The following is a 54,715-nucleotide window of genomic DNA, read 5'->3' on the forward strand; positions in this document are numbered from 1 at the left end:
CCGCGCGTACCGCGGGTCGATCGGCCGCCGTACCGCCGGGTCGTCCAGGTGCACCAGGCGTACCGGTGTGCCGAGGAAGCCGGAGAACCACGCGTCGGCCTCGTCGCCCGCCGGGAGCACGTCGATCTTGCCCGCGAAGAGCCGCACCGTCCGCAGCGGCCCCGCGGTGGGCGGCACGACGGTGAGCGGCGGCAGTCCGGGCGCGGCCAGCCGCAGGCCGCCACCCCCCACGGGCAGTGCGGCGAGCAGCGTCAGACGCGGGTGTTCCCGCTGGGTCAGCGCGGAGTCGCTACCGGCGTCGACCAGCATCCAGCGGCGGTCCCCCGCGAGCCCCCACGGCTCCACGACCGCCTCCTGCATGCCGACAGCGCGCAGCGACTTGACGGGGTAGATGTGCAGCGCGCTGAGGCGGGGTGTGGTCACCACACCATCCTGCCAGCCCGCCGGTGATGATCAGCCCTGGTAGTAGCCTCCGCCGCCCTGGCCGAGGTTGCGCCGCGGGTACTGCTCCTCGGGGTGCCCGCCGGGCGCCTGCCGCGGCGGTACGGGGCGCGGCGGCACCGGCCGGGCCGCCTCGTAGCCGCTGGGCGAGGGCTGCTGCGGCATCCCCTGGTAGCCGTTCCCGTTCCCGTTGGGGTTCTGGTTCTGGTAGCCGTTGGCGGCGTAGCCGCGCTGCGGCGCCTGCTGCGGGATGTAGGCCGCGGGCGGCTGCTGGTAGCCCGCGCCCGGGTAGCCGCCGGGCGGCGCGGGCTGCGGCTGCTGGTACGACGGCGAGGACGGTCCCGACGGAAGCGCGGGCAGCGCCGCGGGCAGCGCCGGGAGGTTGCTTCCGCCGCTGTACCCGCCCGCCAGTCCCGTGTCGTAGCCGGAGTACGGCGACGGTACGCGGATCGGGGCGATCTGCGGGGTGCCGCGCTCTGCCACGAGGCTGTCGTAGATCGGGGTGTCGGGGAAGGACGAGGACGAAGGGTAGTAGCTGCCGTAGCCGCCACCGTACGAACCGCGGGGGGTGGTCATGAGCCATAAGTTAAGCCCACGATGTGGTCGTTGGGGAGACCGATTAGAGGGTTGTTTGATGGGCGGGGAGTGGCACCAAGTCCCCAATATGAGCGAATCACCGGAAACCGGTCAGCACGTCATGGTGTGATCAGGTAAAAGGCGTGCGTCCAGGGGGTTACCGGGGACCCGTGACGCACCGGCGGAGGGGGCGGCATGCTGCTGCGCAAGGGGGAGAGTGTCCGGTTGCCGACCGCCGAAGTCCGGTTGGAGTTCGGACGGGGGACCGGTCCCGGCATTCCGCGGGCCGACATGTGCGCGCTGCTGCTCGCCGGCGGGGCGCCCCGCGGCGCCGGCGACCTGGTCGACGCGGACGTGCCCGGGCACGTGTCGGGGGCGGTCACCCACGCGCGGGCGGCCGGGGAGGACGACGCGGTCCTCGACACCCTCGTCCTCGATCTCGCGTCACTCGAAAGAGCGGTCACCGCGGTACTCGTGGTGATACGTGCCGAGGGCGGGCCGCTCGGCCGCATCCCGGGACTGCGGCTGCGCGCACTGGTCGACGGGGCCGACCCGGTACGGCTCGACTGCGGAGGTGTCACCGGCGGGCGGATGCTGGTCGTCGGGGAGTGCTACCGCGACGCCGCGGGCGAGCGGTGGCGGCTGCGGGCCGTCGCCCATGCCGCGCCCCTCCTCCCGGCCAAGCCCCGCCCCGCGCCGGCCCCGCGCGTGGTGCTGCCCGCCGCCGGAACGTGCGCGGGACCCGGGCTGCTGCGCATCGCCTTCGGCGCGGAGGGCGACGGCGGGGACGGTGTCGACCTGTGCGCGCTCTTCGAACTGGCCGACGGGCGCAAGGGGGTGGTGCAGCCGCTCGGGGGTGCCGCCGGTGCGCTGCGGCTGCCGCCGTACGTCAGGCTCGACGGCGACCGGCTCACCGTCAACCTCGACCACGCGGAGCGCTTCCGGCGGGTCCTGGTCTTCCTCACGCTGCGTGGTGCCGGGCGCAGCTTCGCGGACGTCCGCGGCACGGTCACGGTGCGGCCCGACCACGGACCCGCGCAGGACTTCGGGCTCGATCCGCCCGGCGGGTTCGAGTCCACCGCCTGCGCGCTGCTGCTCCTGACCCGGGAGGGGGACGCCCTGCGCGTCCGGCGCGAGGCCCGCCACCTCGCCGTCCGGCGGGGCGTCAGCCCCCAGCGGACCGTCGACTACGCGTACGGCTGGGGCCTGGTGTGGACTCCGGCCACGTCCTGACCCGCACCGGTCCGTGTGCGCCCGCACTGCCTCACTGCGGCGAACCCTCCGAGGGCTGCGTGGGGGTCGGGCGGGAGTAGGTGCGGCCCTTCCAGGCCGCGCCTCGGCCTCGGTAGTGCTGGACGGCGGAGTCGATGGTCATGAGCAGGTACAGCGCGGCGGTGTACGGGAGCGTGGGGGCGAGCCACCGCCGCTGGCCGTAGTAGCGCAGCATCGGCAGGTACGTGGCCGTCATGACCGCCCAGGCCGCCGCGCCCAGCGCGCACAGCGGCCACGCCCCGGCCGCGGCGCCGCCGATCGCCGCGGCCGGCGGGACGAGGTAGATCAGCGCGAGGCCGGCCACCGTCCCGCCCAGCAGGGCCGGGCTGTGCCGGAGCTGGGCGTAGGCGCTGCGCGAGACCATCCGCCACAGCTCGCCCAGGTGCGGGTAGGGGCGGATGCTGTCGACGCGGTCGGCGAGGCCGAGCCAGATCCGGCCGCCCGAGCGCCGTACCGCGCGTGCGAGGGCCACGTCGTCGATGACGGACTGCCGGATGCTGTCCGGGACGCCGGCCGCGTCGACGGCCGACGCGCGGATGAGGACGCAGCCGCCGGCCGCCGCCGCGGTGCGACCCCGCCGGCGGTTGATCCAGCGGAAGGGGTAGAGCTGCGCGAAGAAGTAGACGAACGCCGGGACGATCAGCCGCTCCCACCCGGTCTCGACCCGCAGCCTGGCCATCTGCGACACCATGTCGAGGTCCGCGCCGTCCGCCGCGGCGACCAGCGCGCGCAGGCTGTCGGGCCGGTGCGCGATGTCGGCGTCGGTGAGCAGCAGGTACTCCGCCCCGGTGCGCTCGCGCGCCAGCGCGATCCCGTGGCGTACGGCCCACAGCTTGCCGGTCCAGCCCGGCGGCGGCTCGCCGGGGGAGGAGACGGTCAGCGGCAGCCCGCCGCGGTCCGCCGCCAGTTCGCGGGCGGTGTCCCCGGTGCCGTCGGTGCTGCCGTCGTCGACCAGGAAGACCTCGGCCCGGCCCGGGTACTCCTGCGCCAGCAGCGAGGGCAGGCTCAGCCCGAGCACCGCGGCCTCGTCGCGCGCGGGCACCACGACGGCGACCGCGGGCCACTCGGAGGGCTCGGCCGGGTGCCGGGGCAGCCGTACGTCCGTGCGCCAGAAGAAGCCCTGCCCCAGCAGCAGCCACATCCACACCAGCAGGGACAGCCCCGCGATCACCGTCATCACCGTCACCCGCGGCAGTCTGCCGCACTCCGGGTGCCGGGCGGCGGCACGGTCGCAGCGCCGCATAGGGTGAGGGCGTGAAGATCGCACTTGTGGACTCCGGTATCGGGCTGCTGGCCGCCGCCGCGGCCGTACGGCGGATGCGCCCGGACGCCGACCTCGTGCTGTCGTGCGACCCCGAGGGCATGCCCTGGGGGCCAAGGACCGCGCAGGACGTCAGCGACCGCGCTCTGCAGTGCGCGCTGGCGGCGGCCGAACACCGCCCCGACGCGCTGATCGTGGCCTGCAACACCGCGTCGGTGCACGCGCTGGCGGCGGTACGGGCCGCGCTGGAACCGGCGCTGCCGGTGATCGGCACGGTGCCCGCGATCAAGCCCGCAGCGGCGGGCGGCGGTGCGGTCGCCATCTGGGCGACGCCCGCCACCACGGGCAGCGCCTACCAGCGCGCGCTGATCGCCGAGTTCGGCGGCGGCGCGGAGGTCACCGAGGTGCCGTGCCCCGGGCTCGCGGACGCCGTGGACGCCGGCGACACCGCAGCGGTGGCCGCCGCGGTCGCCGCGGCGGCCGGGCTGACCCCGGTGGGCGTACGCGCGGTCGTGCTCGGCTGCACGCACTACGAACTGGTCACCGACCGGATCGCGGCGGCCGTGCCGGGGGCGCTGATGTTCGGCTCCGCCGACGCCGTCGCCGCGCAGGCGCTGCGCAGGATCGGCCAGGCGGCGGAGCCGGCGGCCGCCGCCGGCGGTGCCCTGGGCGGGCTCGAGGTGCTGCTCAACGGCCGCAGCGCCGCCCTGCCCGCCGTCGCTGCGGCCTACCTGGAGGGCGCGGCGCTGGCCGTGACACCCGCCACGGCCTGACGTCACAGGGCTGCCCGATGCGTGCCGAATGAGTACGCTTCGAGCATGACGCACGCTCCCCGACCGGAGTCCGTCGCGCCCCAGGTGTGGACGGGCCGCGCCAGCAACCGCATGCAGTGGGTCCTGGCCTGCGCGGGCGCGGCCTGCCTCGCGCTGGGCATCGAGCTGGCCGTTGACCAGCCCGCGACCACGGATCCCGTACCGCTGGTGATGTCGGTGGTGGGGTGCCTCGCGGTCGGGCTGCTGATCATCTTCGGCACGGTCGCCTTCACACATGTCAAGGTCCAGGTCGACCGGGACTGCGTCGAGGTCCGCTGCGGCCACATCGGGGTGCCGCGCCGGCGTATTCCGCTCGCCGACGTCAGCGGTGCCAGGCTGGTGCCGCTGATCAGCCCGCGCAGCTGGGGCGGCTGGGGCTACCGCTGGCGCCCGGAGAAGGGCACGGGCGTCATCGTGCGCCGCGGCCCCGGCATCATCATCGACCTCGGAGCCGGGCACCGGTTCACCGTCACGGTGGACGACCCCGAAGGGGCGGTGCAGGCGATCGGCGAGTGGTTGCACCTGCGGTCCAGGACACTGCCGCTGTGACAGGCGGAGCCGTACGCCGCTGAGCGGCGCCCCCGGCGCTCAGCCGGGCGGCGGGAACGGGCGGGCCGTGGCGATGCCGGACAGGAAACCGGCGCCGGCTGTCACCACGGCGTAGCTCAGCACGTGGTCCACGGTGGCGAGCATGGCCAGGCCGGTGAGGGACGCGGCGGCGGTCAGGACCACCGGGGTCGGGCGCGGGGAGCGCCACAGGGCGGTGAGCAGCCAGGCGAAGGCGGCGGCCAGCAGCACGGCGCCCGGGACACCCTGCTCGGCGGCGAGCTGGAGCGGGGCGGACTGCGGGGACTCCGCGCTCGGGGCGAGGTCAGGCCCGGCCGTCGCGGCGGCCTCGTCGGCGAAGCGCTCCGGGCCGACGCCCCGCAGCGGGTGCTGCTCGGCGAGGTCGACCGCCTGGTGCCACAGCTCCACCCGGGGCTGGGTGAGCTGGCCGGTGAGGGACTCCGACAGGCCGGACGGCAGCGCGTCCACCGCCACCGCGCAACTGCCGCCGACCACGAGTGCCGCGGCCAGTGCGAAGCCGGTCAGCCCCAGCAGGCGGCGCCGCATCCGGGCCGCGGCCAGCGAGCACAGGACGATCGCGACGCCCGCCGCGAAGCCGGCCGCGGAGCCGAGCGCGAGTGCCGCCACCGCCGCGCCGGCGCCCACGCAGGCCAGCGCGGCCCGCCGGGCTCTGCCCCGGGCGGCCCAGGCGGCGCAGCAGGCCGCGCCGACGGCCAGCACCAGCAGCGCGGCGTCGGCGTTCGGATAGCCCAGCGGCGGCGCGTCGGGGTGGGCCGACAGCCGGGTCGGCGGGATGAGCACCAGGGCCAGGACGGCGGCGGCCGCGGCGGCCGGCGCCAGCACCGGCAGCAGCGCGCCCAGGATGCGGCCGAGCGCGTAGCCCGCGGTGACGGCGAGCAGCGCGAGCAGCGTGCCCTCGGGGCGGGCCGGCCGTCCGGCGGCGGCGATCAGCGCCCAGACGGCACAGCAGACCAGCACCACGATGCCGACCGCGTCGACGGCCCCGCCGCTGTCCCGCCGTGCGGCGTCCTTGTCCCGCGGCGGGCCGTCGCTGCGGCCCGCGTGAGTGGCGCCCGGCGTGTCGCCGGCCGTCGTGTCCATGCCCCCGTTACCCCCTGACGCCACGCGGCTGCGACGGGTCCCGTCACACCCGCGTTCCCCGCGTGGGCGTTACCTGTCGGGCCACCGTAACGGCTGATCGCGCCGCTGTGGACAGTTGTGCGGGCACTTGTGCGGCAACGATGTCGTCGGTGGGAAACCTGGTGCGGATGTGGCGTTCACCTGGTGTCTCGTAGGCTCTGGGCATGGCGACTCCGCAATTCATCCTGGACATCCGCGCCAAGGCGGGCGACACGCTGCTGTTCATGCCGGGGGTGGTGATGGTGGTGTTCGACGACCGCGGCCGGGTGCTGCTCAACCGCCGGGCCGACACCGGCAGGTGGGCGCTGATCAGCGGTATCCCCGACCCCGGCGAGCAGCCCGCCGAGGCGGCCGTGCGGGAGATCGACGAGGAGACCGGCGTCGCGGCGATCGTGGAGCGGGTGCTGAGCGTCTTCACCAACGAGCCCGTGGTCTACGGCAACGGCGACCGAGCGCAGTACGTCGACATCGTGCTGCGCTGCCGCGCGGTCGGCGGCGAGGCCCGGGTCAACGACGACGAGTCGCTCGACGTGCGCTGGTTCGCGCCGGACGAGCTGCCGCCGCTCGGCCCGATCGCCCGCGGCCGGATCGAGCTGGCGCTGCGCGACGACCCCACCTGGTTCGCCCCCGCCCCCGCCCCCGGGCTCGCCGACCGCGGCTACCGGGCGCCCTGACCCGGCGCGGGGCCGGGCCGACGGCCCCGCCCCGCATCCAGGACGCCGCGGGCGCGGTCTTCGGCCACGGCTTCGTCGACGCCATGGGGCCGACGCTGCTGGTCTCGGTGGGGGTGCTCGCGCTGGGCGTGGCCGGCTGCCTGTTCGTCAGGAGGCTCGACGGCGCGCCGGCCGACCCGCACGGGCTGCCGATGACCGACGAGGAGATCGCGGCGGCCGACGCCGCGGGCGCGGGCGGTGGTGCCGGCGCGGTCGCCGGCCGACCGCGGAACGGGTCGTACGCACGTTCGTCAAATACCGTCTGGCCAGCGGACTTTGTCAGTGCCTGGCAGTAAAATGGACAGTGTTCGTCAGGGTCGGCCGACGCCGCAGGAGGATGCCGATGGCTGTTGCCGTACTGTCCGCGCCGAAGTCCCCACTCCCCAGGAAGCCGTTGCCCGCAGGTCGTCCGCGCGCCTGGTACGTCGCGCACAACCGGCGGCTGAAGACCATGCGCCTGGTCATAGCCCTGCTCGACGCCGGAATCTACGAGCCGGGCCAGGCCGGCAACCGGCGGATCCGCGACACCGCGGAGCGGATCGGCGTCCACGAGCCGTCCGACACCACCTGCCGCATGGTGCGCACCCTGCTGGTCTACGGGCGCTGAGCGGCCGGGCACGCCGGTCCCCTCCCCGCGGAGGGGACCGGCGGGTCAGGTCTTGCGGTAGGTGTACGCGTCCGCCGCCGCCGCCGCGACCGCGTCCAGGTCGGCGCCGGTCGAGGCGGTGACCACCGCGGCGACCGCGCCCTCGAGGAAAGGCGCGTCCACCAGCCGTGCCCCCGAGGGCAGTTCGTCGTCGGCCAGCAGCGCCTTGACGGTGAGGACGGCGCTGCCCAGGTCCGCCAGCACCGCCACACCCGCGCCGCGGTCCACCGAACGGGCCGCCGCGGCGATCAGGTCGGAGCTGGTGCCGAGCCCGCCGTCCGGGCCGCCGCCCGCCGGGGCCACCGGCACGTCGCCGCCGCCCCCGGTCAGCCCCGCCGCGAGGTCCGCGACCGCGGTGGCCACCTGGGCGCTGTGCGAGACCAGCACCACACCGACCAGCGGGCCGCTCATCCGTCCTCCCGGGCGGTGTCGGCCAGCGCCGCGATCAGCAGCGCCGACGAGGTGGCCCCGGGGTCCTGGTGGCCGATGCTGCGCTCACCCAGATAGCTCGCCCGGCCCTTGCGCGCCCGCAGCGGGATGGTCGCCTTCGCGCCCTCGTCGGCCGCGGCAGCCGCCGCCGCGAGCGCGTCCGCCGCCCCGCCGCCCGCGTCCAGCGCGCCGGTCAGCGCGTCCAGGGCCGGCAGCAGCGCGTCCAGCATGGTCTTGTCGCCCGGCACGGCGCCGCCCAGCGCCGCCACACCGTCGACCCCGGCGCGCAGCCCGTCGCGCAGCCGGGCGGCCGGCACCGCCTGCTCCTCGCCGAGGTCCTTGCCCGCCCGCCGCAGCAGCGTGCCGTACAGCGGCCCCGAGGCGCCGCCGACCGTGCTGATCAGGGTGCGCCCGACGAGCACCAGCACACCGCCGGGAGTCTGCGGCGGCTCCTGCTCGACCGCCGTGCGCGCGGCCAGGAAGCCGCGCCGCATGTTCGTACCGTGGTCGGCGTCGCCGATGGGGGAGTCCAGCTCGGTCAGCCGGGACGCCTCGCGTTCCATCACGGAGGCGGCCGTGTCCAGCCAGCGGCGCAGGAAGGCCGCATCGACCGGCGCCTCGGGGTCGGGGGTTGCGTTCATCGCGGTTCGCGCGGTCCTCTCGCCGGTGGTACGGGATATTCGCCGGTGGTACGGGATAGGTGCCGGTGCGCCGGCGGCCCGGGTGGGCCGCCGGCGGCCGGAGTCAGCAGCCCCAGCGCAGGCCGGGGGTCGAGACCGGGGCGTCCCACAGCCGCAGCAGCTCCTCGTCGACCTGGCAGATCGTCACCGACGCACCCGCCATGTCCAGCGACGTCACGTAGTTGCCGACCAGTGTGCGGGCCACGGGTATGCGCCGCTCGGCCAGCGCCCGCTGGACCTCGGCGTTGAACCCGTACAGCTCCAGCAGCGGGGTCGCGCCCATGCCGTTGACCAGGACCAGCACGGGGCCGTCCGGGTTGAGGTCGGAGACCACCGCCTCGACGGTGACGTCGGCGATCTCGCCCGAGGTCATCATGGCCCGCCGCTCCCGGCCCGGTTCGCCGTGGATGCCGACGCCCAGCTCCAGCTCGCCGTCGGGCAGGTCGAAGGTCGGGCCGCCCTTGGCCGGGGTGCTGCACGCGCTGAGCGCCACCCCGAAGCTCCTGGACGCCGAGTTGACCTGCCGGGCCAGTGCCGCCACCCGGTCGAGGGGAGCCCCCTCCTCCGCGGCGGCGCCGGCGATCTTCTCGACGAAGAGCGTCGCGCCCGTACCGCGCCGGCCGGCGGTGTAGAGGCTGTCGGTCACGGCCACGTCGTCGTCCACCAGGACGCTGACGACCTGCACGCCCTCGTCCTCGGCCAGCTCGGCGGCCATCTGGAAGTTCAGCACGTCACCGGTGTAGTTCTTCACGATGAAGAGCACCCCGGCGCCGCTGTCGACGGCGGCGGCCGCCCGTACCATCTGGTCGGGCACCGGGGAGGTGAAGACCTCACCGGGGCAGGCCGCGTCCAGCATGCCCTTGCCGACGAAACCGCCGTGCAGCGGCTCGTGCCCCGACCCTCCGCCGGAGACCAGCCCGACCTTGCCCTCGTAGGGGGCGCCACGCCGTACGATCACGCGGCGCTCGATATCGACGGTCAGCTCGGGATGTGCGGCGGCGAAACCGCGCAGCGCATCGGCGACGACGTTCTCGGCGACGTTGATCAGCATCTTCATCGGCTACTCCCGTCCGCAGGACTTATGGAGATCTCCAGACTACGTTTTCGGCGCCGAGCGGGCACCACGTGGGGCAGGAACGGGGTCCTGAGGCCCTGTCCCGCGGGGTGCCCCCGCGCCGTTACCGTGGGCCGCAGAAGGAGGCCGCGATGCGCGAGGCTGACCCGGGGCTGTTCGGACCCGATTCGGTGACCTGGCAGGTGCACGCCGACCCGGTGATGTGGGTGGCCGGCATCAGGGCGCTGTACCTCCAGGCCCTGCACCCGCAGGCGGTCCGCGGCGTCGTGCAGAACTCCGACTTCCGGCGGGACGCCTGGGGGCGGCTGCTGCGGACGGCGTCCTTCGTCGGCACGATCACCTACGGCACCACCGCGGCCGCGGAGAAGGCCGGCGGCAGGGTCCGCGGCATCCACCGCAGGCTCGGGGCGACCGACCCCGACACCGGAGAGCGCTACGGCGTCGACGACCCCGCTCTGCTGCTGTGGGTGCACTGCGCCGAGATCGACTCGTACCTGCAGGTCGCCCGCCGATCCGGCTACCCGCTGACCGACGCGCAGGCCGACGCCTACGTGGACGAGCAGCGCGAGGCGGCCCGGCTGGTCGGCCTCGACCCCGCAGGCGTCCCGGCCGGCACCGGGGAGCTGGCCCGCTACTTCGACACCGTACGGCCGCAGCTGGCGGCCACCCCCGAGTCGGACGAGGTCACCCGGTTCCTCAAGGCGCCGCCGGTGCCCTGGCCGCTGCTGCCGGCCCGGCTCGCGGTGTGGCAGGCGGTGGCCGGCACCGCCAGGGCCGCGCTGCCGCCGTGGGCGCACGAGCTGTACGGCCGGCCGGCGCCCTCGCGGGCCGCGGCAGACCGGCGGCTGCGTACGGCCGGCCGGGTGCTTCGCGCCGTGCCCGAGCGGCTGCGCTGGAAGCTGCCGCCCGGGCACATCCTGGGGGCCATGGACCGGCTCGGCCCAGGAAGCCGCCCCTCCGCGCACCGGCTGCGCCGGCCGCAGGCGCCGAGCTGAGGCGTTATGCCCTGATGCGAGGTGCCGTGCGCCGCCCCGCGCGGCCATACTGGTGGCGGGGAAGCACCGAAGACCACGGGGGCGGCACGCGATGGCGGCGGGACATCACGGGAACCACCAGGGACCGGGCGGCGCGGAGGAAGCGGAGCACAGCACCCTCATCCAGGGCCGCTACCGGCTGCACGAGCTGATCGGGCGCGGCGGCATGGGCGAGGTCTGGCGTGCCCTCGACGAGTCGCTGGGCCGCAGGGTCGCGGTGAAGTGCCTCAAGCCCGCGGGCCAGGCCAGGGACGCCGGGTTCACCCGCATCCTGCAGGAGCGCTTCCGCCGCGAGGCCAGGGTCGCGGCGGCGCTCCAGCACCGCGGCGTCACCGTCGTCCACGACTTCGGCGAGCACGACGGCGTGCTCTACCTGGTGATGGAACTGCTCGACGGCCGCAACCTGCTCCAGGTGCTGGACGACGCCCGCCGGCACCCGCTGCCCGTTCCCGACATCATCGACATCGCCGAGCAGGTCGCCGACGCGCTCGCGTACACCCACGCCCAGGGCATCGTCCACCGGGACCTGAAACCGGCCAACATCATCAGGCTCAGCGACGGTGCGGTGAAGATCTGCGACTTCGGCATCGCCAGGCTCGGCCACGACATCGGCTTCACCTCCCGGCTGACCGGCACCGGCGTGGCCATGGGCACCCCGCACTACATGTCGCCCGAGCAGATCGGCGCGTCGGGTGAGGTCGACCACCGCAGCGACCTGTACTCCCTGGGCTGCGTGCTCTACGAACTCGCCACCGGGGCGCCGCCGTTCGACCTCGGCGACACCTGGGCGATCCTGGTCGGCCACCGCGACAACGTGCCGGAGCCGCCGCGCGCCACGCGCCCCGAACTGCCGGTGGACCTGGAGCGCCTGATCCTCGACCTGCTCGCCAAGGCCCCGGACGACCGCCCGCAGGACGCCGCCGACGTCGGCGGCCGGCTCAAGGCGCTGCGGGCCGGCACGGGCAGCCCGCACACCGGAGCGGGTCCTGGGCCGGCCCGCGGCACCGCTGAACTGCCCGGCTGGGCACGGCAGTTGACCACGGGCAGCGCGGCGGCCTCCACCCGCTCCCGGCACACCGTCAACGCGCCGCGCCACGAGCTGACCGGCGCCTGGTCCACCCGCGCCCTGCAGGCGGGACCGCGCCCCGGCGTGCTCACCGAACTGGCCGACCGGCACGCCGAGGGCATCGACCTGGCCCGGGTCGGGAACTGGCGCCAGGCCTACGACCTGCACACCGCGGTGGCCGCCGCCCGCGACCACGCCCAGGGCACCGAGCACCCCGACACCCTCGCCAGCCGCTACGAGGCCGCGTACTGCCTGACCGGGCTCGGCCGTACGGAGGAGGCGCTCCAGCTCTACGCCTACGTCGGCGAGACCCGCGCCCGGGTGCTCGGCCCCGACCACCCCGACACGCTGGCCGCCCGGCACGAGGCGGCCTACGCCCTCGGCCTGCTCGGCCGGCACCTGGAGGCGCACCAGGAGTACGCGGAAGTGCTCGCCGCCCGGGTCCGCACCACGGGACCCGACCACCCCGACACCCTCCAGTGCAAGCACAACCTGGCCTTCAACCTCGGCCGGCTGGGCCGTACGGCGGAGGCGCACACCATGGCGGTGGAGGTCGCCGAGGCGCGCACCAGGGTGCTCGGCGCGGAGCACCCGCAGACCCTCGTCACCCGCTTCGAGGTGGGCCACCTGCTCGGCGCGTCCCGCCGCTGGGCCGAGGCGCTCGACGTCTACCGCGACGTGGCCGCCGTCAGGACCCGGGTCCTCGGCCCCGGCCATCCCGACACCCTCGCGGTGGACTACGAGATCGGCATCTGCCTGGGCCGCCTGGGCCGGAGCGCGGAGGCGCTGACGCTCTACGAGAACCTGGTCGAGGCCAGGACCAGGACCGCGGGCTCCACCGACGCCGAGACGCTGCGCGCCCGGCACGCGCTCGGCGTCAACCTCGGCCGGCTGGGCCACTGGGAGCGGGCGCTCGCCGAGGCCCGCGACGTGGCCGCCGTACGCGAACGGGTCCTCGGCCACGTGCACCCCGACACGCTGGTCAGCAAGCGGGAGATCGCCGTCGGCCTCGGCTGGCTGGGCCGCTGGTCCGGGGCGCTCACCGTCTACCACGAGGTCGCCGACGCCCGCGAGCAGGTGCTGGGACCCGCCCATCCCGACACCCTGACCAGCCGCAACGACGAGGCGCAGTGCCTGGAGCAGCTCGGCCGCAGCGCGGAGGCGCAGATCCTCTACGACCGGGTCGCCGCCCAGCAGCAGAACGGGCCGCAACGCCTGTGACGCCGCGGCCCGGTTGGGCCGAGCGCGAACAGCCGTGCCCCGGCGCCGGGGTGCGCACTACTGTCGCCGACATGAACGAGGTGCGGGAATACCAGGTCCACGGGGTGCGGCTGGTCTGCGAACTGGCCGGGCCTGCCGACGGTCCGCCGCTGCTGCTCCTGCACGCGCTCGGCGAGGACCGCGGGTCGTGGTCGGCGGTCGGCGGCGCGCTCGCCGCGGACGGCTGGCGCACCATCGCGCCCGACCTGCGCGGCCACGGCGACAGCGACCACCCGGGCGACTACGCGTTCGAGGCGATGCGGGACGACGTCTTCGGGCTGCTCGACGCGATGGGCGTCCGCCGGGTCACGGTGGTGGCGCACTCGCTCGGCACGGTCGTCGCGTCGCTGGTCGCGATGGACCGGCCGGAGCTGGTGGACCGGCTGGTCCTGGAGGAGGGTCCGCTGCCCTTCCCCGCCGACCCGCCCCGCCCCGAGGTCTCGGGACCCGGCCCCGAACCCGTGAGCTACGACTGGCGGGTCGTCGCCGAGGTGGCCCGGCAGCGCAATGCGCCGGCCGCGCGGCATTGGGACGGGCTCGCGGAGATCACCGCGCGGACGCTGATCATCGCCGGCGGCCCGCTCAGCCACCTCCGCCAGGACCAGCTGGCGCTGGTGGCCGAACGCATCCCGGACGCCCGCCTCACCACGATCGAGGCGGGCCACATGATCCACGACACGCGCCCCTCGGACTACCTCGCCGAAGTCCGCGCCTTCCTCCAGCCGGCCTAGCCCCCTGCCGGGGGCTGCCCCTTGCGGGCGGCCTGCCATCTTTCGCCCGGTGGGCGACCGGGCTCGCAGCTCCCCGAGCCCCTGAAAACGCTCACCCTCTGCGCAGAGGGCAACCCCCCCCAGGGGCGCGGGGAACCGCGCGTCAAGCCACGACGCGCCGGAGGATGCGAGCCCACCGCAAGGGGCAGTCACCCAGGGGCGCGGGGAACCGCGCGGTCAGCTCACCACAGGCCAGGGCGCGGCCAGCGCACCGGCAGGGTTGGCGCGGAAGACGGATTCGGCAGCGGCGGAGCCGAGTTCGTGGATGAGGCGGGGCCGCAAGGTGCGCAGGAGGTAGCCGGCCCCAGGCCCCCCGCCGGGGGACGTCGTGTCGGCGCCGAGCAGCAACTGGTCGGTGTGACCCGCCGCCGCGAGGGCGACAAGGCTGTCGACCAGCCACGCATCCGTCGCGTGATGCGCCCTGCTCGGCCCGTCGAAGGCGAGGTACGCCCCCGCGGCGGCCAGCTCCCGGTGCACCCCGGCGTCGGGGAACCGGTTGAGGTGCCCGAGCAGTACGCTGCGGGCCGGCACCCCGAGTTCACCGTGCAGCAGTCCGAGCACGTCGACCGCGGCCGTCCCCATCTCGTGGTGGACGCCGATCGGCGCCCCGGTGGCGTGATGCGCCTGCGCCGCCGCCGCCATGACCCAGCGGGTGTGGTCGTCGAGGCCGTGGAACATCCCGGCGACCTTGATCATCCCGGCCCTGGCGGCGGTCCGCGCACCGCCGGGGCCGTCGCCCGCGATCATCCCCTCGGTCAGCTCCGCGGTGAAGAAGGCCGCCAGGCCGTCGCCGCGGCGCAGCCGCCCCAGGACCTCGGCGTCGTAGTGCACCGCCTGGTGGAGGCCGGTCGCGGCGATCACGTGCACCCCCGTGGCACGTGAGACCGCGACCGCCTCCGCGGGCCTGCGCCCCATCCCGAACGGGGTCCACTGTGCCAGCGCCTCGCCGCCGAGAGCGCGGAAGCCGGCGACGCGTTCCGTCGCCTCTGCCGGGTCGTCGAGCTGCGGCCCGGGCATCGCGGGGCTGGTCAGGAACAGGTGGTCGTGGGCGTCGCACACCCCGAGCGCGGCGGGCTCGATGTCGCCGAGCACCGTACGGACCGCGGTCATGCCTGCTCCTCCCGCTCACCCAGCACCGCGGCCGCGACCCGCAGGCCGGCCAGAGCCTTCGGCAATCCGACGTACGGCGCCAGATGCACCATCACCTCGACGATCTCCCGGGCCTCGACGCCGATCCGCAGGCTGTTGCGCACGTGGTCGTCCAGTTGGGGCTCCACCCCGCCGAGCGCGGTGAGTGCCGCCAGCGTGGCGATCTGCCGGTCCCGCAGCGCGAGGCCCTCGCGCTGGTACGTGCCGCCGAAGAGGCTGGTCACTATCCAGTCGGGGAAGCCGGGGGCGAGCGCTTCGAGCCTGCCGAGCGTGCCCTCGACGGTCTCGGGCCCTGCGAGTTCGCCCATCAGCCGGTAGCCCGCCTCGCGGTCCACCGTCGCCTTCTGCATCACCACTGCCGTCCCGTTCTGATGTCGTCGACTTCCGGCTGCGAAAGGTGCAGTACCTCGTGGCGGTCCTCGCCCGGCACCTCGGGCGCCGCGTCCTGCCACAGCGTGAAGCGCAGCAGCTCCCAGTGCCGCGGGTCGACCAGCAGCGCGGCCGAGTGCAGCCCGGGCCGGTCGGCGCTGCCGGCCAGCTCGTCCAGTGCGCGGGTGATCGCGGCGGCCGGGTCCTCGCCGGCGGCGATCGGCTCGGAGCGCCGGGCCGCGGCCCGCGGGAGGGCGCCGAAGGACGGGCCGCGGAAGAAGCCGAGTCCCGTCCAGTGCTCCACGACCGGGCGCCCGAAGTCCTCGACGAGGCCGTGGAATCCGGGTCCCCACAGGAAGCTGTTCATGCCCTCGGCGGAGTTCCACAGGTAGAAGGGCGCGTACTGGTTGACCGGGGAGCCGTCCACCCCCCGCTCCCGGATCAGATACGCCTTCAGACCGAGCCCGGGGAAGCCGTCCAGCAGGTGTCCCCTGGTGGCCACCCGGTGGCGGATGATCTTCATGTCGTAGTCGGCGGGCAGGGTGATGCGGTAGTTCATCGCGTGCACGGGTGCTGGCTCCCCACGGAGATGTGACGGGCGTACGGCCGGGACGTCGGAAAAGGCCCAGGCATCTCGGGCAGTTCAGGCATCGGGCGCGGCCTGCGCGGCCAGCAGCGCGACCGCGCCGCGTACCGCCCGGTCGAAGGGCTCCTGCGAGCCGGCGGCGCGGGCCAGGACGTAACCGCCCTGGACGACGGCGACGATCGCGGCGGCGGTGTCGTCCGGGTCGAGGCCCGGGCGCAGTTCGCCGCTCGCCACCCCGTCGGCGACGATCCCCGCGAGGCGGCCGGTCAGCCAGTCGAAGGTCTCCTGGACCGGCTCCCGCAACTGCTCGCTGGCGATGACGTCCGGGTCCATGGCCATCCGCCCGACCCGGCAGCCGCGCAGCGCGTCGCGTTCCCGCAGCAGATAGGCGGCGGCCTTCTCCTGCGCGGTGCGGCCGCCGGCCAGTTGCGCCTCGGCCTGCGCGCGCAGCTGCTCAGCGCTGCGCCGCATCGCCGCCACCGCGAGGTCGGGCTTGCCGCGGAAGTGGTGGTACATGCTGCCCTGCCCCGCGCCCGCCCGCTCCTGGATGGCCTTGGGGCTGGTGCCGACGTAGCCGCGCTCCCAGAGCAGTTCCCTGGCGCTCTCGATCAGGCGTTCCGATGTCTCCATGACGGTAGTGTACATACTAGTAGGTACAGAAACCGGCGAGTCCGGAGCGGCCCGCCCCCGTGCCGTACGCACGCGGGCCGCTCCGGAGGTGGCCGAACGTCAGCCGAGCACGGCGGAGTTGGACGCGCCCGATGTCGTCAGGCCCGCCTCGCCCGCGCCCGCACCCGGGGCGCCGTGGGTGACCAGGCCGCCCTCACCGCCCTGGACGATCACGACGCCCCCGCCCGCCTTGCCGCCCTTGGGCGGCAGCGGCGGCAGCGGCGGGCACCCGCCCTTGGGGACGACCGAACCCTTGGGCGCGGGCTTGCCGTTGATGTAGACCTTGCCGTTCACGACCTTCACCGTGATCTTCCCGGCGGTCCCCTTGCCCGGCTGCCCCGCCTTCCCCGGCTTCCCGGTCAGCGGGGGCAGCGGCGGCAGCGGGGGCAGCCCGGTCTTGCCGCCGCCCTTGCCGCCGTGCCCCTCGATCCGGATCACGCAGACGACCTTCGGCCCGCCGCCCTTGTGGCCGGGCGCCGCCTTGGCGGGCTTCGCGTGGGCCGCCCCTGCGGTCGCGGACTGCGCGGTCGCGGCCCCGCTGACCGGCGCCGTCGCCACGCCGGTCAGGCCGAGCCCGGCGGTGAGCGCGATCCCCGCGAGGATCCTCTTCTTGTCCATGGTCTGGTCACTCCTGTGGAAGGTTCGCCGCGATCGGTCGATCCGGCACCGAGCAGCCTCGCCGCGGACGGCTGAAGCGGACCTGAGGACCCGACAGATGATCTTCATGTTCGCCTTAGGTACGGCCCTGCACGCTGGCCGCGTGCGCATACTCGTGGTGGAAGACGAACGCAGGCTCGCGGAACTGCTCAGCGACGGCCTGACCAGGGAGGGCTTCGCGGTCGACCTCGCCCACGACGGCCGCGAGGGGCTGTGGATGGCCACCGAGCAGCCGTACGACGTGATCGTGCTCGACGTGATGCTGCCGGAGCTGAACGGCTACGAGGTCTGCGCCCGGCTGCGCGAGGCCGGCGTGTGGACGCCGATCCTGATGCTCACCGCGATGGACGGCGAGTACGACGAGGCCGAGGCGCTGGACACCGGCGCCGACGACTACCTGACCAAGCCGTTCTCCTACGTGGTGCTGCTCGCCCGGCTGCGGGCGCTGGTCAGGCGCGGGCTGCGGGAGCGGCCCGCGGTGCTGTCGGTGGGCGACCTGCGGGTCGACCCGGCGGGGCTGCGGTGCAGCAGGGGCGATGTGCTGATCGCCCTGACGCCCAAGGAGTTCGCGATCCTGCACTGCCTGGCCCGGCGCGCGGGCGAGGTGGTGCCCAAGTCCGAACTGCTCGCCAGGGCCTGGGACTTCGCCTACGACGGCGACTCCAACGTCGTCGAGGTCTACATCAGCGCCCTGCGCCGCAAGATCGACAAGCCGTTCGGCCGTACGACGCTGAGCACCGTGCGCGGCGCCGGATACCGGCTGGAGGCCTGAGATGGGGGTACGCCTGCGGACCACGCTGGCCGCGACCGCCGTCGTGGCCGCCGCCCTCGCACTGGCCGCCGTTGCGCTCTTCAGCGCGCTGCACACCAGCCTGACCGACTCGGCCAACGCGCTGGCCGCACAGGACGCCGACCACAAGGCCGCCGTCCTCCTGACGAAAGGACTGGGAGCCGGCGGGAAGGTCTCCGGCGGCGGCGCCACCGCCCTCCCGCCGGACCCGGGGCTGCCGGGGGACCTGGTGGGGCCGCCACCGGGAGCCCCGCCCGGGGAGGGCGGCGGTCTGGTGGTCATCAGCCGGAGCGTGGACACCGGGTCGGGGAGGGTCACCGTCATGGGCACCGCCTCGCTGGCCCCGGCCCGCGCCGCCATGCGCACCCTGACCGCCGTGCTGGTGCCGGGGATTCCCGCGCTGCTCGCGCTGGTCGCCTGGCTCACCTGGCTCGCCGTCGGCCGGGCGCTGCGGCCGGTCTCCGCGATCCGCGCGAAGGTCGCCGACATCACCGCCCGCGACCTGCATGAACGGGTGCCGGAACCGGCGTCGCGCGACGAGGTCGGCGCCCTGGCGCGTACCGTCAACGCCACCTTGGACCGGCTGCAGACCGCGGTCGGCGCGCACCGGCAGTTCGTCGCCGACGCGGCCCACGAGCTGCGCAGCCCGATGGCGGTGCTGCGTACCCGGCTCGAACTCGCCCGCCCTGTCGAGCGGCGGCTCGCCGCGGACGCGCTCGACGACGTGCAGCGGCTGCAGACCCTCACCGCCGACCTGCTGCTGCTCGCCAGGCTCGACGCCCGCGAGCCGATCCGCACCCGGGAGACCGACCTGGCCCAGATCGTCGCGGAGGAGGCCGCCCGCGCCCGCCCGCGCACCGACGTCCAGGTGGCCCTGCGGCTCACCCCCGACCTGCTGGTCGACGGATCGCCCGACCAGCTGCGGCGCCTGGTCGCGAACCTGGTCGACAACGCCGTACGCCACGCGGCCGGTTCCGTGACGGTCGCGCTCACCCACGAGGCCGGTTCGGGCCAGGCCCGCCTCGACGTCACCGACGACGGCCCCGGCATACCCCCCGAGCACCAGGCCACCGTCTTCGACCGCTTCACCCGGCTCGACCACGCCCGCACCCGCGACACCGGCGGCTCGGGCCTCGGCCTGTCCATCGCCCGCGACATCGCGCTCGCCCACCGGGCCACGCTCCAGGTCGTCCCCGGTCCCGCCCCCGGCGCCAGGCTGCGCGCGGTCTTCCCGCTGCGGACCGCGGCGCGCTGCTGACCGTGCGGTGTGCGGGCCCGCCGGGACCGGGCCCGCGCACCGCACGGGCCTCATCCGGCCGCGAACTCCACCTCGGCCGCGGTCACCACGGTCCCGAACCGCGGAAAGTCCAGGGACACCGCGGCCCGGTGCTCCGCCGCGGTCAGCCCCGACATGGCGTCCTCGGCGAAGACCAGCTGGTAGCCGAGGTCGGCGGCGGCCCGTGCGGTGGACTCCACGCCCAGGTTGGTGGCGACGCCGGCCATCACCAGGGTGTCGACGCCCAGCGCCCGCAGCCGCTCGTGCAGGCCGGTGTCCTGGAAGGCGCCGATCGTGTGCTTGACGACGACGATGTCGCCGTCCTGGACGACGCCCTCGGCCAGGTCGCTGCCGGCCGGCTGCTCCCCGGCTCCCGGCCGCTGCGCCCGGACGGCCACCACCGGGGCGCCCGCCTTGCGGAAGGCGGCCGCCAGCTCCAGCACGGCATCGAGCACCTGCGGCCCTGACAGCGGTGCCAGCGGCAACGCCACGATCCGGTCCATGAGGTCGATCGTGACCAGCGCGGTGCGTGCCGGGTCGAGGCCGGGGGCGAGCGGGGACTCGCGGGCAGGCCCGGCTCCCTGTTCGTGATCATGTGCGGTCATGAGCGGACCCTACCCGCAGGCTCCGGCCGCCCGCCGGGTGTTCACAAGGCTGCAGGACCGCTCGCAAGCGGTCGCGGGACCGGGCCTCCCGCGATCACGTACGGGCTGCGGCGGGCGGCTTCCGTCATCTTGTGTCGGCGTGCGCCACGGCCGATAGGCTGGAAAGGAAGGACGATGCGGGAGGAGAGCGGACGTGGCGGAAAGCACCACAGGACAGCCGTTGGCCAACGGGAAGAAGCCGCAGCTTGATCTGGCGGATGCGGAGTGGCTGTCCAGCAGCCAGGGCAGCGGAGACGTGCAGATCGCCTTCGTCGAGGGCTACATCGCGATGCGGGACGGGCGCCATCCCGACGGCCCGGCGCTGATCTTCACCCCCGCCGAGTGGCGTGCCTTCGTTCTCGGCGCGCGCGACGGCGAGTTCGACCTCACCTGACGGCCCGTCGCCCGGGCGTACGGCGTGGCCGTACGCCCGGCGAACCGCGGGTCGGTCCTGCTAGGGCCAACTGCCCAGCTCCGGGAGCGGATCGCCGGTCAGCGGGCGCGCCGGCGCCCGTCCGGCCAGCCACGCCGCCAGGTCGGTGAGCCGCCCGCCGACCGCCACCGGCTCGCCCCTGCCCAGCGTCCAGGAACGGTCCGCGTCCACCGCCGTCAGCGTCAGCTCGGTCCCGTACGGCACCCGTACGGCGAGGAAGTCGACCAGGTGGACGCACAGTTGCGGCGGCCAGCGGTCAGGCCCCGTGCCCAGCAGCGCGTCCGCGGTGTGGATCTCCAGCTCTCGCCACCAGGCCAGCCCCGCGGTGCGCACGGTGCTGTCACGGTAGGACACCTGCCGCTGCCAGTCGCCGGGGCCGACCGCCGACCAGGACGCCTCGGCCTCGTCCAGCGCGTCCCCGACCGCCGCGGCCAACTGCGCGGCGCTGCGGCCGTGTCCGGCCTCGATCGCCGCGTCACGTGCCGCCCTGCCGCCGTCGTAGACCTCGACCAGTCGGCCGCGCAGCGCGTACCGCGCCTGCCGGGCCAGCGCCCGCGCGACCCCTTCGATGTGGGTCAGCAGATGCCCGCGGGTCCAGCCGGGCAGCGCGCTCGGGGCGCGGGCCGCGTCCTCGGTGAGCCCGGCGAGCAGCCCGCGCAGGTGGACCTGGCCGGCGGACAGCGCGGACTGCAGGTCGAGGTCCTCGGAAGGCGCCTGTTCGGTCACGGCCACAGCAGTCCCCGCTTCCATCCGTCGTCGGTGCGCGTGTAGTTCACCCGGGTGTGCCGGCGGTCGCGGTCGCCCTGCCAGAACTCCACGCTGTCGGGGCGCAGGGTGTAGAGCGTCCAGCCGGGGGAGACCAGGCCCGGCTCGCGGTCGATCCGTGCGGCGGCCTCGCGTACTGCCGCGTCCCTGGTGGCCAGGTCGGCCAGCGGGGTGCTCTGCAGGCCGAGCAGCGCCTCGGCCCGGGCGCCGGGGGAGCGGGCCAGGAAGTCCGCCGCGCTCGCGTCGTCGCCGCCCGCGCCGACCCGGCCGCGTATCCGGACCTGGCGGGCCAGCGGCGACCAGTAGAAGGTGAGCGCCGCCGCCGGGTGCCCGGCCAGCTCCCGCCCCTTGCGGCTGCCGGAGTCGGCGGCGAAGTGCCAGCCGTCGGGCGAGACGTCCTTGAGGATGAGGACCCGGGCCGACGGGTCGCCGCCGGCATCGCTCGTGGACAGCGTCATGGCGTGCGGTTCGCGCACCCCGGCCCGCACGGCGGCGAGCAGCCAGTCGGTGAACAGCTCCCGCGGGTCGGCCGGCGCCGCGTCGGCGTCGAAGTCCGGCAGATCGCCCGAGAAGACGTCGAGCCCCCGCAGGAGTTCGCGGAGATCGGACACAGGCACCCCCTCCGTATTAATGGTTTCCGGCGATGTTAGCATTAGCTCATGCCTGCTGATCATCTCGCGCTGGATCTCGCCGTCACGATCCGGCACGACGGCCACGGCGGAGTCGCCGACGACCTCGCGGAACCGGCGGGGCTGACCGGCTGGGTGCGTACGCACGCCGCGGACCTGCAGGCCGACCTGGCAGCCGGGCCGTACGCCGCGGCGACCTTCACCGCCGACGACGCCGTGCTCGCCGCGGCCGTCGAGGTGCGCACCGCGGTCCGCGCACTCTTCGCCCGCGCGGTGCTGCCCGGGCCGCCCAGCTCCGCCGACGCCGACCGGCTGCCGACCGCCCGGCAGGCCCTGGACCGGCTCAACGCGGCGGCGGCCCTGGTCCCGGTCACCCCGCGGCTGGACTGGCCGCAGGGCGGCGCCGCCGCCGAGTGCCGTACGGTCGCCGGCGCGCCCGCCCCCGCCGACCTGCTCGCCGCCGCGCTCGCCCGGCACGCCATCGGCTTCCTCGCCGGCCCCGACCGGGAGTTGCTGCGCGCCTGCCCGGCGCCGCGCTGCGTGCGCTACTTCGTCAAGGAGCACGCCCGCCAGGAGTGGTGCAAGCCCTCCTGCGGCAACCGCGCCCGCGTCGCCCGGCACCACGCCCGGCAGCGCGCCGCCGGCGGCGACGCGACCTGACGCCGGCGCCCGGGCCGCCGCTCGCGGTACGCGCGAGACGCACGGTAACGGGGGGCGCATCCGGGGCGCACGGGAGAACAGGCATGGCGCGTGATCTGTGGGTGCTGGCCGGTCGGGCGACCGGCGTGGCAGGCTCCCCGGAGGCCGGCCGCGCAGGTGCCTCGCGCAGGCCGCCGCCCCCAGCGCCGTGCCGGCCGAGTCCCCTGCCAGTGGCCGACCGGCACGGCCGTTCATGCTTACACACCGCAGCGGACGGCGTACGCTGTGAGGCCACCGGACGGATGTCCGTACGGCACGGTGTGCGCCCGGCGTGCGCCGTCCGGCCGCCAGGGGGTGCACCATGCCGCAGCGCCAGACGAGCAGCCGGCGCGCGCTGCTCGAACGCGAGGCCGAACTCCGTGCCGTCGACGAGGCGCTGGGCGAGCTCAGCGGGCTGCGCCCCGACGGTACCGAGCACCCCGGTGCGCGGCGCCGCGGCGGCCTGCTCGCGCTCGCCGGGTCCGCGGGCCTGGGCAAGACCACCCTGCTCGCCGAGGTGCGCAGGCGGGCCGCCGACCGCGGCTGCACCGTGCTGTCCGCACGCGGCGGCGACCAGGAGCAGCAGGTCGCCTTCCACGTGGCACGGCAGCTGCTGCAACCGCAGCTCGCGGGCGCCGCCGAGGCGGAGATCAGGGCCACGCTGGGCAGTTGGTACGGCATCGTCGGCCCCGCGCTCGGCCTGTGCGCCACCGGGGGCAGCACCCCCGACCCGCAGGGCATCCGCGACGGGCTCGACTGGGTGCTCACCCACCTCGCCGTGCAGCGCGCACCCGCCGTCCTGGTCCTCGACGACGCCCACTGGGCCGACCCGCAGTCGCTGAACTGGCTGGCCGCCTTCGCGCCCCGCGCCGACGACCTCGCCCTGCTCGTCGTCGTCGCCTACCGGCCCGACGAACTCCCCGCAGGAGCCGAGGCGTTCCGCGTGCTGCCCGGCAGGGCAGGGCACCGCCCCCTCGGCCTCGAACCGCTCACCGCGGACGCGGTGGGCCACCTGGTGCGCGACGCCGTCGGCGAGCACGCCGACGAGGACTTCTGCCGCGAGTGCTGGGCGGTCACCGCCGGAAATCCCTTCGAGGCCGTCGAGTTGGCCGCCAAGCTCCGCGACCGCGGTGTCACACCCGACGGTTCGAGCACCCACCTGCTGCGCGACCTCGCCGCCGACGCCAAGGGCCGCGGCCTGGTCAGCCGGCTCGAACGGCTCGGCCCCTCCACCGTCAGGCTCGCCTGGGCCGCCGCGGTCCTGGGCACCCAGGTGCCGCCGGAACTGGCCGCCGACGTCGCGGGGCTCGGCCGGGAGGAGGCCGCCGACTGCGCCGACCGGCTCCGCGAGGCCCGCATCCTCACCCGCAGCGGCACCCTGGAGTTCGTCCACCCGCTGATCGCCACCACCGTCTACCACGCGATACCCGACGCCGTACGGGTCGCCCTGCACGGCCAGGCCGCCCAGTCCGTCATCGACGCCGGGCTCGGCGCCTCCGCGGCCGCCCGGCACCTGCTGGAGACCCACCCGGAGGGCGACCCGTGGGTGGTCGGCCGGCTGCGGGCCGCCGCCCGGGAGACCCTGCGGGCCGGCGCCCCCGAGACGGCCCGCAGCTACCTGGGCCGGGCGCTGCGCGAGCCCCCGCAGGACGCCGACCGCGCCGCGGTGCTCTACGAACTGGGCTGCGCCTCCCAGCTCCTCGAACCGGCGGTGACCGTCAACCACCTGCGGGCCGCGCTGGAGGAGCCGATCGGCGACCCCGAGCTGCGCGACGGCATCGTCTTCAAGCTGTCGCAGTCACTGGCCCACAGCGACCGGCTCAGCGAGGCCGCCGAGGTCGTCGCGCAGGCCGCCCGCACCGCGACCAGCGCCCGCACCCGGCTGCGGATGCAGTCCGAGCAGTTCATGTGGGACGCCTTCCGCGCCGACGAGGCCGACTCGCCCGGCCGCTCCCGGCGGCTGACCCGGCTCGCCGACCGGCTCACCGGACGCGACCTCACCGAGCGGTACATCATCGGGCTGCGCGCCTGGGACGCCACGCTGCGCGGCGAGCACACCTCGACCGTGCTGCGGCACGCGCGCCGCGCACTGGACGGCGGGCTGCCGTGGGCCGACGAGGACCGCGGCTTCGAGGTGCCGGTGCTGGTCGCGATGACGTACGCCTACGCCGACCGGCCCGAGCGCGCCGAGGAGCTGTTCGCCACCGGGATCGCCGACTTCGAACGCCAGGGCTGGCGCGGCGCCCACCTGTCCTTCGGGCTGCTGCTGCTCGGCTACGTCCGCTACCGGCAGGGCCGGCTCGCCGAGGCCGAGGACCTGGCCCGCGACGGGCTGCGGCTCGCCGAGCGGGTCGGGCGCGGCACCCCCGTGCAGTGGTACGCCGTCGCCGTCCTGATCGAGGTGCTGCTCGCCCGCGGCCGAAGCGAGCAGGCGGCGGCGCTGGCCGCGGAGTACGCCTTCCGCCACCCCTTCCCCGCCGCCGTCACCTTCCCCGACGCCCAGGCCGTACACGGCGAGCTGCTGCTGGCCTGCGGGCTGCACCAGGAGGCCGCCGCAGTGCTGGCCGCGGTCGGCCGCAGGCTGGACGCCCGCGGGATGCGCAACCCCGCCTGGTGCCCCTGGCAGCTGCACCTGGCGCTCGCCGAGTCCCGCGACGCACCGCAGCGCGCCCGGGACACCGTGCTCGACGCCGTCGCCAGGGCGCGGCAGTACGGCGCCAGGTCCGCGATCGGCCACGCGCTGCTGACCGCGGCCGAGGTCTGCGGTGGCCCCGAAAGGCTGAAGCTCCTCACCGAGGCCGTCAGCCTTCTGGAGGCCTCCCCTTCCGCCCATCTGCTCGCCGCGGCGCTGGTCGCCCAGGGCGTCGCCCTGCGCGACGCGGACCGCCCCGCGGAGGCGGTGGACCGGCTCCGCCGCGGCCTCGACACCGCCCTGCGGTGCGCCGCCGACGGCACCGCGGCACAGGCCCGCGCGGAACTGTCGCAGGCCACCGCCCCGGACCCCGCCGCACCCTGACGGCGCCGCCCGGCGCTGCCGCCCCGGACCACCTGGTGGTCGGCGGGTCCCCGCGGCGCAGGTCAGCCTTTACCATGGCGGCATGTCCTTCCTCCGCCGCCGCAGCGCAGCCACGCCCACCGGGCCGGACTTCGACGTACTCGCGATGGACCCGGGGGACTGGCCGGGCGACCTGGGGGCCGGGCTGCTGCCTGGCCCCGACGGGCGGTGCGAGGGGATCTACCTGCGCTACGACCTCTTCGGCGGCCGCGGCCCTGCGATGCTCATCGGCAACCTGCCGGAGGGATCGCCCGCCCGCGAGCTGAGCGAGGGGCAGGTGCCCTTCGAGGTGGCGCAGCTGCTGGCCGCGCTGGGCAACGACGAGCCCGCCGAGGTCACCGAGATCGAGGACACCCCGGTCTGGCAGGGCGACGGCCTGCTGATCGTCCGGCGGATCAAGATCTCCGAGTCCCGCGTCGCGTGCGCGCAGTTCGACCGCAGCGACGGTGTGCAGGTGACCATCGCCACCTGGGACCGGCCGATCACCGACGACCTCTACCAGCTGCTCAAGCCGCTGCCCGCGGCAATGTTCCAGGCCGGCTGACGCCGGCGGCGGGGGCGTAGGCGCCGAGGGTGCCGAGGGTGCGCACCGCGGCAGTCGACCGGGCCGGCTGAGCCCCCGCGCTCAGCCCGCCGCCCTTCAGCGCGTGCCCACTGCGGCGCGCACCGCCCTGCGGGCCAGGCCGCAGTCGTCGTGCAGCCTGCGCAGCAGCAGCCGCTGCTCCTCACCGCTCTCCGCGGCGCCCGGCGCCACCGGCGCGGTGGACCGCATGGTGCGCTGGACGGCCGTCTCGTACGTGCGGATCTCCCGGGTCAGCACCAGCATCAGGTTGACCAGGAAGGCGTCCCGCGCGGCCGGGCCCGGGGCCTGCGCCTGCTGGCTGATCTGCCGGCGGGCCGCCTCGTCGTCGCCGAGCACCGACCACAGCACCGCCAGGTCGTAGCCGGGCAGATACCAGCCCGCGTGCTCCCAGTCGACCAGCGAGGGGCCGGCCGGCGAGAGCAGCACGTTGGACAGCAGCGCGTCGCCGTGGCAGAACTGCCCCTGCGCGTGGGCCAGTCCGTGCAGCAGCTTCTGCAGGTCGCCCATGTCGCGGTCGGTGAGCAGGCCCAGCTCGTGGTAGCGGTTGATCCTGGCCGGGTAGTCGATCGGCGCGTCGAACGAACCCGGAGGCGGGCGCCACATGTTGATCCGCGCGTACGCCGACAGGGCGGCGCGCACGTCGCCCCGGGCCGGCGGGTGCGACGGGTGGCGCTGCGGCGAGACGACCCGTCCCGGCATCCGCTCCATCACCAGGACGCAGCTGTCCGGGTCGGCGGCGATCAGCCGCGGCACCCGTACCGGCGGACGGTGCCGGACGAACGTCCGGTACGCAGCTATCTCGTGGCGGAAACGATCCGCCCAGGCGGGCGAGTGGTCCAGCAGGCACTTGGCCACGGCGGGAGAGCGTCCCGAGGTGCCGATCAGCAGTGCCGTCCGGCCGCCTCGGCGCAGTAGCTGCACGGGGGTGAACTCGGGACAGATCCGCTGCACCGCCGCGACCGCGGTACGAAGCTGGGTCCCTTGCGGGCCGGTCAAGTCGAGTCTCCCGCTGAGGGGATGGGTGCTGCCGAGCGTCCCGCGCCGCAGTCCTGTGGGCGGGCGGGTTCTGAGGACGGCCGGCTCCGCAACGGCGGGATACGCGGGGCGGGGCGGGGCGGACACGGAGGACGATGCCGAATACATGGGAAGAGCCGTTCCCTTCGTGTGCCTGCGAGTTCAGGGACACCGGCCCCGCCCGGCGGCGCACCCTGGGGAATGCGGCGCCGGAGCGGGGTGGCGCGTTCCTACCTGACACCCGGCAGGCCATGGCAGACCATCTGGCGGACCCTGGCGAACCCTGGCGAATAGTCGCGGGGCGATTGTCGGGGGGAATAGTGTCAACAGCGCCGAGGAACCTGGGGGCTTGACGTGGGCAATGAGGCCAACACCCGACTCGCGGACCTGTTCGGTCTCACCGGCTGGTCCAAGGGCGAACTCGCGCGGCTGGTCAACCGGCAGGCGGCGGCCATGGGCCACCCGCAGCTGGCGACCGACACGTCGCGGGTGCGCCGCTGGATCGACACCGGTGAGTCACCGCGCGAACCCGTGCCGAAGGTGCTGGCCGCGCTGTTCACCGAGCGTCTCGGCCGTGTCGTGACCATCGAGGATCTCGGGTTCGACCGGCGCCGGCAGACGGGGAACAGACAGACCGGAGACGGCCTCCCGTGGCCGCCGGAAAGAACAGCCGCGGTCCTCACCGAATTCACGGGAATGGACCTCATGCTCAACCGACGCGGTCTGGTGGGCGCGGGCGCCGCGCTCGCCTCCGGCACCCTAATCAGCAATGCCCTGCAGGACTGGCTGCACACCGACCCGGCCCTCGCGGCCGACGCACCCGGATTCGCCGATCCGCTGCACGTGGACCCGGCCGACTACGACCCCTACGAGGCGGTCCCGGTCGGATCCCAGGAGATCGAGTCGCTGGAGCGCTCGGTCGAGGTCTTCCGCGCCTGGGACGCCGCCCGCGGCGGCGGGCTCCAGCGCAAGGCGGTCGTCGGCCAGCTCAACGAGGTGGGCGGCATGCTCTCCTACCGGAATCCGCCGCACCTGCAGCGCAGGCTGTGGGGCGTGGCGGCCAACCTGGCGGTCCTGGCCGGCTGGATGTCGCACGACATCGGGCTCGAACCGACAGCGCAGAAGTACTTCCTGATCGCCGCGCACGCGGCCCGCGAGGGCGGTGACCGGCCGCGCGCCGGCGAGGCGCTGTCCCGGGCCGCCCGGCAGATGGTGCACCTCGGACAGCCGGAGCAGGCCCTGGACCTGATGCAGCTCGCCAGGTCCGGCTCCGGCGACCAGGCGCTGCCCCGCACCCGGGCGATGCTGCACACCATCGAGGCGTGGGCGCAGGCGTCCATGGGGCGCGGCCAGGCGATGCGGCGGACCCTCGGTGAGGCCGAGGACCTGTTCGTCTCCGACAAGGGCGACGTGGCCCCGCCGAGCTGGATGCAGAACTTCGACGAGGCCGACCTGCACGGCATGCAGGCGCTGGCCTACCGCACCCTGGCCGAGCACGAGCCGGCGGCGGCCGCCCAGGCGCAGCTGCACGCCAAACAGGCGATCACGCTGCGCACCTCGGGTCACGAGCGCTCGATGATCTTCGACTACCTGTCGCTGGCCTCGGCCTGCTTCATCGCCGACGACCCGGAGCAGGCCGACCGCTACGCGCGGATGGCGCTGCTGACCATCGGCCAGACCTCCTCGCACCGCACCTGGGACCGGCTGCGCGAGATGTACCGCCTCACCGGGCGCTACTCCGACTACAGCCGCATCCAGGACCTGCGGCAGGAGATCGAGTCGACCATGCCGGGCCGCCGCAAGAGCGGAGGCTCCCGCTACCGCGAGGTCTGACCCGCCGCCGGGGCACGCCCCGCGGCCGTACGGCCGGCCGCCGCCGTACGCCATGCCTCCGCCCCGCCGCCGAACGGGTCGGACAGCAGGACGTGGGGTGACACGGCCGATACGACAGCCGGTGCGGTCAGGGGATCGCGGTCAGAGGATCCTGGCGATCAGCACGCAGGCGTCGTCCTCGCGGTCGGGAGTGCCGAACTCCTCCGCCACCAGCCGTACGCAGTCCTGTGCGCTCCTGGCGGCGGAGAAGAGCGGGGCCATCGCCAGCAGGCGGTTCCCCCCGCCGCCGGTGTCCGGCGCGTCCACGACCGAGCGGCGCGGCGCCAGGCCGTCGGTGTGCAGCACCAGCAGGTCGCCGGGCGCCAGCTGCTCGCGTGCCTGGCCGTACTGCGCACCCGAGGTGGCGCCGAGCAGGACGCCGTCCGGCGGATCCAGCGACCGCCCCGTCCCGTTGCGGAACAGCAGCGGGGCGGGGTGGCCGGCCTGCGCCCAGTGCAGCTCCCGGGTGTCCGGCTCGTAGCGGCAGCACAGGGCGCTGCCGAGCGCGGGCTGCGGCGAGGTGTCGAGCAGTTCGTTGAGCCAGCCCATCAGCGGGCCCGGCTGCAGGCCCGCGACGGCCATGCCGCGCAGGGCGCCGAGCAGCATCGCCATGCCCGACGTCGCCGTCACGCCGTGGCCGGTGAGGTCGCCGACGGTGAGTAAGGAGGCGCCGTCCGGCAGCTGCATCGCGTCGTACCAGTCACCGCCGATCAGGGCGCTGGTCGCGGACGGCAGGTAGTGCGCCGCCAGATCCATCGTGGTCGGCCCCCCGTCCAGCGGGAAGCGCTGGGCGCCGCGCCACGGCGGCAGCACCGCCTCCTGCAGCTCGACCGCCATGCGCCGCTCGGTCTGCGCGATCTGCCGCTGCCGCTGCAGCGACTCCCTGGTCTCGCGGAGCGTCCGCTGGCTGCGCCGCAGGTCGCTCACGTCCCGCAGGACCGCCCACATCGACTCGGTGCCGCCGTCGGTGCCGAGCACCGGCTCGCCGACCATGTGCACGGTCCGCACCGAGCCGTCCGCGCGCACGATGCGGAATTCGCCGTCGATCGGCCGCCCGTCCACCAGGCAGCCGGTGACCATCTCGGTGAGCACCGCCTGGTCCTCGGCGAACAGCCAGGACGGCAGCTCGTCCAGGGTCAGCGGGCCGTCCCCCGGGGAGCGGCCGAAGATGCGGTACAGCTCGTCCGACCACAGCGCCCCGTCGGTGAGCAGGTCCCACTGCGCGCTGCCGGCCCTGCCGAGCGCGCCCACCGCGGCCGCGTCGGGACCGCTCGGCTGGAGCGGTACGTCGAGCAGCAGCAGCCCGTCCGGCGGCAGGTCGGCGGGGTCCAGGCCGTCCCTGAGCTGCCCGAGGTGGGTGCCCAGGTCGTCGAGCTGGTGGACGGCCAGGTCGCACAGCGCGCGCTGCCAGCGCAGCTGCGGGTCGCCGGTGGTGTCGCTGTCCCGCAGGACCGCGTCGACCCGGGTCCTGAGCTGGCGTGCCTGGGAGATCAGCGCGTCCACCGCACCGGGGTCCGGCGGTTGCGCGGCGGTGTGATCCGCATGCGTTGGGGACGGCATGACGCACTCCGAACGTGTCTGCTGGCAGGCTCTCAACGGCCGTGGCGGACGGAAGGGGCCGGTAACGACTGTTGCACAGGGAGCGATGGGTCGTAAGGGTTTCAGCGATACCCGATCCGGTGGTGCTTGCGGCATATGCCAATAGCCCAGAGGTAGTTGGGCCGGGAAACGGCCGCCGGGCCGACCTCCGCAGGTCGCCCGCAGGACGCCGGGGAGCCACCCTGCTCCCGGTCGCGGGCGGTCCGGAAGCGACATCGCGCCCCCGAGTCGGTAGGCTGCCGCCGCCCGTCCCCACGGAGTCCGGCCCGGCCGCCAGGTGTGAAAAGCCCGGTGGCCGGTAAGGATGCCGGGCATCAGCAGCGGAAATCCCGTTGCCATGGAACCCCCCGCACCGGATGCTGACCTCATGTTCGACCCAGACATAGCGCCCAGCGGCACCCTTCTCGGCCTCCTCCAGCGGGGGCGCGGAGACGGTCCCCTGCACGCCCTCGCGGCGCCGCGGGCCGACGCACTCGCCGCCCTGGAGCACTGCGTGCTGCGCGACCCCCGCCTGGACTGGCGGGTCGAGTCGCGCTCCCTCTATTACGCGCGGCTCTACTCCGACCTGGAAGGCCCGCTCGACGGGATCGAACAGCACCTCTTCCACCCCGACGACCTGATCGTCCCCGACGAGCACCGCTGCGGCCTGGCCCTGTCGGTCCTCGGCCACCTGGCCGGCTACGGCCGCCGGGACGCGCTGCACCTGCTGCGCCGCTACGCCGCCACCGGCGGCTGCTGGGAATGGGCGCTGGACGAGCTGGCCGTACGCGACGCGGAGGCCGGACTGCGCTCCCTGGGCCCCGCCGTGGTCGCCCGCTTCCCGCGCACCCCTGAGGGCGACGCCGCCCTCGCCCGCGCGGTCCGGGAGGCGTACGAACCGCGCCCCTGGCAGCTGTGGGCCGAGGACACCGCGCACCCCGCCACCGCCGAGCGGGTCAGGCAGGCCGCCGAGCAGGTCAGCTTCGACCGCTGGCAGCGCCAGCTGCGTTCGGCGGGACCCACCCCGGGCTGGAGCGTCGCGGCCGTCCTGGAATGGGCCGAGCAGGGCCTCGACGAGCACCCCTCCGTCGAGCGCGACCAGCCCGCCGCCCGCTGCCTGGCCGCCGTCGCAGGACCTGAGGACCGCCCCGCGCTGCTGGAGGCCGCCCTGCGCGGCCCGTCCGCCGCCCGCGCGGCCGCCCTGCGCCACCTCGGCGACCGCCGCGACCCGCAGTGCCTCGACCTGATCGAGACCGCCGCGGAAGCCGTCGAGGAACGCGTGGTGCGCGCGGCCGTCGAGTCCTTCGAGCGCATGCGCGACGACGAGGCCATGGCCCGGGCCCGCGTCTGGGCCGCACGCACCGGCCTGCTCGGTGCCGCCGCAGCCAGGATGCTCGCCCGCCGCGGCGGCCCCGCGGACGCCGACCTGGTGCTCGCCGCACTGCGCCGCACCGTCCAGTCGGGCGGCGCCGACGCGGAAGGGCTCGACGCGCTCGTCGAGGGCGTCGGCCGGCTCGCCGCCTGCCGTGCCGCACCCCTGCTGCGGCACCTCTACCGCGAGACGTCCTCCTCCCAGCTGCGCGGCACCGCGGCCCGCGCCCTGGCGCTCGCCGACCCCGGCTTCGCGGCCGGCTTCGCCGTCGAGTGCCTGTGGGACTGCGAGGAGGCCACCAGAGAGCTGGCGGCGCACCGCGCCACCTCGGGCGACGTCCGGGTGCTGACGCAGCTGCGCCGGCTGGCCGCCGATCCCGCCGAGGAGGCCGAGGTCCAGACGGCCGTACGGGGCCGGCTCAGCTCGGGCGGCACCGCGCGCTGACACCGGGGCGCGGCTGACCTCTCCCGCCGGGTGACACGGCCCGGCGGGGCGGAAGAGGGCGTTGCGCCGTGGATGTCCAGGCCGCGGGGCATGGCCGCGGCCCAACGCTCATGGGGCGTTCCCCTTCGGGAAAGATCCTCGTGGCCCTGACAACGTCCGGCGCGGCGACAACGTCGGTATGAGAGTCGCCATCGTCACGGAGTCCTTCCCACCCGACGTCAACGGAGTGGCCCACTGCGCGCTGCGCACGGCCGAACACCTCGCCCGCCGCGGCCACGAGCCCCTGGTCGTCGCGCCCGCGGGGCCGCACGACCAGGACGCCGACGACCCCTGCCCGGTCGTCCGCGTGCCCTCGCTGCCGCTGCCCGGCTACCCCCAGGTGCGGGTGGCGCTGCCCGGCCGCCGCACCGCCGCGGCCATCACCGCGCACCGCGCCGACATCGTCCACCTGGCCAGCCCCTTCGTCCTCGGGGTACGCGGCCTGGCCGCCGCAACCCGGCTGCGGATACCGGCGGTCGCCGTCTACCAGACCGACCTGGCCGGCTACGCCAGGACGTACCTGAACGCCGGCGAGGCCGCCGCCTGGCGTCGTATACGCGCCGTGCACACCGCCGCCGCCCGCACGCTGGCCCCCTCCACCGCGTCGGCCGCCGCGCTGGCCGGCCAGGGCGTGCCCCGGGTCCACCTGTGGCCGCGCGGTGTCGACTCGGTCCGCTTCCACCCCGCCCACCGGGACGACGCGCTGCGCCGCGAGCTCGCCCCGCGCGGCGAGCTGATCGTCGGCTACGTCGGCCGGCTCGCCGCGGAGAAGCACGTGGAACTGCTGGCCGGCACCTGCGAACTGCCCGGCGTACGGGTCGTCGTGGTCGGCGACGGCCCCAGCCTGCCGGGGCTGCGCCAGGCGCTGCCGCGTGCGGTCTTCCTCGGCCGCAGAACCGGGAGCGACCTCGCCCGCATCTACGCCTCGCTCGACGTCTTCTGCCACACCGGCCCCTTCGAGACCTTCTGCCAGACCGTCCAGGAGGCCATGGCCAGCGGCGTCCCTGTGGTCGCCCCCGCCGCGGGCGGCCCGCTCGACCTGGTCGACCACGGCAGGACCGGCCTGCTCGTACCGCCGGGCGACGACCTCGCGGTACGGACCGCGGTCCGGCTGCTGCACGCGGACCCGCGGCTGCGGGTCCGCTACGGCACCGCCGCCCGCGCGGCCGTCGCGGAACGCACGTGGGAAGCCGTCGGCGACCAGCTGCTCGACCACTACGCGCAGGTGCTCGGCGAGCGAGCGGTGGTCGCCGCATGACCGCCGCCGGCCTGCGCATCGTCCGGGTGGCGAACTTCGTCACACCCGTCTCCGGCGGACTGCGCACCGCGCTGCGCCACCTCGGCGAGGGGTACGCGGCCGCCGGCCACGAACCCGTCCTTGTCATCCCGGGACCCGAGGCGTCCGACGAGCACACCGCACAGGGCCGGGTCATCACCCTCCCGGGACCCGAGATCCCCGGCACCGGCGGCTACCGCGTACTGGCCCGCCGCGCACCCGTCGCCGCGCTGCTCGAACAGCTCGCGCCGGACCGGCTGGAGGTCTCCGACCGCACCACGCTGCGCTGGACCGGGGAATGGGCCAGGCGCCGCCGGGTGCCCGCGGTCATGGTCTCCCACGAGAGCGCCGACGGCGTCCTGGGCACCTGGGGCCTCCCGGCGGGTGCCGCCCGCCGCGCCGCCGACGCCCTCAACCGGCGCACCGCGTACGCCTACACCCGCGTGGTCTGCACGACCGCCTGGGCGGCGGCCGAGTTCGAGCGGATCGGGGTACGCAACGTCGTCCGCGCCCCGCTCGGCGTCGACCTCGCCGGGCTGCACCCCGGCCACCACGACGCCTCGCTGCGCGAACGGTACGGGCACGGCGCCGCGGTCATGCTCGTGCTGTGCTCCCGGCTCAGCCCGGAGAAGCGGCCCGGCGACGCGCTCGACACGCTGGCCCGGCTACGCGCCGCGGGCGTCGACGCGGCGCTGGTCGTCGCGGGCGACGGGCCGCTGCGCGCGCGGCTCACCACCCACGCCAGGACCCACCGGCTGCCGGTGACCTTCCTCGGCCATCTCGCGCGGCGCGACGACCTCGCGGCGCTGCTGGCGACCGCCGACGTGGCGCTCGCGCCGGGACCCGTCGAGACGTTCGGGCTGGCCGCCCTGGAAGCGCTGGCCTGCGGCACCCCTGTGGTGGCCAGCACCCGTTCCGCACTGCCCGCGCTCATCGGCCCGGCCGGCGCCTCGGGTGCCACCCCCGCGGAGTACACGGCCGCGGTCCGCCACCTCCTCGCGGTCCCCGCGGCAGACCGCCGCGCCCGCGCCAGGCACCGCGCCGAGCTCTACACCTGGCCGTCCGCAGTCACCGCCTTCCTCACAGCCCACGCAGCCCCCACCCCTTCCCGCACCGGATCCCCCCGATGACCGCCCCGGCCGCCCCCTCCCAGCCGAGACGGCGAAGCAGCGGCACGACCACGCCGAGCGGCACCCTCCAGGGGCGCGGGGAACCGCGCGCGCAACCACCCATCCACCGCCGTGTGACAACGGACCGCCACCACCCCGAGGGGCGCGGGGGACTGCATGCCCAGCCACGACGGGCCGTCGCAGGGGAATCAGGCCCGGCCACGACGCGCCGTCGGGAGAAGCCCGCCGCAGGCAGCCGTGGCGGTCCCCATGAGTGACACCGTGGTGCGGTTCGCCGTGCTCGGGGACTCGCTCAGCGAGGGCGTCGGCGACCCCGCGCCGGGAGGCAAGCCCACGCCGGTGGGCGCCCCCGCGCCTGGAGGCGACCCCTCGCGGGGAGGCGAGTGGCGAGGCTGGGCCGCCATTCTGGCGGAGAGCCTCACCCCGGCCGCCGACCTGCTGAACCTCGCCCGCAGCGGCGCCCGCACAGCAGACGTCGCCGGCCCCCAGCTCAGCGCAGCGCTCCTGCACCGCCCCCACCTCGCGTCCGTGCTGGTCGGCGGCAACGACACCCTGCGCGGCGGTTTCGACATCCGCACCGTCGCAGCCGAGTTGCACACCGCCATGGGCGCGCTGCGCGCCACCGGCGCCGACGTACTGACCGCGTGCCTGCCCGACCCCGGCACCGTACTGGGCCTGCCCTGGCCGCTGGCCCGTCCCCTCGGCCGCCGGATGACCGCGCTGAACGACACCGTCCACGCGCTGTCCGCGCACCACGGCGCCCTGCACCTGCACGCCGCTCCGCGGCCCTGGGCGACGAGCCCGGGGACGCTCAGCGCGGACCGGCTGCATCCGAGCGAGGCCGGACACCGGCTGCTGGCCCGGGACTTCCACGGGGTGCTGGCCGGCGCGGGCCTGGCGGTCGGCCCGCCGCCGCGGCTGGACCCTGACGGCCCGCCGCCGGGGCGTGGCGCGTCGGTGTGGTGGATGGCCACCCGCGGCACCAGATGGATCGCGGACCGCTGCACGGACCTGCTGCCCGACCTTCTGCGGCTTGCGGCGGAGGAGTACCGGCACACCGCCCGCGGCACCGCACCGCTGTTGGACCACGCCGCCCGGGAGGCGACGGTGGCGGCCCTGGAGTCACTGGGCCTGGGGCGGGTCCGCAAGGTCCCGTCGTCCGCCCGAAGGGCGGGGCAGACGGTGTCTGGTGCGTGCGACAGCACGGCGGAGGCTCGTCCTCGTAGCGGGCCTGCTCGGACGAGCCCGACAACGCCGGGGGCACCTCCCGCCGAAGACAGGGGGAGAGCACGCGTGCCAGGCGCAATCGGCCGGACGGGACCATGCGGACCCGCCCTGGGCGCCGTAGCGCCCGTTCACAGCACGGGCCGGCCGGACCGCAGCGCCACGAAGCGGATTCTGGTGCCGGGTGCGGACTGGGCCGCGGCGGGCAGCGACTCCTCGGGCACGACGCCGATCACCGGGTAGCCCCCGGTGGTGGGGTGGTCGGCGAGGAAGACGACGGGGCGGCCGTCCGGCGGGACTTGGACGGCGCCCGGCACCATGCCCTCGCTGGGCAGCTCGCCGTCCCGCCCGGCGGCCCTGCGCAGCGCGGGCCCCAGGACGCGCAGGCCGATCCGGTTGGAGGCGGGGGAGACCGAGTAGCCCCCGGTGACCAGGGCGTCGAGGGAGCCGGGCGCGAACCAGTCGTCCCGCGGCCCCGGCAGGAACGGCAGCACCAGCTTGGCGCCGACCGAGCCGTACGGCAGGACGTCCGCCGCCGCGCTGCGGCCCCGCTCTGATCCGACGGGCAGCTCGTCGCCGTCGGCGAGCGGCGCAGGGCCGAGGCCGGACAGCAGGTCGGTGGCCCGGCTGCCGAGCACCGCGTCGACGGCGAGCCCGCCGGCCACGGCGACGTAGCTGCGCAGTCCGACCGTGGCCGGCCCCACGTCGAGCACCGCACCGCCCGGCACCACCAGCGGTGCGCCCCAGGCGGCGGGCCGGCCGTCGATCCGTACGGGGCAGCCCGCACCGGTGACCGCGACCACCACGGTCCGCGACGGGCGCAGCGCACACCCCGACACGGTGGTCTCCAGCCCGGCGGCCCGCTCGCCGTTCCCGACCAGCCGGTTGGCCAGCCGATGCGCCGGCAGGTCCAGCGCCCCGGACCGCGGCACCCCCAGATGCGCGAACCCGGCCCGCCCGACGTCCTGCACGGTCGTCAACGCCCCGGCCCGCACGACCCGCAGTACCGCCCCGGTCATACCGCCGCCTCCCTGCCGGCAGCCGTATCGGGCACCGCCGACGCTGCCTCGCGCGGCCAACGGCGGCGCAGGCCGGGGAAGTCGGCCTGCGGGCGGGTCACCGGGACGCCCCGGTGAAACGGACCTCGGTGCCGGGGGAGAGCAGGGCGGCCGGGTCGCGGGCCGGGTCCCACAGCGGGGCGTCCGTCGTGCCGATCAGCTGCCAGCCGCCCGGGGACGACCTCGGGTAGAGGCCCCCGTAGGGGCCGGCCAGGGCCAGCGACCCCGCGGGGACCGCGGTGCGCGGGGTCGGGCGGCGCGGGACGTGCAGCTCGGGCGGCAGGCCGGCCAGGTAGGCGAAGCCCGGGGCGAAGCCGCAGAAGACCACCCGGAAAGGCGTCGCGGTGACGATGCCGGCCAGCTCGTCCGGGGTCACCGACCACAGGGCGGCGACCTCCGCGACATCGGGGCCGTCGAAGCGCACCGGTATCTCGCGCAGCTCGCCGCCGCCCGCCTCGACCGGGGGCACGTCCCAGCCCGACACCGCGGCGGCGAAGGCGCGCGGGTCGGCGAGGCCGCCCACCAGGACGGTCCGCGCGGCCGGCACGATCTCCCGCACCTCGGGGAACTCCCCGGCCGCGCGCCGCCGCAGCAGTTCGGCGTGCAGCGCCTGCGCCCGCTCACCGTCCTCCGCCTCGACCAGCACGGCGCCCCGGCCCATCGCCAACACCCGGCACCTCACGGCCCCGTCACCCCGCCCTCATACGAACGCCGCCACCCGCAGCCCTGCCGCCTCCAGCTCCTGCCGCACCCGGGTGGCGAGTTGTGCAGCACCCGGAGTGTCGCCGTGCACGCACAGCGAGCGGGCCGCGATCGCCACCTGCGTGCCCTCCGCCGACGTCACCCCGCCGCCGGAGGCCATCCGCACCGCCCGCGTGACCACCTCGTCCGGCTCGCCCACCACCGCACCCGGCTCGCGGCGCGGCACCAGAGTGCCCAGCGCCGTGTACGCCCGGTCCGCGAAGGCCTCGGTTATCGCGAGGAGCCCGGCATCGGCGGCGGCGGACAGCAACTGCGAGCCGGGCAGGCCCAGCACGGGCAGCCCGCCCGCGAGGACGACGCCCTCCACGACGGCGGCGGCCTGCTCCGCGTCGTGCACCGCACGGTTGTACAGCGCGCCGTGCGGCTTCACGTACGCCACCGACGCTCCGGCCGCGCGCGCGAAGACGTCGAGCGCACCGATCTGATACGCGACCTCGGCGGCCAACTCCGCGGACGGCACGTCCATCGAGCGCCGCCCGAAGCCCGCCAGGTCCCGGTAGGAGACCTGCGCGCCGATCCGCACCCCGCGGGCCGCCGCCCGCTCGCACACCCGCCGCATCGTCGCCGGGTCGCCCGCGTGGAAGCCGCAGGCGACGTTCGCGCTGGTGACCACCGACAGCAGCGCCTCGTCGTCGGTGAGCTGCCAGCGCCCGAAACCCTCGCCGAGATCGGCGTTGAGGTCCACGACCGCACCGCCCGCGTCCGCCATCGTGATCCGCCCCTCCGACACCGCCGTAGAATGCCCCAGCCCCGATCATGGCATCCCCCACCGACAACGCGTGCCCGCCCCGTGGTGATCCGTGCCGTTTCGTTCGTTGTCGGTGGCACCGCCTAGTGTGTGGGGCGTGACCACCACAGTCCCGTACCCCCTGCCGGGCGCCGCCCGGCCGGCCCCGGGCCCCGCCGCGGACGAGGGCCTGGCCCGCCGGCTCAAGGCGCTCGCCTGCACCGCGCCGCTGCACGACCTCGACGCCCGCAAGGCCAACCTCGCGGGCGAGTACTCGGTGTACGCGATGGCGGAGGTCGCGCTCGCCGCGATCGACCTGGTCACCCTCAACATGGACTTCGACACCGGCGCCGACCACGACCAGATAGTGGCCAGACTGCTGCCCCGGGTCGCCGCCCAGGCCCCCGGGCGCAGCCACGCCGAGCACGAGCGGGTCGCCCGCTGGGTGCTGGAGAACCTGATCAACGTCGGCAGCGCCGACCGCGGATTCCGCGCCGTCTACGGCACGTTCGGCGCGGACGGCGCCTATGTGCGGCGGGACTACGACTTCAAGCTGATCGAGGAGGTGCCGGGCCCCGGCGGCAGCGTCTATCTGCGCACCACCGACGAGGCGGTCAACGTCCTGGTGGGCGCGCTCGACACCGACGTCACCAGCGCCCAGATCGCCGCCGAGGTCAAGCTGGAGGTGCTGATCAGCCGCGGCAGGCTCGCCGACGCCCAACTCGCCGCCGAGCAGGCCCGCTACCGCACCGTGCAGTATGCCGAGACGCTGCGCCGCACCCTGGAGGCGACCCGGCGCAACGTGCGGGCGGTGGACTGGCTGCGGCAGGTCCCCGACATGATCGCGGAGGCCCTCGACCACGTGGCGGACCGCTACCGCCACGAGAACGCGATCCTCACCAACATCCGCAAGGCGCGCGACGAGGCCGAGGACCCCGAGCACAAGCGGCGGGCCGCGGAGCTGGTCGACATCGTCAAGGACTGCATCAGACGGCACACCCAGCTGCAGTCCCGGCTGCTGGAGGCCGGCCCGCTCTTCCGCGCCGAGCAGGACCGGCAGGCCTTCGCCGCACCGCCCGCCCGCGCCGGACTCGACCTGTACGGCCAGCTGGTCGCCCCGCTGCTGCCGCTGCCGGTGGAGCAGGCCTCGCGGGTGACCGACGCGTTCTTCGCGCGCGGCGCGGGACTGCGCACCCCGGCAGCGGTCCGCGTCACCGACCTGGTCGACCTGCTGCTGACCCCGCCGGTCGAACGCGACCACCTGGGTGCGGAGATGCCCGAGCCCGACCTCGTCGCCACCCCCGACGACAGCCGCTTCTCCGACGAGCAGCTGGAGTCCGCACTCGACCTGCTCGACCTGCCGCACGACGCGCCCCGGCGGCTGTCCGGGCTGCTCGCGGAAGCCCGCCGCCGGGACCCCGACCTGCCGTACCTGGTCGCGCTGCTGGCCCTGCACGCCGCCTCGCCGCCGGTCGGCACCGCGGTGCGCCAGGGCGAGCCGCAGGTGCTCTTCGCCGTGGACGACGGCACCGAGCTGGACGACCCCGACTTCGGCGGCGCCGACCTCGTGCTGGGCACCGCCCGCCTCACCGCCCGCCCCGCGGACCCGAAAGAGAGAACGACGTGAGCGACCACCGCGACGACGACGCGGAAGGCCGGGACGGCAGCCGCGACCAGGCCCGCGACGGCGCCCGCGAGACCCACAGGGACGGCGCCGCGCCACTGACCGCGGGCGACGTCGCCGACGCCGCCCGGCTGGTCGGCTTCGGCCTGCAGCCGAAACTGCTGCCCGCCCGGGACGCGGAGTACGCCGAGCTGGTCAGGCGGCACCGCGAGGACCCCGGCTTCGCCAGGATCGCCGACGCGGTGGCCGCCGGGCTCGGCCTGGTCGTCCTCGAAGTGTCGCCGCGGGCCGGCATGGCCGTCGCGGCGGGCGAGGACTCGGTCTTCGCCGTCCGCATGGGCGACTACGCGCGCCGGGCCGCCTCCGACGCGGGCGACCGGTTCCTGCACGGCCTGGCGCACCTGGCCGCCGCCGCACTGGCCTTCCCGCGCCCCGAGGACCTGGCCGACGACGGCTACATCGGCCGGATCACCGTCAACGGGGTCGACGCCTTCGTCCGCCAGGCCTGCCGCCGGCTGGAGGAGCGCGCCGACGAGACCGGCGAGAACACCGACCCGGCCAGCGACGCGCCGGGACTCGAGGCGGCCTGGCGGGTCTACGCCCGGCGCACCGCGACCGGCGCGACCAAGGACGCCCGGCGGCTGGCCGGCTCCACCACCGGCATCATCGGCAAGGCCGTCGCCTTCCTGGTCGACTCCGGCTTTCTGCAGCGCACCGGCGACGAGTCCGGCGGCACGTACCGCACCACCGCGCGCTACCAGCTCCAGGTGCGCGACATGGCGGGCAGCGCCGCGATGGCCGAACTGCTCGACCTCGGCGTCGTCCCGGTCACCGACGGCAGCGCCAGCCTGCTGCCCGCGGCCGCCGACGACGGCGCCGACCTGGTCGCCGATGCGGGCCTGCCCTTCCACACCTCCGCCTGACCGGCCGCCGCCGTCCCCGCCCACCTACCCCAGCCACGAGAGTCCGCCGCATGTACGAGCTTTCCCGACTCCGCCTCTACTCCATCGGGCCTGCCGGCGCGCGCTACGCCGACACCGTGCTCGACCTGCGGGGTGTCGGCGAACCGGTGCCGCAACCCGCGCCGGCGCAGGGCGACTTCTTCGCGGACGAGCCGGCCGGGCCGCCGCGCCGCCCGGCCCCGGCGGGAGTGCTCTTCCTGGAGAACGGCGGCGGGAAGTCCGTCCTGCTGAAGCTGATCTTCTCGGTGATGCTGCCCGGGCACCGCAACACGCTCGGCGGCGCCAGCTCCGGTGTGCTGCGCAAGTTCCTGCTCGCCGAGGACTGCGGGCATGTCGCGCTGGAGTGGCAGCACACCGTGACCGGCGAGCTGGTCGTGGTCGGCAAGGTCAGCGAGTGGCGGGGCCGCCAGGTGTCGGCCGACCCGCGCAAGTTCGCCGAGGCCTGGTACTCCTTCCGGCCCGGCCCCGGGATGAGCCTGGACTCGCTGCCGGTCGCCGAGTCCACGGCGGTACGCCCGCCGGTCGAGGGCGCCTCGGGGGCACGCGGCAGGCGCCGCACGATGAAGGGCTTCAGGGACGCGCTGACCGAGGCGGGCAAGGCGTACCCGAACCTCGACGTGGTGTGGGAGGAGATCCACGACCGCTGGAACGAGCACCTCGGCGAGCTGGGTCTGGACCCCGAACTGTTCCGCTACCAGCGGGAGATGAACGCCGACGAGGGCGAGGCCGCGGGCCTGTTCGCGGTCAAGAAGGACTCCGACTTCACCGACCTGCTGCTGCGCGCGGTCACCGACACCCGGGACACCGACGGCCTCGCCGACCTCGTCCACGGATTCGCCGGCAAGCTCGGCCGCCGGGCGGAGCTGACCGCGGAGCGCGACTTCACCGCGGGCTCGCTCGACCTGCTGGAACGCATCGTCGACGGTGCCGAGTCCCGGGACCGGGCAAGGGCCGTGCACGCCCAGTCCGAGCGCCGCACCCGGTCGCTGGCCCGGCGGCTGTCGGCCCGCGCCCAGCAGGAGCGGGCCAGGACCGGCGAGATCGCCCAGGACATGGCGCAGGCCGCGCACGCGGTCACCGACACCGAGCAGGCCCGCGCGGGCAGCGTGCTCACCGCCGCCGAGATCGCCTACCGGCACGCGTCGCTGGCGCTGGCCGCCGCGGACAAGGCCGCGGCGGCGCTGCGCCGCGAGTTGGGCGACGCGCGCACCCTGCACGCCGCCTGGCAGGCCGCGGAGACGGTGCTGCGGCAGCGGGCGGCGGGGGACAGGCTGCAGCGGGTCAGCGCGGCCATCCGCGAGGCCGAGCGGGACGCCGCCCCCGCCCTCGCGGCCCGCACCACGGCCGCCGCCGAGCTGGTACGCGCGCTGCACAGCGCCGCCGCACGGGCCGAACGGCAGGCCGACGAGGAGGAGGAGCGCTCGGCGGAACTGCAGGTGCGGTCCGAGACAGCGCACCGTGACGCGACCGCCGCGGCCACCGAGGCGCAGCGCGCCCGCAGCGAGACCGGGCACCTCGCCCAGCGGCTCGCCGAGGTCGAGCAGGAGACCGCACAGGCCGTACGGTCCGGCTGGCTCGACGATTCGGCTCCCGACTCCGACCCCGCGCGTGCGGCGCTCGCCGCAGCCGACGCCGAGGAGGCCGCCACCGAGCTGTCCCGCGCCGCCGCCGACACCGCCCGGGCCGAGGCCGCCCGTGCCAGGGACGCCGCGGCGGCCGAGTCCCGCGCCGAACTGGCCGCGGCCCGCGCCGCCGACGCCCTGTCCACCGCGGAATCCGCCCTGACCGCGGCCACGATGGCGGCCACCACGCTGACCACCGACCCCCGCCTGACCGCCCTCCTCAGCCTCCCCGCCCCCCGCACGTCCGCGCCCGGCGACGGGCCTGCCTCCCGTACCGCGGCGGCCGGGTCCCGCGGCGCCGGTGCGCGCCCCTCCGCAGCGGGCAACGACGGCGAGGACGCCCGCGCCACCGCCGCCGAGGGCCCGCGCACCGGGGGCGAGGGCCTGACTCCCGGCATGCTCGACGAATTCGCCGAGCCCTTGCGGGAGTTGCTGGACGGGGCCGTGACCGCCGCCGAGCGGCAGCTGTTCGAGCTGCGGACCGCCGCCGCCGATGACGCGCGGATCCTCGGGGCGCTCGGCGACGGCGGGCTGCTGCCGCCGGGACCCGATGTGCTGGCCACCGTCGAGTACCTGGGGGAGCACGGCATCCCGGCGCTGCCGGGGTGGCGCTACCTCGCGCAGGCCGTGGACCCGGTGGACCACGCCGTGGTGCTGGCTGCCCGGCCCGAGCTGGTGGACGGGGTCGTCGTCACCGACCCCGGCACGTACCAGCGGGCCAGGGACGTCCTGGCGCAGGCCGCCCTGCTGCCCCGCTCCACCGTGGCCGTCGGCACCGCCGCCGCGCTGCTCGCCCCGCCGCCGGTGTCCGGCACCGAGCCGGACGTCTTCCTCGTACCGCCGAACCCGGCGATGCACGACGAGTTCGCCGCGGACGGCGAGCGCCAGGCGCTGCGGGGCAGGGCGACCGCGCGCGAGGAGGAGATCAGGGCGCTGGCGGCCCGTCTCGCGCACGACCGTACGCTGGCGGCCCGGCTCGCCTCCTGGCGTGCCGCCTGCCCGCAGGGCCGGCTCGCCGAGCTGGCCGCGGAGGCCGCCGCCGCCCGCGACACCGTGGAGCGCACCCGCGCGGAGATGACCGAGGCGCGCGCCGCCCGCGGCGAGGCCGACGCCGTCGCCGCGGAGGCGGCACAGGACAGCGACACCCGCAGGGCCGCCGCGGAGCAGGCCCGCCGCAGCGCCGACGCGCTGGCAGGGCTTGCCCACCGGCTGCGGGAGCGGGCCAACTGGCAGCGCAGGACCCGGGAGCTGGCCGCCGACGCGGCCGAGGCGGAGACCCGGGCCGAGACCTGCCTCGCGCAGGCCCGCGCCGCCGACGAGGACCGCAGGGCCGCCCAGCGCGCCTCGGACGACGCCCGACGCACCGCCCGCGTCCTGCGCGCCGAGCGGGCCGAGATCGCCGGCGCCCCCGACGAGGGGACCGCGGCGGCGGAAGGCGACACCGCCACCTCCCTGCCCGCACTGCGCGAGGCCTACCGCGCGGCATCCGAGGTCTACGAGAAGGTCGGCGTGGGCGCCGACCTGCGGGCCGAGCAGGCACGGGCGGAGAGCACCGAGAACGCCGCGCTGGTCGAACTGGACCGCCTCACCAACAAGGTGCGCAGCCGCGCCGCCCAGCTGCTCGAAGGCCCCGACGGCTCCGACGGCCCGTCACGTCAGGCGGCGGCAGGCCGCGCCGAGGCGCTCGTGCAGACCCTGGAGTCCCGGGCGTCCACCGCGAGCGAGCAGCTCGGCCGGCTCCGCGGCGAGGCAGAACGCCTCGCGCCGCCCGGCGGCGCACCGCACCACACCGAACTGCCCGAGCCCCTGCAGCCGCGCGACGCCGACCACGCCCAGGAGCTGCTGCGCGCGGCCACCACGGAGGTCGCCGCCCGTACCGAGGCACTGGAACAGGCAACCGCCGCCCACGCCGACCTGGTCGCGGCGCACCGCGCGGCCGAGGACGCGGCCGGCGGCTTCGACGAGACCGCCGCGCTGCTGCGCGACCTGCTGCGGGACGGCGGGCCGCAGCAGCACCCCGACGAGGAGGAGCCGCAGCCGTACCCGGGCAGCCAGGAGGCGGCCAGGCAGGCCGCCGCCGAGGCCCGGCGCAGCCTGCGCGGCTGCGCCGCCGACCTGTCGGCCGCCGAGACGCAGCTGCGCGAGTCCGCGGACGTCCTGGTCCGGCACGCCAACGCGGTCCGCTTCGAGCAGGTCAGGACGCCCGCCCGGCAGCAGATCAGGGAGCTGCCGGGCGCCGCGCTGCCCGAGCACGCGGCGGCCTGGGCCGCGGCCTTCGCCCCACGGCTGCGGGTACTGACCGACGAGCTGGACCAGTTGGAGCGCAACCGGGAGATCATCGTGGACCGGCTGCGCGGCCTGGTCGAGTCCGCGCTGGCGACCCTGCGCTCGGCCCAGCGGCTGTCCCGGCTGCCGGAGGGCCTCGGCGAGTGGTCGGGCCAGGAATTCCTGCGTATCCGCTTCGAGGACCCCGACCAGGCGGTGCTGACCGAGCGCCTCGGCGAGGTCATCGACGAGGCCACCAGGTCGGCGCTGCGGAAGAACGCCGACCTGCGGCGCGACGGCATGTCGCTGCTGCTGCGCGGGGTCGGCGCGGGCCTCCAGCCGCGCGGTATCGCCGTGGAGATCCTCAAGCCCGACGCGGTGCTGCGGGCCGAGCGCGTCCCCGTCGGCCAGATGGGCGACGTCTTCTCCGGCGGCCAGCTCCTCACCGCCGCCATCGCGCTGTACTGCACGATGGCCGCATTGCGCAGCAACGACCGCGGCAGGGACCGGCAGCGGCACGCGGGCACGCTCTTCCTCGACAATCCGATCGGGCGTGCGAATGCCACCTATCTGCTGGAGCTGCAGCGGGCCGTCGCCGATGCGCTCGGAGTGCAGCTCATCTACACCACCGGCCTATTCGACACGACCGCGCTTGCCGAATTCCCGCTCGTGGTCAGGCTGCGCAATGACGCGGATCTGCGGGCGGGCCTGAAATACATCAGCGTCGAGGAACACCTCAGGCCCGGCCTTCCGGTGCAGGACCCGCAGGGCGAACAGGTGCACGGTGAGATCACCGCCACCAGGATGTTCCGCCGCCCGCCGGAGGCAGCCCAGGAGCCGGCCGGCGAAGCCGCTGCCGAGCCCGCCCCGGACCCCGCGGCGGAAGTCGCTGGTGGAGCCGCCGCCCGGTGACCGCTACACCCCCAGGTGGCGCGGCTGATGCCGCGGTCCGGCCGCACCGGGCTGCGATCTGGCCGCTCGGGCGGCCCGCCGTGCTCTGCGCCGCTCACGGCGCAGCGTCCTGGCGGCGCTGCTCGGGCTGGAGACCACGCCGTTGCGCTGGTTCCACACCTGACGGGTCACCCACACGTCGAGCACCGCCCAGGTGGCGACGACCGACGTGAGCACCGTGGTCATCAGCAGGGGTGCCGACAGCCAGGAGTGCCCGGCGGCGAGCACGACGTCGGTGACGGCCTGTACCAGCGCGACGGCGGCGGTCAGAAACGCCCGCACCGCGGCGGCACGCACCGGGTCCGCCATCCGCGGCCTGGGGGCCGTCTCTTCCACCCACACGGTCCTCCGTTGGAAGTCCATGAAGAGTGGCTGCCCCGAATCCTCCAGGTGCATTCCGGGGTACGTTTCGTCGCAGACCTGCCCAACCCCCCGACATACTTTCGAGTTACCGCTGAGGCGGTAGTAGGCTCACGCCGTTTAAACAAGACAGAAGCCCCCTTCGCGGGGGAGACGTTGGGGAGGCCATGAGCTTTCGCGGTACGACGATCCGCCGGAAGATCGTGGCGCTGCTGCTGATCCCTCTGGTGTCACTGACGGTCATCTGGGCCTTCGCCGCCACGGTGACCGGCCGCGCGCTGCTGGACCGTCCGGATGTCCAGCGGGTCGTGGACAACGTCGGCTATCCCGGCCAGGACGCGGTGCAGAGCCTCCAGCAGGAGCGCAGGGCAGCGATGATCTACGTGGCCAACACCCGGGACTCGCAGGCCAGGATCGGCTACAACAAGCAGCAGCAGGTCACCGACGCCTCCATAGCCAAGATGCGCACCAGGATCGCCGCATCGGGCGTGCGCGGCTCGCTCGGCTCGCAGGCCCGCACCCGGCTCGACACGTTCCTCGGCACCGTCGAGGGCCTCAGCTCGCTGCGCAAGCGCGCCGACGACGGGCGGATCAGCCGCAACGACGTCCTCGACGCGTACAACGCGATGACCGACCCGGCCTTCCAGCTGTTCGACGCCCTCAACCCGCACAACGACCTCAAGCTCGACGACCAGCACCGCTCGGTCGTCCAACTCGGCCGCGCCCGCGACGAGATCAGCCGCGAGGACGCCCTGATGGCGGCCGCCATCAGCACCGGGCACATGAGCCAGGCGGAACTGCGCTCCTTCACCTTCGCGGTGGCCGAGCAGCGCAACTACTACGACGGCAGCCTGTGGCAGCTGACCGACGAGGAGCGCGCGCCCTACGACGCGTACTGGAAGAACAGCAACGGCAAGGCGCTGCGTTCCGCGGAGGACGCGGTCATCGCCGGCGGGGTCTCCGACGCGCCGATCGTCGCCGCCCACCTGTCCTGGCCCGGCGTCGCCGCGACCGCGATGGACGACCTGGGCCGGCTCGGCGCCACCTCGGACAGCCAGGTCACCGACCGCAACCAGCCGATCGCGACCACCAAGCTCGTCGAGGCGGCCTTCGTCGGCGGTGTCGGCCTCATCGCGGTGGTCGCCTCGCTGGTCGTCTCGGTACGCATCGGCCGCGGCCTGATCAGGGACCTGACCGGACTGCGCCGCGAAGCCCAGGAGGTGTCCGGCACCCGGCTGCCGCGGGTCATGCGGCGGCTGGCGGCCGGCGAGCAGATCGACGTCGAGACCGAGGTGCCGCGGCTGGAGTACGCCGACGACGAGATCGGCCACGTCGGCAAGGCGCTCAACACCCTCCAGCGGGCCGTCGTCGAGGCCACCGTCCGGCAGAACGACCTGCGCAAGGGCGTGTCCGAGGTCTTCGTCAACCTCGCCCGTCGCAGCCAGGTGCTGCTGCACCGCCAGCTGACGCTGCTGGACGCGATGGAGCGCCGCGCCGAGGACGGCGAGGAACTGGCCGACCTCTTCCGGCTCGACCACATGACCACCCGCATGCGGCGGCACGCCGAGGGCCTGGTCATCCTCTCCGGCGCGGCCCCCTCGCGGCAGTGGCGCAAGCCCGTGCAGCTGATGGACGTGGTCCGCGCCGCCATCGCCGAGGTCGAGGACTACGAGCGGATCGAGGTGCGCCGGCTGCCGCGGCTGGCCGTCGCCGGCGCCGCGGTCGCCGACCTCACCCACCTGCTCGCCGAACTCATCGAGAACGCCGCGGTCTTCTCGCCGCCGCACACCACCGTGAAGCTGCACGGCGAGCCGGTCGCCAACGGGTTCGTCCTGGAGATCGACGACCGCGGCCTGGGCCTGACGCCCGACGCGCTGCTGGAGGCGAACCTGCGGCTCGCCGAGACGCCCGAGTTCGAGCTGTCGGACACCGACCGGCTCGGCCTGTTCGTGGTCAGCCGGCTCGCCCGGCGGCAGAACGTCAGGGTCTCGCTGCGGCAGTCGCCGTACGGCGGCACCACGGCCGTCGTCATGATCCCCGAGTCGCTGCTCAGCGACAGCGGCGAGGACACCGGCGGCACGCAACTGCCCGGGGCCGCCAGGCCGCTGGGACTCGACGTGGCGGGCGAGACCGAGCACACGTTCCGCCAGTGGGGTCTGGAGGGCGTGGACGACGTCGGCGGCGAGCGGCACAAGGAGCACGCCCCGCACCAGGAGGAGCCGCTGCCCGCGGCCCTGAGCCGGGGGCTCGACGGGATCGACGACCCCGAGGAGCCGGCCGCCGCTCCCGGTACCGGCGAGCAGGCGCCCGCGGCCCCGCTGCCGCTGCCCCGCCGCCGGCCCCGTACGGCGGCCCAGCAGGTTCCGCGGGCGGTGACGGCCGTACCGTCGCTGCCGCGCCCGCGGCAGGAGGCGCCCGGCGCGGCAGAGGAGCCGGCCGAGGGCGCTGCGGAGGGCGGCATCGTGCTGCCCCGGCGGGTCAGGCAGGCCAGTCTGGCACCGCAGTTGCGGGCCGACGCGGCACGGTCCCCCGCCACCGAGACAGAACGCGACGGCGGCCGTGAGCGGTCCGCCGACGAGGTACGCGACCGGATGTCCGCGATCCAGGCCGGCTGGCAGCGCGGCCGCAGGGCAGCGGAGGCCGAGCCGGACGGCGGAGCAGCACCCGGCGACGACGCATCGACGACAGCACCGAGAACGACACCTGAGGGGAACGGTCGATGACTGCAGCATCGAGCCCGACACGTGAGCTGAGCTGGCTCCTGGACGACCTGGTCACCCGGGTCGCCAGCATTCGCAAGGCTTTGGTGCTCTCCGGGGACGGCCTGGCCACCGGCTCCTCGGACGGACTGACGCGAGAGGACTCGGAGCATCTGGCGGCGGTCGCCTCCGGATTCCACAGCCTCGCCAAGGGCGTCGGCCGGCACTTCGACGCCGGCCGGGTCCGGCAGACCATCGTCGAACTGGACGACGCGTTCCTGTTCGTCACGGCCGCCGGCGACGGCAGCTGCCTGGCGGTGCTGGCCGACGCGGACTCCGACGTCGGGCAGGTGGCGTACGAGATGGCGCTGCTGGTCAAGCGGGTGGGCGTCCATCTGGCTGCGGAGCCGCGGCATGGCGGCGAAACGGCGCTCAGCGGCTGACAGCCGGCGAGCGGACTTGGGACGACGGGGTGACGGGGTGACATGACGTCTGAATCGGACCGCTGGTACGACGACGCGGCAGGACCGGTGGTACGGCCTTACGCGATGACCCGCGGGCGGACGAGCCACGCGGCAGAGGCGAAGCTCGACCTGATCGCCCTGGTGATCGCGCAGGACTCGGACGCGGACGCGGGCGTCGACGACGACCGCACCCTGTCGCCCGAGCACCTCGACATCGTCGAGGCCTGCCGGCTGCAGTCGGTGTCGGTGGCGGAACTCGCCGCCGACCTCGACCTGCCGGTCGGCGTCGTCCGGGTGCTCGTCGGCGACCTGCTGGAAGCCGGGCACGTCATGGTCCACCAGCCCGTGCCGCCGGCCGAGCTGCCCGACGAGAGCATCCTGCGCGAGGTCATCAACGGTCTGCGCGCGCTGTAGCGCCCGCTAGGCTGCTCGTACCCGTGCCATCCCCAAGTCCGCATCCGAGCAGGGAAGTAGAAGACACCATGGCCATCGCCCACGCCGACCGCCGCCGTCAGCAGTCCGCCGCGGAGCCGGTCGCGCTCAAGCTGCTGGTCGCCGGCGGCTTCGGGGTCGGCAAGACGACCCTGGTCGGCACGGTCAGCGAGATCAGGCCGCTGCGGACCGAGGAGGCGCTGAGCGAGGCGGGCCGGCCGGTCGACGACCTCGCGGGCGTGGAGGGCAAGCGCACCACGACCGTGGCCATGGACTTCGGCCGCATCACGCTGCGCGACGACCTGGTGCTGTACCTGTTCGGCACCCCGGGGCAGGACCGGTTCTGGTTCCTGTGGGACGAGCTGGCCCAGGGCGCGCTGGGTGCGGTGGTGCTGGCCGACACCCGCCGACTTGAGGACTGCTTCGCCGCGGTCGACTACTTCGAGCGGCGCGGCATCCCCTTCACGGTCGCGGTCAACTGCTTCGACGGCGCCCAACTGCACGCCCCCGCCGTGGTCACCGAGGCGCTGGACCTCGACCCCGGGGTTCCGGTGGTGCTGTGCGACGCGCGGGATCGCGAGTCGGCCAAGCAGGTGCTGATCAGCGTGGTCGAGCACGCGGCCGCGGTGGCGGCCGGCCGCCGCGCGCCCGCGGCGACCTGACGGCCCGCCCGGTCCGGCCCGCCTCACCTGCCCCGGCCCGCGGGCATCGCGGGCCGGTCGTCGTCCAGCCAGCCGAGGCTGCGTTCCACGGCCCGCTTCCAGCGCCGGTACTCCCCGCTGCGCACCTGCTCGGGCATCGCCGGCTTCCAGCGGGTGTCCTCCCGCCACTGCTTCCTGAGCGCGTCGGGTCCCTCCCACACCCCGGTGGCGAGCCCGGCCGCGTAGGCGGCGCCCAGGCTGGTGGTCTCGGCGACGACGGGCCGGATCACCGGTACGCCCAGCACGTCCGCCTGGTGCTGCATCAGCAGCCCGTTGACGGTCATGCCGCCGTCCACCCGCAGCGCGCCGATCCGCACCCCTGAGTCCTGCTGCATCGCGTCGACCACCTCGCGGGTCTGCCAGCTGGTCGCCTCCAGGACGGCCCTGGCCAGATGCGCCCTGGTGACGTACGCGGTCAGGCCGGTGATCACGCCGCGCGCGTCGGACCGCCAGTAGGGCGCGAACAGGCCGGAGAAGGCGGGGACGACGTAGGCGCCGCCGTTGTCGGGGACGCTTGCCGCCAGCGGCTCGATCTCCTCGATGGTGCGGATCACCCCGAGCCGGTCGCGCAGCCACTCCACCAGCGCCCCGGTGATCGCGATGGAGCCCTCCAGGGCGTACACCGGCCGCTCACCGCCGAGTTGGTGGGCGACCGTGGTGAGCAGGCCGCTCTCGGACGGCACCGGCCGCCCTCCGGTGTTGAGCAGCAGGAAGCTTCCCGGGCCGTAGGTGTTCTTCGCCTCGCCGAGGTCGAAGCAGGTCTGCCCGAACAGCGCGGCCTGCTGGTCGCCGAGCGCGGCGGCGACGGGGACGCCCGCGAGCCGTCCGGTGGCCAGGCCGTACACCTCGGCCGAGGGGCGGATGCGCGGCAGCACGGCCTCGGGGATGTCCATCGCGGACAGGATCGCCGGGTCCCAGTCCAGGGTGTGCAGGTCCATCAGCAGGGTGCGTGAGGCGTTGCTGACGTCGGTGACGTGGACACCGCCCGCGGTGCCGCCGGTGAGGTTCCAGATCAGCCAGGAGTCGATGGTGCCGAACGCGATCTCGCCGTGCTCGGCCCGGTGCCGCAGCCCGGGTACGTGGTCGAGCAGCCAGGCGATCTTCGGCCCGGCGAAGTAGGGGGCCAGCGGCAGCCCGGTGGTGTCGCGGAAGCGGTCCTGCCCGTAGGTGCCGCCGAGTTCGGTGCACAGCGCCGCGGTGCGGGTGTCCTGCCAGACGACGGCGTTGTGCACCGGGCGGCCGGTGGAGCGGTCCCAGAGCACCACCGTCTCGCGCTGGTTGGCGATGCCGAGCGCCGTCAGCTGGTCGGGGCGGAGCCCGGCTCTGGCCAGCGCGCCCGACGCCACGGCCTGGACCTTGGCCCAGATCTCGGTGGCGTCGTGCTCGACCCAGCCGGGCCTGGGCAGGATCTGGCGGTGCTCGCGCCGGTCCGACGCGACGATCCGGCCCTCCGCGTCGAAGATCAGGCAGCGGGTGGAGGTGGTGCCCTGGTCGATCGCGGCCACGTGGGTCGGGACGGTCTGGCTCATGTCACGCTCCCTTGCCCGGTCGGTGAACGACCGTGTCGGGAATGGGCGCGCGGATGCCCGGTGAGCGCAACTCCCCTCCCACCGACCGGCGTCGCGCTGCCGGAAGTGTTGCCCCACGGTGACGGAGCGTCAAGCGGTCGTGCGCCGTGGAATGTTGCCGCGGTCGCGTGGACGGTGTCGCAGGCCCGTGCTATGTTCTTCTCGTAACGAGAAATACTCATACTGAGAACGACATCGGGCGGGGAGGGACGGCGGTCATGGCGGAGCCGGACGGCACGCAGGCGGAGCGGGACTTCCTGGCGCAGTACGACCCCCGCGCCTTCGACCCGATCGCGGTCACCGTGGACGTCGTGGCGCTGACGCTGCGGGCCGGCCGGCTGCACGTGCTGGCTGTGGAGCGCGGCGGTCAGCCCTTCGCCGGCCGCTGGGCGCTGCCCGGCGGCTTCGTACGGGCCGGCCGTGAGTCGCTCGACGAGGCGGCGGCCCGCGAACTGGCCGAGGAGACCGGCCTGGATGCCGCCGCGCTCGACCGGGTCCACCTCGAACAGCTCGGCTCGTACGGCAGCCCGCACCGCGATCCGCGGATGCACGTCGTCTCGGTGGCCTACCTCGCCTTCGCCCCCGGACTGCCCGACGCCCAGCCGGGCGGCGACGCGGCGGGCGCCGGCTGGCTCCCGGTCGAGGCAATATCACCTGCGGGGCAACCGGACGAGGCACGTCCGCGTCCCTTCGAGCAGGGTCGGCGGACCGGGGCCTACGGGGGTGGTGCCGGCCGCCGACCCGGTCACGACGGCAGCGGCGGACTCGCCTTCGACCACGGCCGCATCCTCGCGGACGGCCTGGAGCGGGCCAGGGCCAAGATCGAGTACACCCCGCTGGCCACCGCCTTCCTCGGCGAGAGCTTCACCATCACCGAGCTGCGCGAGGTCTACGAGACGGTGTGGGGCGCGGCGCTGCACGCCGGGAACTTCCACCGCAAGGTGCTGTCCGTGCCCGGGTTCGTGGAGTCCACCGGCGAGACGGACACCCGCCCCGGCAGCCGCGGCGGCCCGCGCGCCCGCCTCTACCGGGCCGGGGACGCCCGCCTGCTGCACCCGGCGCTGCTGCGCCCCGACCGCGAGGCGGGCGTGCGATGACCGCCTCAGGGGCACGGGCCGCGGCGCCCGCGGCCGCTGCCGACGCCCAGGGCGCCGGCGCCGCCGACTTCGACGACGCCCTCGCGGCACTGACCGGCGGCTTCCCCGCGGAACCGAGGGAAGCCGCCCGGCACTACCGCAGGCTCGCCCGGCTGCTGCACCCCGACACCGCGCCGGCCGGCCGCGCGGAGCAGGCGGCCGCTGCCTTCGCCCGGCTCACCGCCGCCTGGCAGGCCAGGCACGAGACGGTCACCGGCGGGCGGCACCGCTACGTCCTCGGCCCGGTGCTCGCGGAAGGCGGCCTCGCCACCGTGCGCGGCGCCCGCTACGACAGCGACGGCGACCGCCACGCGGCCGTACTGAAGATCCCCCGCGAGCCGCGGGACAACGACCTGATGGAGCACGAGGCCGACGTGCTGACCCGGCTGCGCACGGTCGGCGAGCCACGGCACCGCGCCTACGCCCCCACCCTGATCGAGAGCTTCCGGCAGCGGCACCCCGACGGCACCGAGCAGGTCGTCAACGCCTTCGTCCCGCTCACCGGCTTCCACACCCTGGCCGAGGTCGCCGCGGCCCACCCCGGCGGGCTCGACCCGAGGGACGCGGCCTGGATGTGGCGCCGCCTGCTGACCGCACTGGGCTGGGCGCACCGCGCCCGGCTGGTCCACGGCGCCGTCTTCCCCGAGCACGTGCTGATCCACCCGGAGCTGCACGGCCTGGTGCTGGTCGACTGGTGCTACGCCACCGCGACCGGCACCGACGTCCCCGTCCTGCTGCACCGGCACGCCGGCAGCTACCCGCCCGAGGCGCTGGCGCACCTGCCGGCGACCCCGGCCACCGACATCCACCTCGCCTCGCTGTGCATCGCGCAGCTCACCGGCGACCTGGCACCGCCGCAGATGCGCGCCTTCCTGCGCGGCTGCACCCTGCCCGAGCAGGAACGCCGCCCGCAGGACGCCTGGCAGCTGCTCGCGGAACTCGACGACCTGCTGGAACGGCTCTACGGGCCGCGCACCTTCCGGCCGTTCACGATGCCCGCCGCGCCACCGGCCTGACCGGCCGCGACCACCGCACGCGGGCACCACACCCCGCACCACAGCACGCACCACACCATCACGAGGGGGACGACCATGGGCAGCGGAAGCTGGTCCACCAACGTCTACGACGCCGCCGCGCGCTACCGCGCGGCCGCCGGCACCGACGCGTTCGCGTACAGCGACCACGTCAGGCACAGCGCGCCCCGGCACACCTGGCGCGCACACCAGTCGCTCGACCCGCACGGCCTGACCGTCAGGGAGAGCCGGGACTCCGACGAACACCCGGACTCCCTGGCCATCGCGGTCCTCTTCGACGTCACCGGCTCCATGGGCGGCGTCCCGCGCACCTTGCAGACCAAGCTGCCCGACCTGTTCGGCCTGCTGCTGCGCAAGGGCTACGTCCGCGACCCGC

At 75.3% G+C, this 54,715-nt stretch carries 52 protein-coding genes (2 of these 52 running past the window's edge); 30 read left to right on the forward strand and 22 right to left on the reverse strand.

Annotated features, from left to right (window positions below):
* Both NFU81_RS09070 and NFU81_RS09075 read right to left on the reverse strand, forming a co-directional pair.
* Positions 1 to 423, reverse strand: partial view of an MOSC domain-containing protein gene (locus tag NFU81_RS09070; RefSeq protein WP_251487157.1) — the 5' portion only. Its footprint begins 405 nt before the window's first position; 423 of the gene's 828 nt are visible here — the first part of the coding sequence; the start codon lies at positions 421 to 423; the stop codon falls past the left edge of the window.
* 30 nt (positions 424 to 453) lie between these two features.
* Positions 454 to 1,017: a DUF6643 family protein gene (locus tag NFU81_RS09075; RefSeq protein ID WP_251487161.1), complete on the reverse strand. Its 564-nt coding sequence runs from the start codon at positions 1,015 to 1,017 to the stop codon at positions 454 to 456.
* Between the two features lie 195 nt (positions 1,018 to 1,212).
* On the opposite strand from NFU81_RS09075, the gene NFU81_RS09080 reads away from it, so the two are divergent.
* Entirely contained in the window at positions 1,213 to 2,250 is a 1,038-nt protein-coding gene (locus NFU81_RS09080) for a Tellurium resistance (RefSeq protein WP_251487163.1), read from the forward strand.
* A gap of 31 nt (positions 2,251 to 2,281) precedes the next feature.
* Here NFU81_RS09080 and NFU81_RS09085 read toward each other — a convergent pair whose 3' ends face one another.
* A complete protein-coding gene (locus NFU81_RS09085) occupies positions 2,282 to 3,466 on the reverse strand; it encodes a glycosyltransferase (RefSeq protein ID WP_251487354.1) in 1,185 nt (394 codons plus the stop codon).
* Positions 3,467 to 3,543: 77 nt separating this feature from the next.
* Between NFU81_RS09085 and NFU81_RS09090 the strand changes: the two genes are divergently transcribed.
* Together NFU81_RS09090 and NFU81_RS09095 are read left to right on the forward strand one after the other, a co-directional pair.
* Entirely contained in the window at positions 3,544 to 4,323 is a 780-nt protein-coding gene (locus tag NFU81_RS09090; RefSeq protein ID WP_251487166.1) for a glutamate racemase, read from the forward strand.
* A gap of 45 nt (positions 4,324 to 4,368) precedes the next feature.
* On the forward strand, positions 4,369 to 4,911 hold the full coding sequence (locus NFU81_RS09095) for a hypothetical protein (protein ID WP_251487169.1): 543 nt from the start codon (positions 4,369 to 4,371) through the stop codon (positions 4,909 to 4,911).
* 39 nt (positions 4,912 to 4,950) lie between these two features.
* On the opposite strand, the gene NFU81_RS09100 is transcribed toward NFU81_RS09095, so the two are convergent.
* A complete protein-coding gene (locus NFU81_RS09100; protein WP_251487172.1) occupies positions 4,951 to 6,030 on the reverse strand; it encodes an O-antigen ligase family protein in 1,080 nt (359 codons plus the stop codon).
* Positions 6,031 to 6,233: 203 nt separating this feature from the next.
* On the opposite strand from NFU81_RS09100, the gene NFU81_RS09105 reads away from it, so the two are divergent.
* The 3 genes from NFU81_RS09105 to NFU81_RS09115 all read left to right on the forward strand — a co-directional run bounded on the left by NFU81_RS09105 (position 6,234) and on the right by NFU81_RS09115 (position 7,389).
* Entirely contained in the window at positions 6,234 to 6,743 is a 510-nt protein-coding gene (locus NFU81_RS09105) for an NUDIX hydrolase (protein ID WP_251487175.1), read from the forward strand.
* 83 nt (positions 6,744 to 6,826) lie between these two features.
* A complete protein-coding gene (locus tag NFU81_RS09110; RefSeq protein WP_251487178.1) occupies positions 6,827 to 7,078 on the forward strand; it encodes a hypothetical protein in 252 nt (83 codons plus the stop codon).
* Between the two features lie 47 nt (positions 7,079 to 7,125).
* The gene (locus NFU81_RS09115; RefSeq protein ID WP_251487180.1) at positions 7,126 to 7,389 is read left to right on the forward strand and encodes a hypothetical protein; all 264 of its coding nucleotides are present in this window, start codon (positions 7,126 to 7,128) and stop codon (positions 7,387 to 7,389) included.
* A 45-nt stretch (positions 7,390 to 7,434) separates the two neighbouring features.
* On the opposite strand, the gene NFU81_RS09120 is transcribed toward NFU81_RS09115, so the two are convergent.
* The 3 genes from NFU81_RS09120 to dhaK form a co-directional block, all read right to left on the reverse strand.
* Positions 7,435 to 7,839, reverse strand: a complete 405-nt coding sequence (locus tag NFU81_RS09120) for a PTS-dependent dihydroxyacetone kinase phosphotransferase subunit DhaM (protein WP_251487184.1) — start codon at positions 7,837 to 7,839, stop codon at positions 7,435 to 7,437.
* A complete protein-coding gene (gene dhaL, locus NFU81_RS09125; RefSeq protein WP_251487187.1) occupies positions 7,836 to 8,498 on the reverse strand; it encodes a dihydroxyacetone kinase subunit DhaL in 663 nt (220 codons plus the stop codon). The genes NFU81_RS09120 and dhaL overlap by 4 nt, the downstream gene beginning before the upstream one ends.
* Positions 8,499 to 8,601: 103 nt before the next feature.
* Positions 8,602 to 9,594: a dihydroxyacetone kinase subunit DhaK gene (gene dhaK / locus NFU81_RS09130; RefSeq protein ID WP_251487190.1), complete on the reverse strand. Its 993-nt coding sequence runs from the start codon at positions 9,592 to 9,594 to the stop codon at positions 8,602 to 8,604.
* Between the two features lie 149 nt (positions 9,595 to 9,743).
* On the opposite strand from dhaK, the gene NFU81_RS09135 reads away from it, so the two are divergent.
* The 3 genes from NFU81_RS09135 (at position 9,744) to NFU81_RS09145 (ending at position 13,703) form a co-directional block, all read left to right on the forward strand.
* The gene (locus NFU81_RS09135; protein WP_251487193.1) at positions 9,744 to 10,607 is read left to right on the forward strand and encodes an oxygenase MpaB family protein; all 864 of its coding nucleotides are present in this window, start codon (positions 9,744 to 9,746) and stop codon (positions 10,605 to 10,607) included.
* 91 nt (positions 10,608 to 10,698) lie between these two features.
* Positions 10,699 to 12,933, forward strand: coding sequence for a serine/threonine-protein kinase (locus NFU81_RS09140; protein ID WP_251487196.1), 2,235 nt, complete (start codon positions 10,699 to 10,701; stop codon positions 12,931 to 12,933).
* Between the two features lie 71 nt (positions 12,934 to 13,004).
* Complete coding sequence (locus tag NFU81_RS09145; protein ID WP_251487200.1) at positions 13,005 to 13,703, forward strand: alpha/beta fold hydrolase; 699 nt, start codon at positions 13,005 to 13,007, stop codon at positions 13,701 to 13,703.
* Between the two features lie 216 nt (positions 13,704 to 13,919).
* Here the strand turns inward: NFU81_RS09145 and NFU81_RS09150 are convergent, their stop codons facing one another.
* The 5 genes from NFU81_RS09150 to NFU81_RS09170 all read right to left on the reverse strand — a co-directional run bounded on the left by NFU81_RS09150 (position 13,920) and on the right by NFU81_RS09170 (position 17,133).
* Positions 13,920 to 14,852: a phosphotriesterase family protein gene (locus NFU81_RS09150; protein WP_251487203.1), complete on the reverse strand. Its 933-nt coding sequence runs from the start codon at positions 14,850 to 14,852 to the stop codon at positions 13,920 to 13,922.
* Positions 14,849 to 15,241 (reverse strand): carboxymuconolactone decarboxylase family protein, encoded by a 393-nt coding sequence (locus tag NFU81_RS09155; protein WP_251487206.1) that lies wholly within the window; start codon positions 15,239 to 15,241, stop codon positions 14,849 to 14,851. Before NFU81_RS09155 ends, NFU81_RS09150 begins: the two co-directional genes overlap by 4 nt.
* Positions 15,241 to 15,828, reverse strand: coding sequence for a DUF4865 family protein (locus NFU81_RS09160; RefSeq protein WP_251487208.1), 588 nt, complete (start codon positions 15,826 to 15,828; stop codon positions 15,241 to 15,243). Before NFU81_RS09160 ends, NFU81_RS09155 begins: the two co-directional genes overlap by 1 nt.
* Before the next feature lie 75 nt (positions 15,829 to 15,903).
* On the reverse strand, positions 15,904 to 16,491 hold the full coding sequence (locus NFU81_RS09165) for a TetR/AcrR family transcriptional regulator (protein WP_251487212.1): 588 nt from the start codon (positions 16,489 to 16,491) through the stop codon (positions 15,904 to 15,906).
* Between the two features lie 84 nt (positions 16,492 to 16,575).
* Positions 16,576 to 17,133 (reverse strand): hypothetical protein, encoded by a 558-nt coding sequence (locus NFU81_RS09170; RefSeq protein WP_251487216.1) that lies wholly within the window; start codon positions 17,131 to 17,133, stop codon positions 16,576 to 16,578.
* A 142-nt stretch (positions 17,134 to 17,275) separates the two neighbouring features.
* On the opposite strand from NFU81_RS09170, the gene NFU81_RS09175 reads away from it, so the two are divergent.
* Together NFU81_RS09175 and NFU81_RS09180 are read left to right on the forward strand one after the other, a co-directional pair.
* The gene (locus NFU81_RS09175; RefSeq protein WP_251487219.1) at positions 17,276 to 17,944 is read left to right on the forward strand and encodes a response regulator transcription factor; all 669 of its coding nucleotides are present in this window, start codon (positions 17,276 to 17,278) and stop codon (positions 17,942 to 17,944) included.
* Between the two features lies 1 nt (position 17,945).
* Positions 17,946 to 19,220, forward strand: a complete 1,275-nt coding sequence (locus NFU81_RS09180) for a sensor histidine kinase (RefSeq protein WP_251487222.1) — start codon at positions 17,946 to 17,948, stop codon at positions 19,218 to 19,220.
* 50 nt (positions 19,221 to 19,270) lie between these two features.
* Here NFU81_RS09180 and NFU81_RS09185 read toward each other — a convergent pair whose 3' ends face one another.
* Positions 19,271 to 19,843, reverse strand: a complete 573-nt coding sequence (locus tag NFU81_RS09185) for an isochorismatase family protein (protein WP_251487225.1) — start codon at positions 19,841 to 19,843, stop codon at positions 19,271 to 19,273.
* Between the two features lie 193 nt (positions 19,844 to 20,036).
* On the opposite strand from NFU81_RS09185, the gene NFU81_RS09190 reads away from it, so the two are divergent.
* Complete coding sequence (locus NFU81_RS09190) at positions 20,037 to 20,276, forward strand: DUF397 domain-containing protein (RefSeq protein WP_251487228.1); 240 nt, start codon at positions 20,037 to 20,039, stop codon at positions 20,274 to 20,276.
* A 60-nt stretch (positions 20,277 to 20,336) separates the two neighbouring features.
* Here NFU81_RS09190 and NFU81_RS09195 read toward each other — a convergent pair whose 3' ends face one another.
* Both NFU81_RS09195 and NFU81_RS09200 read right to left on the reverse strand, forming a co-directional pair.
* A complete protein-coding gene (locus tag NFU81_RS09195; RefSeq protein ID WP_251487231.1) occupies positions 20,337 to 21,041 on the reverse strand; it encodes a maleylpyruvate isomerase family mycothiol-dependent enzyme in 705 nt (234 codons plus the stop codon).
* Complete coding sequence (locus NFU81_RS09200) at positions 21,038 to 21,691, reverse strand: pyridoxine/pyridoxamine 5'-phosphate oxidase (RefSeq protein WP_251487234.1); 654 nt, start codon at positions 21,689 to 21,691, stop codon at positions 21,038 to 21,040. Before NFU81_RS09200 ends, NFU81_RS09195 begins: the two co-directional genes overlap by 4 nt.
* Positions 21,692 to 21,739: 48 nt before the next feature.
* Here NFU81_RS09200 and NFU81_RS09205 point away from each other — a divergent pair, with 48 nt between their 5' ends.
* From NFU81_RS09205 to NFU81_RS09215, 3 genes are all read left to right on the forward strand, one after another.
* Positions 21,740 to 22,369 (forward strand): CGNR zinc finger domain-containing protein, encoded by a 630-nt coding sequence (locus NFU81_RS09205; RefSeq protein WP_251487237.1) that lies wholly within the window; start codon positions 21,740 to 21,742, stop codon positions 22,367 to 22,369.
* Between the two features lie 340 nt (positions 22,370 to 22,709).
* A complete protein-coding gene (locus NFU81_RS09210; protein WP_251487240.1) occupies positions 22,710 to 25,403 on the forward strand; it encodes an ATP-binding protein in 2,694 nt (897 codons plus the stop codon).
* A gap of 82 nt (positions 25,404 to 25,485) precedes the next feature.
* Positions 25,486 to 25,986, forward strand: coding sequence for a hypothetical protein (locus tag NFU81_RS09215; RefSeq protein ID WP_033175962.1), 501 nt, complete (start codon positions 25,486 to 25,488; stop codon positions 25,984 to 25,986).
* Positions 25,987 to 26,082: 96 nt separating this feature from the next.
* On the opposite strand, the gene NFU81_RS09220 is transcribed toward NFU81_RS09215, so the two are convergent.
* Positions 26,083 to 27,168 (reverse strand): aminoglycoside phosphotransferase family protein, encoded by a 1,086-nt coding sequence (locus NFU81_RS09220; RefSeq protein ID WP_251487243.1) that lies wholly within the window; start codon positions 27,166 to 27,168, stop codon positions 26,083 to 26,085.
* Between the two features lie 225 nt (positions 27,169 to 27,393).
* On the opposite strand from NFU81_RS09220, the gene NFU81_RS09225 reads away from it, so the two are divergent.
* Positions 27,394 to 28,872, forward strand: a complete 1,479-nt coding sequence (locus tag NFU81_RS09225) for a DNA-binding protein NsdB (RefSeq protein ID WP_251487245.1) — start codon at positions 27,394 to 27,396, stop codon at positions 28,870 to 28,872.
* 141 nt (positions 28,873 to 29,013) lie between these two features.
* Here NFU81_RS09225 and NFU81_RS09230 read toward each other — a convergent pair whose 3' ends face one another.
* Positions 29,014 to 30,471: a PP2C family protein-serine/threonine phosphatase gene (locus tag NFU81_RS09230; protein WP_251487248.1), complete on the reverse strand. Its 1,458-nt coding sequence runs from the start codon at positions 30,469 to 30,471 to the stop codon at positions 29,014 to 29,016.
* Between the two features lie 406 nt (positions 30,472 to 30,877).
* On the opposite strand from NFU81_RS09230, the gene NFU81_RS09235 reads away from it, so the two are divergent.
* The 4 genes from NFU81_RS09235 to NFU81_RS09250 all read left to right on the forward strand — a co-directional run bounded on the left by NFU81_RS09235 (position 30,878) and on the right by NFU81_RS09250 (position 36,217).
* Complete coding sequence (locus tag NFU81_RS09235) at positions 30,878 to 32,305, forward strand: HEAT repeat domain-containing protein (protein WP_251487251.1); 1,428 nt, start codon at positions 30,878 to 30,880, stop codon at positions 32,303 to 32,305.
* 178 nt (positions 32,306 to 32,483) lie between these two features.
* Positions 32,484 to 33,602 (forward strand): glycosyltransferase family 4 protein, encoded by a 1,119-nt coding sequence (locus NFU81_RS09240; protein WP_251487253.1) that lies wholly within the window; start codon positions 32,484 to 32,486, stop codon positions 33,600 to 33,602.
* Positions 33,599 to 34,750, forward strand: a complete 1,152-nt coding sequence (locus NFU81_RS09245; RefSeq protein WP_251487256.1) for a glycosyltransferase — start codon at positions 33,599 to 33,601, stop codon at positions 34,748 to 34,750. The genes NFU81_RS09240 and NFU81_RS09245 overlap by 4 nt, the downstream gene beginning before the upstream one ends.
* Before the next feature lie 249 nt (positions 34,751 to 34,999).
* Positions 35,000 to 36,217, forward strand: a complete 1,218-nt coding sequence (locus tag NFU81_RS09250; protein ID WP_251487259.1) for an SGNH/GDSL hydrolase family protein — start codon at positions 35,000 to 35,002, stop codon at positions 36,215 to 36,217.
* Here NFU81_RS09250 and NFU81_RS09255 read toward each other — a convergent pair.
* From NFU81_RS09255 to NFU81_RS09265, 3 genes are all read right to left on the reverse strand, one after another.
* Positions 36,106 to 36,993 carry a 5-oxoprolinase subunit C family protein gene (locus tag NFU81_RS09255; protein WP_251487261.1) on the reverse strand — a complete coding sequence of 296 codons (888 nt, stop codon included), beginning with the start codon at positions 36,991 to 36,993 and terminating at the stop codon, positions 36,106 to 36,108. The genes NFU81_RS09250 and NFU81_RS09255 overlap by 112 nt on opposite strands.
* Before the next feature lie 97 nt (positions 36,994 to 37,090).
* A complete protein-coding gene (locus tag NFU81_RS09260; RefSeq protein ID WP_251487357.1) occupies positions 37,091 to 37,693 on the reverse strand; it encodes a 5-oxoprolinase subunit B family protein in 603 nt (200 codons plus the stop codon).
* Between the two features lie 39 nt (positions 37,694 to 37,732).
* Entirely contained in the window at positions 37,733 to 38,503 is a 771-nt protein-coding gene (locus tag NFU81_RS09265) for a LamB/YcsF family protein (RefSeq protein ID WP_251487359.1), read from the reverse strand.
* Between the two features lie 136 nt (positions 38,504 to 38,639).
* On the opposite strand from NFU81_RS09265, the gene NFU81_RS09270 reads away from it, so the two are divergent.
* The 3 genes from NFU81_RS09270 (at position 38,640) to NFU81_RS09280 (ending at position 45,906) form a co-directional block, all read left to right on the forward strand.
* Entirely contained in the window at positions 38,640 to 40,148 is a 1,509-nt protein-coding gene (locus NFU81_RS09270) for a hypothetical protein (RefSeq protein WP_251487263.1), read from the forward strand.
* 95 nt (positions 40,149 to 40,243) lie between these two features.
* Entirely contained in the window at positions 40,244 to 41,068 is an 825-nt protein-coding gene (locus NFU81_RS09275) for a hypothetical protein (RefSeq protein ID WP_251487362.1), read from the forward strand.
* Between the two features lie 50 nt (positions 41,069 to 41,118).
* Positions 41,119 to 45,906: a coiled-coil domain-containing protein gene (locus NFU81_RS09280; RefSeq protein WP_251487266.1), complete on the forward strand. Its 4,788-nt coding sequence runs from the start codon at positions 41,119 to 41,121 to the stop codon at positions 45,904 to 45,906.
* Between the two features lie 3 nt (positions 45,907 to 45,909).
* Here NFU81_RS09280 and NFU81_RS09285 read toward each other — a convergent pair whose 3' ends face one another.
* Positions 45,910 to 46,281, reverse strand: a complete 372-nt coding sequence (locus tag NFU81_RS09285; RefSeq protein WP_251487269.1) for a hypothetical protein — start codon at positions 46,279 to 46,281, stop codon at positions 45,910 to 45,912.
* Positions 46,282 to 46,472: 191 nt separating this feature from the next.
* Here NFU81_RS09285 and NFU81_RS09290 point away from each other — a divergent pair, with 191 nt between their 5' ends.
* The 4 genes from NFU81_RS09290 (at position 46,473) to NFU81_RS09305 (ending at position 50,562) form a co-directional block, all read left to right on the forward strand.
* Entirely contained in the window at positions 46,473 to 49,028 is a 2,556-nt protein-coding gene (locus NFU81_RS09290) for a sensor histidine kinase (RefSeq protein ID WP_251487273.1), read from the forward strand.
* On the forward strand, positions 49,025 to 49,447 hold the full coding sequence (locus tag NFU81_RS09295) for a roadblock/LC7 domain-containing protein (protein ID WP_251487276.1): 423 nt from the start codon (positions 49,025 to 49,027) through the stop codon (positions 49,445 to 49,447). The genes NFU81_RS09290 and NFU81_RS09295 overlap by 4 nt, the downstream gene beginning before the upstream one ends.
* A 42-nt stretch (positions 49,448 to 49,489) precedes the next feature.
* Positions 49,490 to 49,882 carry a DUF742 domain-containing protein gene (locus NFU81_RS09300; protein WP_251487279.1) on the forward strand — a complete coding sequence of 131 codons (393 nt, stop codon included), beginning with the start codon at positions 49,490 to 49,492 and terminating at the stop codon, positions 49,880 to 49,882.
* 68 nt (positions 49,883 to 49,950) lie between these two features.
* Positions 49,951 to 50,562 (forward strand): GTP-binding protein, encoded by a 612-nt coding sequence (locus NFU81_RS09305; protein WP_251487284.1) that lies wholly within the window; start codon positions 49,951 to 49,953, stop codon positions 50,560 to 50,562.
* A gap of 23 nt (positions 50,563 to 50,585) precedes the next feature.
* Here the strand turns inward: NFU81_RS09305 and glpK are convergent, their stop codons facing one another.
* Complete coding sequence (gene glpK, locus NFU81_RS09310; protein ID WP_251487287.1) at positions 50,586 to 52,130, reverse strand: glycerol kinase GlpK; 1,545 nt, start codon at positions 52,128 to 52,130, stop codon at positions 50,586 to 50,588.
* A gap of 257 nt (positions 52,131 to 52,387) precedes the next feature.
* On the opposite strand from glpK, the gene NFU81_RS09315 reads away from it, so the two are divergent.
* The 3 genes from NFU81_RS09315 to NFU81_RS09325 form a co-directional block, all read left to right on the forward strand.
* Positions 52,388 to 53,266 (forward strand): NUDIX hydrolase, encoded by an 879-nt coding sequence (locus tag NFU81_RS09315; protein ID WP_251487289.1) that lies wholly within the window; start codon positions 52,388 to 52,390, stop codon positions 53,264 to 53,266.
* Positions 53,263 to 54,321, forward strand: coding sequence for a serine/threonine-protein kinase (locus tag NFU81_RS09320; RefSeq protein ID WP_251487291.1), 1,059 nt, complete (start codon positions 53,263 to 53,265; stop codon positions 54,319 to 54,321). Before NFU81_RS09315 ends, NFU81_RS09320 begins: the two co-directional genes overlap by 4 nt.
* Before the next feature lie 75 nt (positions 54,322 to 54,396).
* Positions 54,397 to 54,715: the beginning of a hypothetical protein gene (locus NFU81_RS09325; RefSeq protein ID WP_251487293.1), read on the forward strand. The gene runs 593 nt beyond the window's last position; 319 of the gene's 912 nt are visible here — the first part of the coding sequence; it begins with the start codon at positions 54,397 to 54,399; its stop codon lies beyond the right edge, outside the window.

Origin of the sequence: Actinacidiphila cocklensis (assembly GCF_907177275.1) — a bacterium.
GTDB lineage: Bacteria > Actinomycetota > Actinomycetes > Streptomycetales > Streptomycetaceae > Actinacidiphila > Actinacidiphila cocklensis.

What these genes read in the sequence shown, in the direction of transcription:
- NFU81_RS09305 (WP_251487284.1), top strand. Translation starts at nt 49,951, where the DNA reads ATGGCCATCGCCCACGCCGACCGCCGCCGTCAGCAGTCCGCCGCGGAG.
- NFU81_RS09265 (WP_251487359.1), bottom strand. Translation starts at nt 38,503, where the DNA reads ATGGCGGACGCGGGCGGTGCGGTCGTGGACCTCAACGCCGATCTCGGC.
- NFU81_RS09260 (WP_251487357.1), bottom strand. Translation starts at nt 37,693, where the DNA reads ATGGGCCGGGGCGCCGTGCTGGTCGAGGCGGAGGACGGTGAGCGGGCG.
- NFU81_RS09185 (WP_251487225.1), bottom strand. Translation starts at nt 19,843, where the DNA reads ATGACCGCACATGATCACGAACAGGGAGCCGGGCCTGCCCGCGAGTCC.
- NFU81_RS09155 (WP_251487206.1), bottom strand. Translation starts at nt 15,241, where the DNA reads ATGCAGAAGGCGACGGTGGACCGCGAGGCGGGCTACCGGCTGATGGGC.
- NFU81_RS09210 (WP_251487240.1), top strand. Translation starts at nt 22,710, where the DNA reads ATGCCGCAGCGCCAGACGAGCAGCCGGCGCGCGCTGCTCGAACGCGAG.
- glpK (WP_251487287.1), bottom strand. Translation starts at nt 52,130, where the DNA reads ATGAGCCAGACCGTCCCGACCCACGTGGCCGCGATCGACCAGGGCACC.
- dhaL (WP_251487187.1), bottom strand. Translation starts at nt 8,498, where the DNA reads ATGAACGCAACCCCCGACCCCGAGGCGCCGGTCGATGCGGCCTTCCTG.
- NFU81_RS09235 (WP_251487251.1), top strand. Translation starts at nt 30,878, where the DNA reads ATGTTCGACCCAGACATAGCGCCCAGCGGCACCCTTCTCGGCCTCCTC.
- NFU81_RS09100 (WP_251487172.1), bottom strand. Translation starts at nt 6,030, where the DNA reads ATGGACACGACGGCCGGCGACACGCCGGGCGCCACTCACGCGGGCCGC.
- NFU81_RS09150 (WP_251487203.1), bottom strand. Translation starts at nt 14,852, where the DNA reads ATGACCGCGGTCCGTACGGTGCTCGGCGACATCGAGCCCGCCGCGCTC.
- NFU81_RS09320 (WP_251487291.1), top strand. Translation starts at nt 53,263, where the DNA reads ATGACCGCCTCAGGGGCACGGGCCGCGGCGCCCGCGGCCGCTGCCGAC.
- NFU81_RS09075 (WP_251487161.1), bottom strand. Translation starts at nt 1,017, where the DNA reads ATGACCACCCCCCGCGGTTCGTACGGTGGCGGCTACGGCAGCTACTAC.
- NFU81_RS09255 (WP_251487261.1), bottom strand. Translation starts at nt 36,993, where the DNA reads ATGACCGGGGCGGTACTGCGGGTCGTGCGGGCCGGGGCGTTGACGACC.
- NFU81_RS09230 (WP_251487248.1), bottom strand. Translation starts at nt 30,471, where the DNA reads ATGCCGTCCCCAACGCATGCGGATCACACCGCCGCGCAACCGCCGGAC.
- NFU81_RS09165 (WP_251487212.1), bottom strand. Translation starts at nt 16,491, where the DNA reads ATGTACACTACCGTCATGGAGACATCGGAACGCCTGATCGAGAGCGCC.
- NFU81_RS09240 (WP_251487253.1), top strand. Translation starts at nt 32,484, where the DNA reads ATGAGAGTCGCCATCGTCACGGAGTCCTTCCCACCCGACGTCAACGGA.
- NFU81_RS09140 (WP_251487196.1), top strand. Translation starts at nt 10,699, where the DNA reads ATGGCGGCGGGACATCACGGGAACCACCAGGGACCGGGCGGCGCGGAG.
- NFU81_RS09110 (WP_251487178.1), top strand. Translation starts at nt 6,827, where the DNA reads ATGGGGCCGACGCTGCTGGTCTCGGTGGGGGTGCTCGCGCTGGGCGTG.
- NFU81_RS09315 (WP_251487289.1), top strand. Translation starts at nt 52,388, where the DNA reads ATGGCGGAGCCGGACGGCACGCAGGCGGAGCGGGACTTCCTGGCGCAG.
- NFU81_RS09120 (WP_251487184.1), bottom strand. Translation starts at nt 7,839, where the DNA reads ATGAGCGGCCCGCTGGTCGGTGTGGTGCTGGTCTCGCACAGCGCCCAG.
- NFU81_RS09300 (WP_251487279.1), top strand. Translation starts at nt 49,490, where the DNA reads ATGACGTCTGAATCGGACCGCTGGTACGACGACGCGGCAGGACCGGTG.
- NFU81_RS09215 (WP_033175962.1), top strand. Translation starts at nt 25,486, where the DNA reads ATGTCCTTCCTCCGCCGCCGCAGCGCAGCCACGCCCACCGGGCCGGAC.
- dhaK (WP_251487190.1), bottom strand. Translation starts at nt 9,594, where the DNA reads ATGAAGATGCTGATCAACGTCGCCGAGAACGTCGTCGCCGATGCGCTG.
- NFU81_RS09220 (WP_251487243.1), bottom strand. Translation starts at nt 27,168, where the DNA reads ATGTATTCGGCATCGTCCTCCGTGTCCGCCCCGCCCCGCCCCGCGTAT.
- NFU81_RS09115 (WP_251487180.1), top strand. Translation starts at nt 7,126, where the DNA reads ATGGCTGTTGCCGTACTGTCCGCGCCGAAGTCCCCACTCCCCAGGAAG.
- NFU81_RS09170 (WP_251487216.1), bottom strand. Translation starts at nt 17,133, where the DNA reads ATGGACAAGAAGAGGATCCTCGCGGGGATCGCGCTCACCGCCGGGCTC.
- NFU81_RS09080 (WP_251487163.1), top strand. Translation starts at nt 1,213, where the DNA reads ATGCTGCTGCGCAAGGGGGAGAGTGTCCGGTTGCCGACCGCCGAAGTC.
- NFU81_RS09280 (WP_251487266.1), top strand. Translation starts at nt 41,119, where the DNA reads ATGTACGAGCTTTCCCGACTCCGCCTCTACTCCATCGGGCCTGCCGGC.
- NFU81_RS09250 (WP_251487259.1), top strand. Translation starts at nt 35,000, where the DNA reads ATGAGTGACACCGTGGTGCGGTTCGCCGTGCTCGGGGACTCGCTCAGC.
- NFU81_RS09205 (WP_251487237.1), top strand. Translation starts at nt 21,740, where the DNA reads ATGCCTGCTGATCATCTCGCGCTGGATCTCGCCGTCACGATCCGGCAC.
- NFU81_RS09105 (WP_251487175.1), top strand. Translation starts at nt 6,234, where the DNA reads ATGGCGACTCCGCAATTCATCCTGGACATCCGCGCCAAGGCGGGCGAC.
- NFU81_RS09245 (WP_251487256.1), top strand. Translation starts at nt 33,599, where the DNA reads ATGACCGCCGCCGGCCTGCGCATCGTCCGGGTGGCGAACTTCGTCACA.
- NFU81_RS09290 (WP_251487273.1), top strand. Translation starts at nt 46,473, where the DNA reads ATGAGCTTTCGCGGTACGACGATCCGCCGGAAGATCGTGGCGCTGCTG.
- NFU81_RS09145 (WP_251487200.1), top strand. Translation starts at nt 13,005, where the DNA reads ATGAACGAGGTGCGGGAATACCAGGTCCACGGGGTGCGGCTGGTCTGC.
- NFU81_RS09135 (WP_251487193.1), top strand. Translation starts at nt 9,744, where the DNA reads ATGCGCGAGGCTGACCCGGGGCTGTTCGGACCCGATTCGGTGACCTGG.
- NFU81_RS09295 (WP_251487276.1), top strand. Translation starts at nt 49,025, where the DNA reads ATGACTGCAGCATCGAGCCCGACACGTGAGCTGAGCTGGCTCCTGGAC.
- NFU81_RS09095 (WP_251487169.1), top strand. Translation starts at nt 4,369, where the DNA reads ATGACGCACGCTCCCCGACCGGAGTCCGTCGCGCCCCAGGTGTGGACG.
- NFU81_RS09085 (WP_251487354.1), bottom strand. Translation starts at nt 3,466, where the DNA reads ATGACGGTGATCGCGGGGCTGTCCCTGCTGGTGTGGATGTGGCTGCTG.
- NFU81_RS09180 (WP_251487222.1), top strand. Translation starts at nt 17,946, where the DNA reads ATGGGGGTACGCCTGCGGACCACGCTGGCCGCGACCGCCGTCGTGGCC.